A 57671-nucleotide genomic window follows, 5' to 3' on the forward strand; every position below is an offset into this window, starting at 1 on the left:
TCCTTTTGTCCTGTTAACAGGAATGCGAGCGCAATACCTGGTAATGCTGCATGGGCCGCAGCATCACCAACTAGGCTTTGTTTTTGCAGGAAGGAGAATGTGCCTGTGATGCCAGCAGCAATGCCAAGTAACATCGTTCCACTCAGTACCCACAATAAGTTACCACTTAACATAGTGCCCCCTCCTTATACATGCTGCATCATGAACAGTTTACCACCGTATGTTTTTTGTAATTGCTCTGGTGTAAATACATCTTCTGTTGCACCCGATGCTAAAATGGTTTTGTTTAATAAAATCGTATAATCAAAATATTCTTTGACGGTTTGAAGATCATGGTGCACAACAAAAATACTTTTCCCTTGTGCCTTTAACTCTTTCAAAATATCAATAATCGTTTTTTCTGTCGCAGCATCTACCCCTGCAAATGGCTCATCTAGGAAGTAAATATCGGCGTTTTGTGCAAGGGCTCTTGCAAGAAATACACGCTGTTGCTGACCTCCTGAAAGTTGCCCAATGGAACGCTCTGCAAAGTCTAGCATCCCAACACTAGCTAATGCTTGACGGGCAACCATTTTATCTTGCTTGGATGGTCTTTTAAATAAACCTGTATGACCATACCGTCCCATCAGCACCACATCCAATGCATTTGTTGGGAAATCCCAATCCACAGCATTGCGCTGTGGGACATAGCCAACAACTAAACTTTTTGGCTCAAACACTTTTCCTAAAATTTCAACCTTTCCTACTTTATTAGGCAGCTGATTTAAGATAGCCTTTAAAAATGTTGATTTGCCTGCACCGTTTGGGCCAATAATGGCAGCTAAATGTCCTTTAGGCACCGTCACACAGGCATTTTCTAATACTGTTTTTTTATCATATGCGACTGATAGATTTTCCACTGTTAATGCATACATCGTCATTCACCTACTTTAATGCATCGACGATTGTGTCGATGTTATGTTGATACATCCCGATATACGTACCTTCTGTTGTACCTTCAGCACCCATCGCATCCGAGAATAGTTCTCCACCGATTACAATGTCGTGCCCCTTTTCTTGAGCCCCTTCAATCACGGCTTTCATCGCTTTATCTGACACACTGGATTCTATAAAAATAGCCTTAATTTTATTTTCTACTAAAAAATCGACCATCTCCTGCACATCTTTGACACCATACTCTGAATCCGTACTAAGTCCTTGCAAGCCACGTACTTCAAACCCTTGACTTCTACCGAAATAGTTGAACGCATCATGTGCTGTTACTAATATCCTTTGCTCTTGTGGTAGTTCATTGACACGATTTTTTGCATAGCTTTGTAAATCCTCCAGTTTCTTTAAATAAACATCTTCATTTGTTTGAAAATCCTCTTTAAATTCAGGATATTCCTCCTGAAGTTGTACACTAATTGCTTTCACAACGCCCTTCCAAAGTTCAATATCAAACCAAATATGCGGATCATGCAACATGGCGTCATTATCACTTGCAAGGAGCAGCTTTTCATCTAATGTCTCTCCCACAGCCAAGACTGTTTTTTCTTTTGCCATTTGTTCAAAAATAGCAAGCATTTGTCCTTCTAGATGTAAGCCGTTGTAAAAAATGACTTCGGCTTTATCTAATTTTGATAAATCACTTTGAGTCGCCTTGTATAAATGAGGATCTACTCCTGGCCCCATTAATGCTGATACTTGTAAATGGTCACCACTAATCTCTTTAATAGCATCTGCAATTTGTCCAGTGGTTGCAACAACAATCCCCTCTTTTTCACCCTCCGCTTCACTTGAACAACCGAATAATAGCAGGGAGAGTGATAGGATGAATACACCTAACCATTGTTTCATTTTTGTACCTCTACTTTCTCTTATTTAGCGATTGCTTGAAAAAAGCGGGAATGAATATAATAGGCGGACAAGCATCGTTGCCGTTGCTATGTCCGCAATTTTCATAGCCTCCAATATTCAGAGCGTCACTCTTTCTCTGCAACCACATTGTTTATATGATTTTCCGAATAAGCTGGCGCCAACTCATCCAGAAAATGATTAATATCATGCCAGCTCCTACTGATTCCGTAAGTTTCCATAAAATTGTAAGAATCAATAAGACAACCATTGGAAGAATCGTCAGCTTGAAATCACCAATTTCTTTCATCCGAGCACTCTTCTTTCTTTAGAGATATTTTGTTTCCCTTAGGAAAAATATATGCTTAAATAAAAGAAAATTCAACTACTTTATTAAAATTTCTTGTAAAAAATTTTTTTCTTAAGGAAAAATTAATTTCGCCCATATAAAAAAATCCCTAATAAGATCATTAGAGATTTTTTTCAATACTTATTTTACGGTTCCATTTCTTGCGGTTTCCCAATAAATTCAAATGCATAAATATGTGTTTTGGTCAATTCAATAATATCTTTGATTAATGCATCCTCGGATTTCTCATAGCCACTGGCAATCCACTGCATCATCAATCCATAAAAGCCGTAAGAAGTATAATGCTTGAACATGTCCATATTAACAGGCTGATGATTAATCGTTTCAAATTTAAATTGCTCTTGATAAATTTTTGTAATGGTGAGCGGCATACGTGTATGCAATCCAGGAATTGTATCTTCGACGTTCAATAGCTCGAAAAATAACCGATGCTTGTAAATATAATGAATAATATTGAAAGATGGCGCTTTTAATTTTGTTGTATAAACCTTTTCTCCATACAGATACGGTTCACCTACAGCTACTTCAAGACCTTTCAGCATCAGTTCCAGTAAATTTGCTGCCAGCTCGAATTTATCTTGAAAATGCACATAAAAGGTACTACGGTTATAGCCTGCTCGTTCTACAATATCCTTCACTGTAATCGTTTGGAACCCTTGTATTTTTATTAGCTCGCTAAACGCCTCATAAAAATGACGGCGCGTTCTTTCCTGTCTTTGTGTCCATTTTGGCACTATTTTTTCCTCCCTTTTAGACATATTGAGCAAATCTGTCTACTAGTTAGACACTTGCGACGACATTAGTGATTGTTTCCGTTTTCAAGCGTTTTACAATAAAAGTACACCGTGATTTACGTAGTGTGCAAGAAAAATTATTCCTAAAGGGAGTGTCATATATGGGGAAATTACAAGATAAAGTCGCAATTATTACAGGTGGTGCTTCTGGTATTGGTGCCGCAACTGCTCAACTCTTTGTTGCAGAAGGTGCAAAGGTAGTACTTGTTGATTTAAATGAAGAAAAAGGCCAAGCATTTGCTGCTCAACTACAAGCAACGGGAGCAGAGGCTATCTTTATTAAAGCAAATGTAACTGATGAACTTGAAGTTGCTTCTATCTATCAAACAACAATCGAGACATTTGGCAAAGTCGATGTCCTTTTTAATAATGCGGGGATTGGTCGTGTTACACCAACAGAAGAGTTACCTTATGCGGAATGGCGCCAAACAGTGAATGTAGATTTAGATGGCGTATTTTTAATGGCGCAAGCTGCCATTAAAGAAATGCTAAAATCAAACGGCGGTACAATTGTTAATACCGCTTCGATGTATGGATGGGTTGGATCAGCAGGATCAGCAGCCTATAATGCAGCAAAAGGTGGCGTCATTAATTTAACACGTTCATTAGCATTGGAATTTGCTACTCGTGGTATCCGTGTCAATGCGCTATGCCCTGGTTTTATTGATACACCTATTATCCCAGAAGAGAGCAAAGAGCCATTACGTCAAGTAACACCGATGCAACGTTTAGGTCAACCAGAGGAAATGGCAAAAGCTGTTTTATTTATGGCTTGTGACGATTCAACATTTATGACAGGTAACACATTAACAGTAGATGGTGGCTATACAGCCCAATAGATAACTTTAAATAATCGCTTCTTCAGCAGAAGATAGCGATTATTTTTTCTTATAAGGACTATTAATCTTAGAAAAATTTGCAGTTTTTATCCATTTCCTGCAAACTATTAACATAACGAGCAAGAAAGGATGAAGATGACAAATGAAAAAATTAATATGTACATTATTATTTTCCATTCTTATCGTAGGCAGTGCAGGCAATGTACAAGCTGCTAGTTTTAGAGATGTATCAGAGGATCATTATGCCTATGAAGCTATCTTATGGGCAGAGGAATATGATATTGTGAATGGTTTTACTGATGGGACGTTTAAACCAAATGCTACTATTACTGAACAGCAATTAGCCAAACTATTAGCTAATTTTTATGAGCTTGAATCCCCTATCGATGAATTAAAGAAACAAACTCCTTCGGCAAACTGGTCAGATGAATTTTATAACCAGCTCGCTAGCTATGGAGTTCCTTTAAATGGCTATTTCGACAACCGAATTCGAGCAGCTACAGTGAAGCGTGGTGTAGTGGCACAAGCCATTGCTCATTTAGCTAGTGGTAAGAAAGGCTTAGATCAATCCATTCAGTTTTTACTCGATTATTATATTTCATCAGGGCAAAATCCACAGTATGAAGACCGTAATTTACAGAAGTTTTATGGGGTGACGAACAATATGACACGTGCCCAAGTAGTCACAATGCTTTACCGCATGGATGAACGAAATTTTTATGAAATCTCCGCAGATGCACAAGCCATACATGATAATGCCAACAATGTATCATTAATGGCAAGAGCGAAAAATGCTCAAAGTCAGCTTGATAAATCTTTGCAACAGGCTACACCTGGTAAAAGTGCCTGGGAAGGTGTCTACACGTATTATTACAAATGGGGTAAGGGTGCCAATGATTTTAACCGCCGCGACGCTGTCATTTCCAACGCTACAAGTAATAGCTTCTCTATTGCTTTAACAGCAAATGATGGAACAGCTTCAGGTAATGTCAATGGAACTGCCACGATAACAAGTAGTACAAAAGCTTTGATGAATAAATCCTCAAATGGCAATCGCTGTGTTGTCGAATTAGAGCGTTTATCCAACAATGCCCTCAAAGTGTCTGAGGTTGATTGCCGGGCAGAGCGTAATGAAGGCACTAATTTCTCTGGAACATTAAAGAAACAATAGCTAGCAAAGGAGTCTGATACATTCAGGCTCTTTTTTAATCCCCAAGCGTTTGATACTTCTGCTTGGCAATAGCAATAAAATCAAGGAGACACGGTGGCAAATCCTTATCTTTATGCCAAGCAATATCTGTATAAATAGGAGCTAGCTTTAATGTGGACGGTATCTCTGTTACAAGTCCCATTGTCAGCTCTTTTTCTACGACCATTTTAGGTAAAAACGTCATCCCTAAGCCTGCGATTACACATTGTTTGATCGCTTCAATACTGGCAAATTCAATCATTTGTAATGGCCTAACCCCTTCTAGTTGAAGCAATGCTTCTAAATGATTTCGATAAGAGCACCCTGTTTCAGTTAACAGCATCGTTTCAAGTGCTAGCTGTTGAGCGGAAAGCGGCTCCCTTCTTTCAATAGGTGCACTGACGAAAATAAGCTGCTCTTCAATCAACCGCTGTCGCTGTAGCATTGATGTCTCCTGGTACGTATCTGTTATAAAGGCAACATCTAAATCCCCTACCTGTAATAGCTTTTTAGCAATGTCCGTTGTATGCACTGGCTTAAAAATGATTTTCACATGGGGGTGAACCTGTTGAAATTGCTGTAAAATGCTCGGCAAACGATAGACACATTGGCTTTCCTGTGCTCCCACCTTTAATAGGACTTGCTCCTGCTCGTTGGATATCGCTTTTTTCATTTCACGATCTAGCTCTAGCATTTTTTTGGCATATTGTTGAAGTCGCTTGCCCTCTTCCGTTAGGATAATACGCTTACCAAGACGTTCAAAAAGATTAACACCTAACTCTTGTTCTAATGTTTTTATTTGAGCTGTAATACTTGATTGAGCGTAGTCAAGAAGCTGGGCCGTCTTTGTAAAGCTTAATGTTTCAGCTGCTGTTAAAAACGTTTGAAGCTGCTTTAAATCCATTACTCGAACTCCTTTATCTTTTTTTTCGATAGTTTTTGCCAAAACATTCATCTTTTCCGATAATAAAACTAAGTGTACACTAGTTGGTAGATGGAAGAAAGAAGCAGCCAATTGAAATTTCGGACGTTCATGCCTTTTCAAATAAAAGAAACGTATTTGGAACCACTATCGTCCAAATACGTTCTTTGTCATCTGCTCAAAAAAATAAATCAAACTATTAGTTATCTGCGTCTCTTTTAAACAAAGAAGCTATTGTAATTCTTTTCGAAGATGTTCTGCTGCAGATATTGCTTTTAGATCTTGAACGATATCGCCTGGTTTATTTCCTTCACCTAGAATATAGCCTGCAAAAGTTGTACCAACAAAGTCAAAGATATGTTGAAATTGCTGAATCATTGGTAAACCTTTGATAGACGGCTCATCCCCTCCAACTGCAATGACATATGCTTTTTTAGAAGACATCAATGCCTTAAAATCAGGATAATTCGGGTCTCTTAAAGATTGGGACCATCGATCAATAAAGTTCTTCATTATTCCTGTCATACTATACCAATAAATAGGGGTAGAAAAAATAAGAATATCATGCGGAAGTATTCGGTTAATGACGGCATTATAATCATCGTTGACATCAGAAAAACCCTCCTCTGCATGACGCTTATCGATTATTGGCTCAATGCTATAATCCTTTAAATAAATTTCTTCAACCATCAAGCCTTGTGTGACTAATTTTGTTAAAGTCTCTACATTCCCATCCGGACGATTTCCACCGTAAATAACTGCTATAGACATGTTTTTTATCCCCGCTTCCTTGAAGTTTTTACTATTGTTCCCCTATGTCTATATCTTATTATGATCAAACAAATCGATAAAGATGATTATTTCGATAAAATCAATCGAAAAAAGTGATTTTGTAAATTCCTTTCTTGGCTATTTGAAAAAAGAAAAATACTTCTAACCTAGTAATCTAGATATGCTAAAGTTAACAGAATTGCCAGGAGCTTACCTGCTCTATCAAGCTATCAATAAAAATAAAATTTGTTTTCTAAAAATTTGGCGTACATAGCAAGTTTTTAGTCGCTATTTGCTAGTTACAAGTCGTGATGGAAACGATACTATATAAACTGTCCCGTACAAACACTGAAGACAATAATCACGTATAAACACTACATGCAAATGAATTAAGGAGGCTCAAATGTTGACGTTACAAAGCTCTAATCGTATAAAAATGCCGGTGGGATTTTGGGAAGGCATACGTCAATTAGGGATAGTCCCCCACGACGTAGTTCGAAAAGCACGACTACCACTCACGATCATGAATGAATCAGTAGTCTCCACAATCCAATATTTAGCGATTTGGCAGGCTTATTCTGATCTTATTGACGATACTGCCAAAGGAATGATCAAACTAGCCACTAGCTTTGATTCAAATCATTATCCGCCTACTGTCTTAGTAGCCTACCATGCTCGTGATTATCGTGATGCTCTAAAAAGAATGGCACGGTACAAGCAACTGTGTCCTCCTGAAAGCTTACGTATCACTGAGGAAGGTGAGGATTGTACAATCGATCTAGAATGGTCGTATCCTGGGCAATCCGGTCCCCCTATGCTGGTTGGTATCACACTTGCATTTCTACTTGAGCTTGGACGCCGTGGGACAGGTCAACCTATAACAGCTAAGTTAGTTGAATTTACACATGCAATGGGCGATGTACAGACTCTTGAAGATTATTTCGGTTGTTGTATTCAGATTGGTGCAAAGCGTAACCGGTTGACGTTACATCGAGGAGATCTGGACCGTCACTTTACTTCATATAACTTGGAGTTGTTGGAAATTTTGACCCCTCTTTTGGATCAATCGTTAAATGAACACCAACATAACCGCTCCTTCACCGAGATGGTCAAATGGATGATGAAACGAAGCTTAGCAGGAGGACGCCCTGATATTCAGACAATCGCAAGCGAGTTAGGGATGAGTGATCGTACCTTGCAGCGTAGGCTTACTAATGAATGCACGAGCTTTAAACATTTGTTAGCACAAGTTCGACAGGATCAGGCCCGAGCGTATCTAGCTGATCCCTCGCTTGATATGAAAGATATCGCCTTCTTGATTGGTTATGAAGATCAGAACTCGTTCTACCGTGCCTTCCACCTTTGGGAAGGTGATACACCATCAAATTGGCGTGCTAAACATATAGAAACAAACTAGATCATTGGATCTTATAAAAATTTCGAACAAAAATAGGATTTTATTACTTTATAATCATACTAAATAAAGGGGCATTGGATTATGGATATGGGATTAAACAATAAAATTGCATTAGTTACTGGATCAACAAGAGGTATAGGTAAAGCAATTGCTATCGAACTAGCCAAAGAAGGTGTAAATGTACTCATTAATGGGCGAAATTATGAAGAGGTAGAACGCATTGTCAATGAAATTAAATCAGCTTATCCATCGACTTTCCCCAAAAATGCTACAGCTGATATTGCTAATCCTCAGCAAAGAGAAGCTTTATTCGAAAAATATCCAAGTATTGATATTTTAGTTAACAATATGGGTATGTATGAAATAATGCAATACGAAGACGTTGACGATGATACATGGGAAAATTACTTCCGTACTAATGTTCTTGCAGCAAATGGATTATCTAAATTTTACTTACCTAACATGTTGGAAAATAATTTTGGACGCATTATTTTTATTGCAAGTGAAGAAGCCATTATGCCCTCAGGACAAATGCCTCAATATTGCATGACAAAAACAATGCTCTTATCTTTGGCAAAAAGCCTATCTAAATTAACAAAAGGAAGAGAAGTTACAATCAATACAATCATGCCAGGTCCTACACTCTCTGAAAATGTGTATCAAATAATTGATAGTATGTTTCCTAATCAAGGTATGAGTTTTTCAGAGAAAGAGAAAGCATTTATGACGACAAACCTCCCCCAATCTGAAATACAAAGATTTATTAAACCATTTGAAATAGGGAGACTAACTACATTTGTATGTAGTCCTTATGCATCCGCATTTAAAGGATCTCCGATTCGTATGGATGGAGGCATGGTACCGACAATTTTTTAGCATCTTTCACATTTCCCTCAACTCTTTAAGGAGAAATAAAGAATACTGATAAATGTTTCTATAAATTTTGTTTACTCTTTTACTATAAAAAATAGTAGTACAAACCTCGGACTAGGTTTGTACTACTGATGTTAGTATGTTTTCTTTACATAATTATGGCATTTGATTTCATCACATTTTGCTTTCTTTTGTATAGTGAGTGTAGATATGGCTACAAATTTGAAAATTGAAAGTAATCGCTATGTCTATCCCTGCTTCTTAAGGAAGTAGTACAAATAAAGTCTTTTTATTTTAGTAATATAGAAGCGAGCAACAATAAATTATATTTAATATAAAATAATTAAATAAGGTAGTGATTAGAATTAAGAACATAGTCTCGAAACCTATTATTAACATGGTCTTATTGTTACTTCTTCTTGTTATTTTATATTTCTTAGGTAATGTTAGCCAACTATTATCTAAAGAATATAGCGAAAATGAAATTGGCTATATAGTTATTCAGAAAGGAACAGTCTATTTTATTCAAGGAAAGGACGTTCAACAATCAGATTTAGAGAGTTTCTCTAGTAAAAACTTCATGTATTCAAATCAATTTGAATCAGTTTCAATTTTAAATAACGAATTGAAACTTTCTATGAAGGATATTAAAAGTGGCGATAAAGTAAGAATTTGGTACTCTGAAAAGTTGGAGTCAAATCCTGCAAAAATCAAAGTTATTCGAATAGAAAAACTTTGACATAAAGTTTATAGCCAAAATATATTCCATTTTTCGTTTATTTCTTTTATTTATTAGTATGTTAGTTAGCAACAGTCTAGAAGGAATGAATGCTTTCCATATATAATTATTGGATATGAACCGTATATGTCCCGTTTTCATTATTATATTTATAAATATATAAATAATACTTTCCTGTTACTGCATTAAATTTACCTTTTATATTATTTTCATCTTCCTGTCCAAATGATGCGAAATTTTGCATATCTGACTCATGGTGAAGCACCCATGTCATGCCAATTTGATTTTCATTTAGGACAGAAATATCTATCTCTTTTGGTGATGTCACATCAAATTGGTATACATCTGTATTATCATCATCCATTAAGCTCCCTTTTAGGGGCTTATTAAATGGAATGATTGTCGCTTCCTCGGGACGATTGTTTGGTTCCATCTCTGTTTCTGTTTGTGCTTCATTTTGGACATTAACTGTATATGTCCCATTTTCATTAGCAAATTTATAAATATATAAATAATACTTTCCAGGTCCAGCTTTAAGTTTACCATTTATACTATTTCCATCTTCCTGTCCAAAAGATACATAATTTTGCATATCAGACTCATGATAAAGCACCCACGTCATGCCAATTTGATTTTCATTTAAGACTGCAATATCTATTTCTTCTGAAGACGTTACGTCAAACTGATACACATCAGTATCATGATCAATCAAGCTACCTTTTAGGGGCTTATTAAATGGAATGATTGTCGCTTCTTCGGGATGATTATTCTCTGTTTCTGTTCCCTTCCTTACAGTGACAATTGTATAAGCTTTACTTTCTATTTCTTTATCATTTTTCACGGTTAATGTCACATTGTATGTTCCTTCTTTTTCGTATAGATGAGTAGGGTTTGCTTCATCACTTGTATCTCCATCGCCAAAATCCCAAAGATAGGAAACTATTTCTCCATCATTATCTTTTGAACCATCGCTTTTAAACTCAATTTTTTCATTTTTGATGCCAGTATAAGGGCCATTTATTTTAACAAACGGGCCTTGATTATCTCCTTCATCCGTCGCAACGCCGTGGAAAACAATATCATATTCAAACTGGTTTGCTGCATTCACACGGTAGTTCACAAAATATGCTGTCATTGTTTTAAAGCCGCTCCACTCTTTTTCCGACAATTGATCAAGTACTTGGTTCACTTGTTTACTCATCGTTTTCCAATCATGATATTCACCCTTTGTATTACCCCCTACAAACGTACCTTCAAGTGTAAATGTATTGAAAAAGTGCGACTGATGTTTTGTCATTTTAACATCTTTGATGTTAGCAATATCCACGATTTCTTGCTCTACTTCTTTTAAAGCTTTCGGTTGATGTTGTACTAAATAATCTTCTGATACTTGTGGTACCTCATATTTTTCTTGATTATCAATCAAATTCTGCATATAGGCTTGGTATTCTAAATTTAGCAGTGGATCTTTACTTAAAGTCTCACGATACGCATCATAATTTTTCACATCATTTGCACGAATTAAATCTTGAATCTTATCCAATGTATCAAATTGATGATGGTACATATAAGACTGGAGTGCGTATGAATAATTATAAAAATCCCATGATCCATATTTTGCAAACATTGTTTGTTCTGCTGTGTAGCGTTGTGATGGATCATCTGATAATCCACTAATAATACTCTTACGTGGAACAATATCATTTGTACGCGTTGATCCCGCAAAGAATTCTGCATTTCCTTCTTGGAACCATGTTAGTCGTTCATTTTGATACATATCTCCAATCCCGAATAAACCTGGAACCTCGTACCTAGCCTGTAAATAATGTGTAAATTCATGGCGGAACAACTCTTCTAAACTATAAATGCTTTGCTGTGCCGTACGTTCATAAGTAAAAAATGTTCCATTCTCTTCAATATAAATTCCACCATTATTGGTTTCATATCCATACAATTGACGGTTTAAAAGATATTCATCTGGGGAGTTATAAATTGCAACTGTTAGTATCTCATCAGCATTTCCTGGTTCTAATGCTTTATCATTGCCAATTACACGATGATATTGTGCTTTTACTTCTTTTGCAGCCCAGTATAATCGTTGAACTTTGTCATCTGTTACTTGATCTCCTGTTTTAAATACAATTGATCCATCATCAAACGTATATGTTTTCGGTAGATACTGCTTCTTTCCTTCTTCACGTACTTTCTGCAAATCTACTGGATTTCCACTGTAATCCTTTCCATGGTAATTTGTAGCTATTTGCTCTACAGCTACAAAATAAGCATCACTTAAATATGGATACATATGCATTGCTTCTGTAACAATTTCTAAACCTTTATTAGGGTTACTGTGAAATACACCTAAACGCCCTGCATAATAAATACCATTAGTGATTAACCAACTATTGCTATTTGTTACATTATGTAATAGTGCTATTTTATTAACCTCATTTATGAAGCTATCTATCTGTCCATACCACATTGTTGTATTAGCTTCTTTACGAGCATCATGCAAATACGACTGCAAATCAAAATCAATCCCATGCATTAAATCGTATATAGCTTGTCCTTTTGAATACTCGCCTTCATATGTAGAAAGATTGTCGTTATACTGTTTTAAAATGTTCGCAGCATATTGAATTGTGTCCGCGTCACTAGAAGCATTCCCTATAAGTTTCCCATAGGCAGATATTACTTTGTCTTGCTCAGCTGTACCAAGTTTAAAGTTTGGATTGTTAGCTATTTCTTTTAATGCTGGTAAACACTTATCATGGAAACTGCGATCATTTAAATAAGATAGTTCGTTATTATAAAATCCAACATAAAAAGCCGAACGCAATAGTTCTACAAATGTTTCAATACCTTTTGAATCCTCTTTCGTAAAAGAACCCCCTCTTTTTCCCAATTCATTAATAATAACTTGCATGCGTTCTTCATTTTGATAAAAAACTTTTGTTTCCTCACTGTATTCGAATAAATCTGTAATTTGATACCACTGAATAGTGCCCAAAGTATTCATGAGCTCACTATCACTCATTCTATTAAGCTCTGCCATCGAATACTTTTCTTGCAAATACTGCGAGTTAGCACGTTCTAAAGTTTGAACCTGCTGTTGCGATAAACTTTCTATTTCAAGCCGTTTTTCAAATGATAATGTTGCATCAGTTTGTGTGGTATGCGCAATTTCATCTTTCGGCGTTTCTATACCAGCAGGTTTCATTTGTAATACATGATAAGACGTTTTTTCTGCTGCTGATACTTCCGCTTGCAACCCTCCTAACGAAAGTGCCAATGTACTAATCCCAATTAACACTTGATTCATTTTAAAACTCTTATTCATAATATGCCCTCCTATAGTACTATATTGATTATCTAATAATATTTTCCTCATTTGGTACAATATTACCTATCTCAAAGTAACATATTATGTAAAAATATCAATAAAAAATGGTTATATTTAGGAATGTTCCCTTGTATAATTTGAAAACTTTAGACACAATTACACTAAAAAAGCAATGTCCCTATTTGGGACATTGCTTTTCAATTATTTATTAAATCTGACGATGCGGTCTATTGGAAGACGAGAAGAACCATATGCTGGTGCTGCTGCTTCACCAATTGCCAATAATAATATAGGAATTTCATTTTCTGGTAATTCCATGTATTCAGCAAATTTCGCTTTATCAAATCCACCCATTGGAACGGTATCATATCCCATTTCCTTCGCTAATAACATAATTTGCATAGACACTAAGCCAGCATCAAAATGCACTATGTTTTCTAATGTGCTTGTCGGTGCTGCACCATACATCGCTAATGCATCTTTTGCCAGCCTATTCGCTATTTCCTCTGGCATATAGCCTAACTCTACATTTTTTGCATAGATTTCCTCAGCATTTAAATACATTTTAATATCACCAATAACCGCAATAATGGCAGAGGCTGTTTCTATCTGCTCTTGATTAAATGAAAAGAAATTAATATTTTTTTGAATTTCCTTATCATCAATAACGATAAATCGCCATGGCTGCATGTTGCTCGATGAAGGGGCAGAAGTAGCATCTTCTATTAGTTGCATAATCGTTTCTCGAGATATTTTCGCTGTTGCATTGTATTTACGTACCGATTTTCGTTCTTGCATAATTTGTTTTAATGGTGTAGTTTCTGACATGTCATTTCCCTCTTTTTCAAATAGTTAAATTGCTTTAATTGTGACATTGATATTTCCCATTGTTGCCTTTGAATAAGGACATACTGTATGTGTTAACTCCAATAATTCTTGTGCTTCTTCCTGTGCTAAGCCTTCAATATGACCTTCGATGTCCACAGCTAGAATATAATCAAATGAAGCTTGCTCCATTAATCGTACTGTCACTTTTATTGTGGATGAATTGTCAATTTTCTTTTGGCGTTTAATTAAAGCTAATGCGCTATTAAAGCAAGCACTATAACCAGCAGCGAATAATTGCTCTGGATTTGTAACATTATCTAATTTTGAGCCAGGTGGCGCAATTTTTAAAGATAGTGATTGATCCTCTGCATATGATGTGCCACTACGCCCACCAGTATTAATCATTGTAGTTGAGTATAATTCTTTCATAATCAAAACCCCTTATTTTAAATTGATCAATTAAATTGTACACAATCTAATTATTACAAATTGAATTGTACACAATTTAATTGTATTTGACAAGTAAGAACTTTATTTTTAATATTAGTGGTAGAAGAAGAACTTTTAAGAGGGGATATTTATGCCTAATCATTTAGATAATCAATTGTGCTTTCTTTTGTATGCCACATCAAAAGAAATCATTCGTCAATATACATTATTATTAAAGCCATATGATCTAACCTATACAGGTTACATCACCTTATTAGCTTTAGAAGAAAACGAACAAATAACTGTAAAAGAATTGGGACAACGCTTATTTTTAGATTCAGGAACATTAACACCTTTATTAAAAAAATTAGAGGGAAAAGGCTATATTTGTCGTGAACGTTCCAAGGATGACGAACGACTAATGAAAATATTTTTAACGAAAGAAGGAAGTAACGTTCGTTGTCAGCTACCTGAAGTTTCACGTCAAGTATTGAAGCAATCCAATATCTCAGAGCAGCAATTTTTGCAACTAAAAAATGTGCTACAAGATATCGTTTACAATGACTCGTCGAGTAAAGATAATCATTAGGATACCTAAAAAGGTTCATTTGATTCACTCTTTTGAAAATAAGTGTGTAATCAAATGAACCTTTTTCAATGAGGTAAGGTGGATATTTTTCTATCTTAAATACTTTTTGTAAATGAAGTCATTATGAATTTCTTCAATATTTAACTCTGTTTCTCTACCGGAATACCAGAGACTCTAAAGATATAGTCTCTCTCGTGTTCTTTTGTCGCAAATTGCACGATGTAAACAGATTTTTCTCTTATAGAAGACTCGTTGTTTAACTACCTAAAATAAAGAGGAGTATCAAAACACATTTATCTAATTATAAAAAATAACAAACGACCTAATCGCTCTCTGCAATTAGGTCGTTTTCTCGTCTAAGCTTCTATAGAAATATGCTGGAAAGTTGTCACATCAAATAATCCTGTATCTGTTAGCTTTAGTGCAGGAATGACTGGTAATGCAACAAATGAAAATGTCAGTAGAAAATGAAAATCTAATGTTGGGTTGAGGGTCTGCAGGGCACTGTGCAAGCTAGCTAGCTGTTCTTTAGCTTGCTGTGCTGGTACATCTGTCATTAAGCCACCAATTGTTAACGGCATTTCTGCTAATATCTTGCCATCCGCTACAATTACAAAGCCTCCTTGGATTTCCTGAATACGCGAAAGTGCCAGAACCATATCATCATCATTTGTACCGACGACAAGGGCGTTATGTGAATCATGTGCTACTGTAGTCGCTACTGCCCCTTTTTGTAAACCAAAGCCCTTAACAATCCCTAAGCCTGTCGTATGCAAATGATGGTGACGTTCTATAACAGCTAATTTCAGTAGGTCTTGTTCTACAGAAGGTACAAAAACGCCCTCCTTGACAGGCACATCGATCACTAAATGATTGGTAATCAGCTGATTTGGCACAATTTCCATGACATTTGCCTTCGTTCCCTTTGTGAATGACAGCTGGAGCATATCCTTTGTAACAGTTGGTAAATGGACAGAGTGATGGATATGAGCAGGAACAACCGGCTCTTGACGACTTGTCAGCATTGCTCCATTTTCAGCCACTTTCCGACCATTTTTCCAAACTGCTTTGGCCTGCATACTCGTTAGATCCTCCACAAGCACAAAATCAGCCTTATAGCCAGGTGCAAGTACCCCACGATCAAATAAACGATAGCACTCTGCTGTATTAACAGTTGCCAGCTGGATCGCTTGTAATGGTGACATCCCTTCTGCTATCGCCATAGCAACATCATAGTTGATGCTTCCTTCATCCATTAACTCGTCTACATATTTGTCATCCGTACAAAAACCAAAACGACGAGCATTGTGTGGTTGAACTGCTGGCAATAAATCACGTAAGTTTTTCGCCGCTGAGCCTTCACGAATAAGGACATACATGCCCTGCTCCACACGGTCGATGGCCTCCTGTGCAGTCACACATTCATGATCTGTCTGAATACCCGCAGCACGATAGCCTGTAATTTGTGTGCTCTGTAAGCCAGCACAATGACCATCTATAACGAGATTGGCTTGCTGTGTTAATACAATTTTTTGCAGCATGCCCTGTTCCCCATTTAACACGGCTGGAAAATCCATCACCTCTGCTAAGCCGCGAACTTGTTGATGTGTCAAGAACGGCTCTAAATCTTCTGCTGTTAGTGTCGCACCTGCATTTTCAAACTGGGTACCTGGTACACTAGATGGTAGCATCACAAAAATATCCATATCCGCCTTTTGAGCATCATCAAGCATAAATTGAATGCCCTCTGCCCCTGCGACATTAGCAATTTCATGTGGATCTGTAATGACCGTTGTAATACCATGAGGAATGAGCACCCGACTAAACTCTCCTGGTGTTAACATGGAAGATTCAATATGTATATGACCATCAATTAATCCAGGAATGACATAGCTTCCTGTAGCATCCTCTTCTTCTTTTGCATGAAATCTATGATTGCGATCAATTGCTACAATCATGCCATTTTTCACAACAATATCTGCTTTTTTCCACGTTAATGAAAAAACATCTGCAACTTGTGCATTTCTCAGAATAAAATCTGCCTCTATTTTTCCTTGTGATGATAAGATATTTTGCGTTAACTGCTGTAATTTTGTCGACATCGCCTTTACTCCTTTTTCTTTTAAGAACTATCATGCCAAAAAAATGCCCGTGAATGCAACTATTTATCATGACGTCAGTAAAAAACGACCATTGATTAATGGTCGTTCGTAAACTCTAGCTCTTTAGGGGGCTGACCTTTTTTATTCATCAAACGCATACGAATGGGCTCAATTTTTAATGTCACCATTTCGTCCTGATTGCCAACAAAAATACTAGTAAAAATTTCTGCTAGTTTATTTTTTAAGCCTTCTTCCTGTACCTCCGTAAGCTTGCCCTCAATTTCCACATACGTATCCCCAAAGCCGCCATTTTCATAGCCGTATAAAATATGGGTATATGGATTTTTACGAAGCTCTTCCATTTTCTCAGAATGCTTATTCGTCGCTGTATATAACACAAAGTCCTCATGCTGGAACGTCATGTAGCGGGAGTAAGGTTTGCCATTTTCAACAGTAGCCATCGTTCCAATCTTTTCTCGATTCAATACTTCTAAAATTTCATCGCGTACAGATGTCATTTCATCCCATCCTTTCATCTACATCTTTATTTTGCCCTCTCATAAAAAAGCTAAACCGCCTTTTTTTGAAAAATGTGAAATGACAATCTTCGGGCATATCGAAAAACTATTGCTATAATAATTGGATGGACAACAGGAATTTACGGATGAATGAGGGTTAAAAATGAAACAAGCTTTTTTTACGCGCTGTTTGTTTTTCATAACAGGCATTATCGTGCTATCTTTTGGCATCACATTAACAATTAAAGGGCAACTTTTTGGCGTCGGCTCTTGGGATGTCCTACATATTGGCTTAACAAAAACGTTGGGGTTAACAATCGGTACATGGTCCATTATTTTAGGACTTGCTATTTTAGCGTTTGATATGCTAATCACAAAAAAATTTCCATTACCAGGAACATTTATCGATATGTTTTTAGCCGGCATTTTTATTGATATTTTTAATTATTGGCTTCCTGATATTGATGGTTTTTGGATGCAACTTGTTTCTTACCTAACAGGATTAGTTTTACTAGGTTGGGGCTGTGGTATGTATATGGTGGCAAATTTAGGCATTGGGCCTCGTGATACCTTAATGCTGATGATGGTTCATAAACTTGGCTGGAGCGTTACTCGTTCTCGTACGACGATGGAAGTAACGGTCGCCATTATAGGCTTCCTTCTTGGCGGTCCGATTGGCATCGGTACAGTGTTTATGGCATTTGGACTTGGACCCATCGTACAATTTGCCCTATCATATAACGAAAAATTATTTATGAGATGGACTGGCGTTAAGAGCGCTGTCATATAAGCTTACAAGACAATGCAAAATGGCATTGTCTTTTTTTATACAGTTGCTATATACAGTTGAACTATATATAATCAAACTATATAGTTCGACTGTATATATTGAGGTGAAAATGTGAAAAAACATAAATTATTACCTTTATCCGAAACGATGCATTATATTTTACTCGCCTTACGGGAACCGTTACATGGCTATGCAATGATGCAAAAAATCGAGGAAATGAGTGCTGGTAGTGTAAGAATTGCAGCTGGTACTATGTACGGCGCTATTGAAAATTTATTGAAGTATCATTGGATTGCGCCAGTTGAAACCCAGGATACAAGGCGTAAGGTTTATCAAACAACAGAAGAGGGTCTAGACATATTAGCTGCAGAGCAACAAAGATTGCAGCGAATTTTATCTTTATATGAGGGAGCTGACAAACATGATAAAGTTTAAAGTCTTTTTTGATATTGAAAAGGAAGAGCGATGGTTAAATGAAATGTTAACCAAGGGCTGGGTATGCTCCAACATAAACTCTGCTGGTTTATATACATTTCAACAAACAGAAGATTTTGAACAAGTTATTCGAATCGATTGTCAGCAGGACCTTCGCGGAGAAAAGCAAGTTACCTATAAGCAATTACATGAGGATTTTGGATGGCGCTTATTAAAAGTGAAATCATATGATGGCACTCATTATTGGGTAAAAAGAAAAGATGGCCATGATGATTTATTTTCAGATCATGATTCCCACATTGCGAAGTATAAACGGTTAATGAAACATGCAAGCAACTGGGCCATACTCTCATTTATTTTCTTAATGATTTTTGATGCTAATGATAGTTTCTCCTCCTTGTTCAGTATAAAAAATGCTTATTTTACGCCTGGTTTATGGGAAAAAGAAGGGTTTGCTTTTCTTTTTGCATTTTTATTTGAAACACCCTTTGCCATCATGCGCTTTATCCCCCCATGGCTATTTTTAACTACTTGTGGTATTTACATCACCCTGTATTATCGTTATCGAAAATCGATACAGCAGTTCAGCCAATAAACGGCAAGGAGCCACTTACTTAGTGTAAGATGGCTCCTCTTTGCTCTATCCTCTTGGTTCATCCGTATTTTGCCCTGTTGCTTCAATCACTTCAGGTGTATCGTCGACTGTATCATCTTCCTGCACATTTTCAGCAGCTGGTGGTGTGATGGTCACCAGTGTATAGTCATCTTCATGTAAAATCTCAAAAGGAAACTGTTGACGAATATCCCCCACATAAAGGGAAGTTCCAATCGCAACATTCGTGGCATCTATTTCAATAGTTTCTGGAATTTCAGTTGGCTTCACTTTAATGCGAACCTCACGATTAGGCTGAAGCAGGAAGCCTCCTTCTGCAACTCCTACAGCATCACCGATCACGGTTACTGGAATATCCACTTCTAGCTCCTGCGACATATTGATCGACTTGAAATCAACATGTTTCACATTACCTTTTAAGGCACACCGCTGCACTTCTGTTAGAACAGCATTGATGCGTTGTCCTTCCACATCGAGTTGAAATACACTTTTCGTACCATGAGCAGCTAATATTTTCGCAAAAGCTCTAGCATCTAACGTAATGGCTGTCGGCTCCATTTGAAAACCGTAAACAACACCAGGAATAGCCCCATTTTGTCGAAGCTCAGTTAAGGAAGAATGACGCCCTTTTTGACGTTTATTAGCAGTTAGAACCATATTCATCGAAGATTTCCCCTTTCATGGAAACTAGTCTCATAAAAGGTTTTGCCTTTTCCCTTATTTTTTATACCTTTGTCTATAACTAAAAACACCTCTTTGTCCTAATGATTTTTTGTAGTGTTTAAAATGAGACCTAACAAAACACAACATTTGGCATACTACTAAATAAAAAAAAGCTCCTAAGTAATACTTTTTACTTAAAAAGCATTGAATAAATACAACTATAGAACTATAATGGATTGAAACGTAGAAATAATTAAAAAGAAGGGGGTAAGCATATATGAGTCAACACTGGAAAAATTCTAAAGTCAGAAAAGGAAGCTTAAAAAATCGTATTATCGGAATATCACTTTTGCTGTTTATTTCAATCATTAGCATTAGTTCCTATTTGAATATTAAAATAGTGGAAGAAAATGTTTCAGATGCCCTATTGGAAAAGAGTATTCAACAGGTCAATGAAATTGCCCGTCAAGCGGAGAATATTCTAGATTCGACCTCTAATCCTACAGTGGAATTGCAAAATTTTGTTGAAAACAAAGTAAAACAAAATGGAATAGCCTATGCAGTTATCATCGATAAAAACGTTACGGCAATAGCTCATAGTGATCAAGAGAAAATAGGTAAAAATTATGAAGATGACCCCTACTCTGTAGATGGAGCAAAAAACGGGAAAACGATGACGAGTAGATTTTATGCGGATATGCAGAAAAATTGGACGTTCGATATAATGGTACCGATTTATCTAGATAATACGCTTTACGGTTCTATGGATGTAGGTATTTTTGAGGGCGATATTACTGAGGCAACGAATGGAATTTTAATAAAAGAATTGATGACAGTTGGTATTGGTTGTATCATCATCATCGTCCTAATGATTATTATTTTAAATAAAATGTTCAAACCTTTGCTGTTAGCAGTTGATAAATGCCATGAAATGGGAAAAGGAGAATTTACTGAGTTAATCGATCCAAAGTATGTAAGAAGAAATGACGAAATAGGCAAACTTACATATGCATTAAACGAGATGCAGAATAATTTTGTTGATTTGCTTACTGAAATCAGTCTTACTTCGAATAAGGTTACTACATCATCAGAAGAACTTAAAGATGCAACAAGTATTTCTTTAGCGTCGTCAAAGGATTTATCATCTGCAGTTGAAGACATCGCTAAGGGTGCTGTGGAACAAGCAAAAGATACTGAATTTGGGACTGCAAATATTGGCGAGCTCGGAGAATTAATCGAAAATAATCAGAATTATTTACAACAGTTGACTCTATTTGTCGATGAAGTAAGCAATGCTAAAGATGAAAGCTTACTCATATTAGAAGAGCTTGTTGCTAAAACAGAAGAAAATAATATTGCAGCAAAAGAAATTTATGCTATCGTTCTCACGACTAACGAAAGTTCTGGGAAAATTCAAAATGCAAGCCAGATGATCAGAACAATTTCAGAACAAACGAATCTACTAGCCTTAAATGCGGCTATTGAAGCATCGAGGGCCGGCGAAGCAGGAAAAGGGTTTGCTGTTGTTGCGGACGAAATACGAAAGTTGGCTGAACAATCCAATCAATTTACTAAGGAAATTGCCACAGTTATAGGAGATTTAACAGAAAAAACTGGACACGCCGTTCAAACAATGCAAGAAATGAGCAACCTTGTCACTTCGCAAGCTAAAAGTGTTGCAACTACAAATGGCAAATTTGAAGATGTGGCAGTTTCTATTGAAAAAATACAAACGGTTATTGAGGATTTATATAAAATAGGCAATAATATGGATGACAAGAAAAATGGAGTAATAGATATTCTACAACACTTATCTGCCATATCTGAAGAAAATGCAGCTGGTACAGAAGAAGCTGCCGCCTATCTACAGAATCAAACAAACTCCCTTTATGAAATTGCCCATTCCAGTGAAGAATTAGATAAGTTAGCTAATAAAATGCAGGAAAATGTCTCAAAATTTACTATTCAAACAACTACATCTCGACAATAATAACTAAGTCCAATTTCTCTTTTAAAGAAAAATTGGACTTTTTCTAACTCAGTAAAAATGTCATTTATATGAAATGTGGTATAAAAAGAGTGCTGAATACAGATTTACACTTTGTGATTAGAGAGAAAAATACACGCATACGATTGTTTTTTTACAATGTTATGCGTGTAAATTTTTCAGGATTTTCATTTCCTAATTACTACTGTACCATTGATATTTTATTTAATGTTATTGCTTTATACGTTTATTTCTAAAACCGAATACTAAACTAGCTGTTTATTCAATACTTCAAATAAGTCGTGTAATTTGTTAATTTCATAATGTGGCTTAATTTCACTTGTGTTTTCGATATTACGGATATTAAACCAGCATGTGTCGATACCTGATAGTAAACCGCCTTTAATATCGGATGTCAACGAGTCCCCAATAATCAGCGTTTTATCTTTATCAAAATCATCGATCCGTTCAAAAACATAATCGAAAAATGCTAGCATAGGCTTTTGATAGCCTGTTTGCTCCGAAATAAAAATGTCTTTAAAATGTGGCGCTAGCTTAGCATCCACAAGACGTTTATTTTGTGTAGCCGTGACACCATTTGACACCACATATAAATGATAATGGTTTGCAAGCTGTGCAATTACCTCATAGGCACCTTCTACATAATGGTGGGCCTCACACAAATATTTTTGGAACAGTGCTTCAAAGTAGGCTCCATCGACTTCTATACCAAATTCCTTTAAGGCAACAGCAAATCGCGTATTATGTAATGTATTTTTTGTTATTTCCCCACGCTCAAACGCACGCCACATGGACTCATTAATTTCTTTATATCGCGCAATCATCTCTTGAGTAACTGCTATGTTTTCCTCTTTAAACATGCGGTCAAGTGCTGCATTTTCAGCTAGATCAAAATCTAGTAACGTATCGTCCACGTCAAACAATAGTATTTCATATTTCGTCATGTCCGTTCCCACTTTCTTTGATGCATTGTGACTAATTCCTCTATTCATGATAACGTTTTTTTAGAAAAATAACAGCAAAATGTCCTTTAATGAATATTTTCCAGAATATTAGGACATGTATACGTTTTACATTTCTTGTTTCTAAATATGTGAAACAGCGGAGTTTTTCCTTAATTAAGTAAAAAAATGTTCATCTAGTCCTAAAATAGCCCGTTCTGTAATTTCATATTTGAAATTATCGATGAATATGAGACAATAGAATGCTAGAAAGGAAGATGTACGAAAGATGACGACCTTATCTGACGTATTTTGGTTTTATTTAGGAACTTATTGTTGTTTTAATTGTCTTATATGGTACTTTATTATTAATAATGGTTATTGGAAAATTCCTAAGTTTATATTTTGAGGATTTACTCAAAACAAAATTAATTAGGGAGTAATATGGTGAATTAAAGAATTTTGTGCATGAGGGTTTTAATTGATACTTGCGGATAATCAAAGTGAGAGAAGGAGAATTTACTTTGTAAAGTCGCTATACCATGAAAGAAAAAATTATAGCTACATTTACTAATACATGCAATCCTGATATTATTTGGGTGACTAGTGTTCAATTTATTATTGTTTTCCATTGTTTTTGTTCTTTATCCCCTTCTTCGATATATAAAACATTATAAATCTTTAATTTCCATTTTCTAATAGTTTCAGATAAAAAATTTAAAGCCTGTGAATTTTTACTGTTCGTAAAAATTCACAGGCTTTTCTAATTTAGAGATGGGTTTTGTCCCAACCCATTTAAACCTCTTTATTAATTTAATAAAAATATTACTATATTACTCTCATTAGTGGTACGTAAAATCTTAAACCTGGAAGTAATAATAATGAGCGTCATTTGCTGCTCTATTCATTGATATTGCATAATTGTAAGCAGCACCAGTTACTCCAGCTGCTGCTAATCCGACAGCAATACCTGCACCTCCGTTTATAGCACCAACAATTAGCGCAGCTATAGCTAATATGCCTGCTCCAGATGCTGCACCAATATACTTCCATTCATAATCATTTAAATCGTTTACAGCATTTTTAAAATTTCCTAGGTTAGTAGCGTTACTAGTTGTTTTCTTTACATCTTTATACAACCAATTTATTGGATTATCAGGATTCGGTCTGCGTAATTGCCATGATTCAGGTGAAGTAAATTCGATAGTATATTCATAGTTTGTGAAAGTATCTTGTTTCAACGAAGATGCGAAAGCGCTAATATCACCAGATGTCTGTTCTTTCATTGACTCTTCTAAAGCTGCAAGTTCATTCAAATCTATTACTAATTTAGATGAATCATCGCCCTTAATTTGAGTAGTTAGAACATTAGAATTCTTATCAAATGTTGCTACCATCGGTTTGCCATTTTCAATTGACTCTACTATTCTAAAATTTTCATTATCTTCAATTACATTTATTTGAAGGCTATCAAGGTATTCAATTGCTTCCTTATCAACCATACCTAATTCTGAATTGAAGTCCGAATTATCAATTATTTGTTTTGATGTAGCTAGGAAGTTGTTCTTTTCCATTTCTTTAGCATTTGCAAGAATTGGAGCGAAATTTGAAAATACAAGTACAGCAGTAATTACAAGAACTAAACTTCTAATAATTTTTTTCATTTTTTATTCTCCATTCAAGTTATTTAGGGAATAGTTAAATTCCTCACACCACCACACTCCTATCTTTTATTAATTTCCCCTATATTCCCAGGTTAACATACATTTGGTTATATATATAGTATTAGGTAATATTTTCAAGTTATTAATCGAGCAAAAATAATAAATTTAATATTAATAGGATTATCCCTACTAATAAAAAAATAAAACCTAATATATTATTATGCACATTTTTTTCCTTTTTATTTTTAAGTAATAAGTAAGTACCGCAAGTTATAAATATTATAAAGAGTAAAAAAAATCCAACAATTGTTAACCATGACATTACAATATCACTCCATTCTATTTATTATTAAAGTCTTGATAATATTATAAAGAGCAAAAAGTGATAATTCTTAGGTACTTTATTTGCCTACTCTCCATAATACTCATTTGTTAATTATATCCTCTTTTTAAACATTATAACTTAATAATTAAAAAACTTAATATGTCTATAGTGGAAACAACATCGGTACCACAGCCGGTAAATCCAGTAGAACCGAAGCCTTCAGGTGCAATAGATACTGTTGACCAAGGTATCGTGAAGTATCGAGCAGACGTATAATTCAATCATGTCCAAATGCTAATACAACAAATGACTAATCAAGATGCACGAACAATTCGTCTTATATACCCAGAAACAGCTACTGCAGAGGCTCATATGAACCTTTTAACAAATACAGGGTTATTTTTAAACAATCAAAATACGGATTTTTTCATACAAAACAATTTGAATAACCCAATTACGGTTCATCAATAATTATATCAGTGAATCCAAAACTATTATTAATATTAATTATATTAATATAATATTTTATTGAATTTAACATTGTTAGCTATTTTCTTTGCACTTGCCTATCTCTATTTTTAGTACCTGTATAATATTGTTTACCAACAATTTTTTCTACATTTATTTTATTCGCTAATTTAAATATAAGTTGCTTTATTCTTGATGTTCCCCTAGTAAATTGAACGCAAGGTAAATTCCACTATTTTATGAGTTGAAAATTTTCAGATACGCGAATTATTATAAGAAAGTTAAGGCTACCAAAGACTCTATGTGGGAAATGGGGAATTGAACTTTTTATATTGAGATTAATCCAAAAAAATAATCTTTCGGAGAATGCTAGAGCTATTGAAAAGCTACAAAATATATAGGAAGATTTTTGTAAGAATAACCAAATTATATTTATTTTGGAAGAGTTAAAAGATAATGCTTGGGTAAGGGAAATATTAGATAAGTATATACTGCCATTCGATATATACTCCTTATTTAAAGATGGAAATGATCCAAAACCTGATATACAGTTTCTTAATATTTTGTACAGAATAAATAGTAATCTTCAATTAGAGATTCCAAATCATAATATTAGGCTTAATACAAAGTCGACTGAGAATAAATTTTCTTTTCTCCAAAAATATATTGTAATTTTTCCATTTATTCAAATTTATTGTAATAAATATTATTGAGCATAGAATACCCCTTTCTCAAAAGGTATAAATAAAAATTTGAATATTATATCTTTTTAGTTGAATTATACAATTTTAATGATAAAAACAGTAACCGTAATGGTTACTGTTCTATTTTACAATCTTTGTGTATTTAGAGTAAAATTTCAATCAGCTCTTAATACAATTAGTCAAAACTCTAGCTAAAACTTTAGATCCAGCTACACCGTTTTTTAAATCAATTATTTTTTTATTTTCAATAGTTACGTTTTATTTTTCAAAAACATTCTTAGTAGAATAATATATATCACAAAAAACCTCCAATGGTTATTCCAAAGGAGGTCTTCAATATCATTATTTAACTGAACCACTAATAAATGTTTTATTAGGATAATACATATTCTTTACAATTACATTTGCACCTAAACATTTTACTGCTGGACAGTGACAATTAATTGATTTAGAAATATTTGAATCTAACCATCGCTCGTAAATTTGAGGTAATGATTCATTTTTAATATTTCCAAAAGCCGAACCATCATCTGAGAAATCTGTAACCGATATATCCCCTGTGAAAATATTTAAATTCATTCTTGATCGTCCATCAACATCATTTCTTATTGTTGTATTTGGTTCACTATTGATTCGCTTGATTAATGCTAAATTTCGCTCATCTTGACTACAAGGATAAAATGGCAATGTTCCAAATAATACCCAAATATCCTCGTTTCTAAAATCAAGAATATTATTTACGACATCTCTATATTCATCTAATTCTATTATCTCTAAATTACTAGCAAAATCACTAGAATACATAGGATGAATCTCATGTCGTTTACATAACATTTCATTAGCCACTTCATTATGAATTTTCTTCATATGTGGGACGGTGTTACGATTTAACATTGTTTCAGCAGAAACAAACATTCCACCTTTTGAAAGTTCCCTAGCATTGTCGAAAATATTACGATATAAATTCCCTCTATATTCAATTGACGGTTGCTTTTCCATCATAGCGAAGCCTGTTTCAACAAATTCTTTTTCGTCACACCAGTTATGCGATATATGCATAACATCTAGAAAAGGAGCAACTAATTCGTAATGAGACATTGGTAAAGTTAAGTTCGAATTAATTTGTGTCTTAATCCCCCTACCCTTAGCATATTTCAAAAGTGGTAACAAATTATCTTTTATACCCTTTTTAGTCATTAAAGGTTCTCCACCTGTAAAACTCATTGTACGTAAAGTTTCGACCTCATCTAACTTTCGAATAATTTCTTCTGTAGGTATTGCTGGTAATTCTTTCGTTAATAATGTGTAGCCAACTGCACAATGCGAACATCTCATATTACATAAATGCGTTGTAGTAAATTCAATATTTGATAAAGTTAAATTCCCATACCTATCAATATCATGGTAACTTTCCCATTCATCATGCGGTTTCTGTACTGTAAACATAAAAAAACTTCCTTTCCATGCTTATAATTTTCGCACAGATAAAATAATTTTTAAAGGTCTATTTATAAATTATCTCGAAATCGAACTTACTCTTTATTATAATCTATTTTATTATTTTGTTTACATCCGCTCTACTTCTGACAACTATATTCGTATCCTCTTTTATCTTCTCTACAATTAATATTTCTTGCGTTGCTTTGTAATACACGGAGTTAAGTTATATCGTTTAAATTTCGATTTACAGTAATAAGCAACTGGTGAAGTTCTGTTTTTTTGCGTGTTGAAATGCTTCCACAAGTACAAAATGCAACATCTTTAAATAATACGTGTTCATAAGGTTTTCCATCCTTAACAGGTGTATAGCTGTTTATTGTGGATGTTTTTGAAATGATTTACATTAATTTTTTCTAATTCATTAACATTTATCAAGTGAGCATTTTCTGGATTTAATAAAGGATTTGTATTGAAAGTAAAATTTTTCAAGTTGTTGTAAAAATGTTCTACGACAGCATTTGCGTAATCAAAATAGTTACATGTAGCAGTAATTTTGGGATTTTTTTTATATTTTTTTATAACAAAGGCAGAACCGATGATGTCTAAGAAGTCCGTTCAAAACTATGTATTGCCTTTATTGAAATATGCGCATGAACGAGACGTACGCACACAAATCAATTCCAACTTAACATTAGAGCCTGAACGTTATTTACTGATTGCACCGTATTTAGATGTACTACATATCTCACATAACTGGGGTACAATCGATGAATTCATTGAAACAGGCTTTGCCATGATGGAGCGAAAACCGACTTATGAACAGCGAGCAGCTTTGTTCAAACGCATGATTGATAACTCAAAGATGCTTGCAGAACATGGTGTAATGGTTTCTGCGGAAACAATGTTAAACAAAAAAACTTTACCGTACTTAGAACATATTCATAACCAAATCATCAATGAGATGAAATGTGCACGTCATGAGGTTCATCCTATGTCCCATCAGACTTCGCTTAACTGCCATTGTCCAGCCGTAAAATGCTTAGGCTCTAATGTTCTTGTAAAAAATATGTATTATCAAGATCAATCATTTGTTAGTGGCTCTGCTCGAGTTTAAAAGGAATATTAATAGAGAAACTCCATTTTGAAAAAACAAAATGGAGTTCTTTTTATCTACATTGGTTCTTTACATTAATCTCCGCCCCCACCACAGCTAGAGCAAGAACTAGCGGACGTGCAAGAACTACAGGAGCTTGCTGATCCGCAACTTGTACAACTTGATGAGCTATTGCTACTAATTTTCATGTAACTTTGAAATTCATCATAATGAAAATAAGAAACAGATAAGAAAGGAATGAGCATGGCGTTATAATTTTGCTGTGTTTTTCCTTTTCTCAGCATTTCCTGTATGACGTTTTTCTCATAGTCTTTTACTCTATTAGCTGTTTTCTTCATGGAAGAAATAAGAGAGAGAACAGTAGACATATAGTTGGTATCTTTTTTAAAATAGAGTTCTATTAGTTCATTTTCTGGTAGATTTTTAAATTCATCAATAATTGCCGGCTGTACAGGATTTCTGAAAAATCCTTTATAAAGATGGATGTTCTCATTTCTAATGAAAAAAAGCTCCGCATACACCCAATCAAAAAATCCTCGTAAATCTGGATCTGGCAGTATATTTACATTGGGACTATGATGCAATGTTGTCCCTAGATACTTCTTTGAAAATTCGTCATACTCCCGGGTAAACATGAGCATCTGATGCCACAGCTCATCGACTTTCTCACTAAACATGGGTGACTCTTTAAAAAGAGATGTCAAGATAAAATAACGTTTTAAATCAAGGAGTCTCCACTCATACTCATTTTCTTTTAACCTATTCTTTTGCCTTACCCGCTCTTCTACGTTCGCCATAAAATTTTTACTAAGGGATTGTTCCAGGTGATCACTTAGCTTTTTTAATCCTTTAATTGGTCGAATCTCTAAAGCTTGTGGAGATAAACCAAATGTAAATGCGCGCTTTTTAATTATAAATAAAATTAACCCACTAAAAACAGCAAGCAGGAGCAACCATCCCATTTATATTCCCCATTTCTTTTCTTAATTTCCTTTAGACCTTATTCCCATATTCTGCTGTCTAATTCATCATTTGTAAATATAGCTTTATGCACATTTCAAGTCAACCACATGACTAGAAATAAATCCCAATAATTAAAACCGCACCCATTTTATAAAATAGGCTGCTGTCTTTAATTATTCAAATAACTACGATCAATAAAATGCAAAAAAGATAAATAAGATTTTAAATTTTTTATTTATTGAAGACGTATAAAAAATAATAGTTGATCTATACTAATAAAGATTTCACTTCAAATCCGATGACTAGGAGGGTTAACCCGATGAGTGCGATTGATCGATTACTCTGAAGGACCATCAAAGCTGAATAAAGCTAAAGTACAGTTTTCTTAGGATAATCTTAAGAATCTATACGGAAGCGAGGCAGTGTGTCATGGAGCAAAAATAGTAAGTGGTAATCAGACCCGGAAAATGATTTCCGGGTTTTTCTTTTTCTTTCAACATGACAATTTCTACTCAAATTTTCAATAAAAAATCACCTCAAAAAAAACAAGAGGTGATTTAATAATCATCTTAATTAAAACATTATAAAGATGGTATATTTTTCTATAGTAATTCCTCTGCCAGGAATCTATAAGTATTTAAACGACTGTCTAATTCATATTGATTACAATTTAGCATTACTTCATCAAACCCATAGTGTTCTTGCTCAGCAATTAAAAATGCAGCAATGTCCTTTGGTGTACCAACAAGGTTCGCTTTACGATTATTAGCAATCGTTATTTTATCCATCTCAGTTAGTGGATAATCCTTTGCTTCTTCTGGTGACATCGTTTGAATAATTTGGCCCTTCATCAGTTGAAGACGAGAAATATCAATTGGTTTAGCCAAATATTCCGCTTCTTCTAATGTCGGTGCAACAGTTGCTGCATATGTGACGATAATTTGTGGTTTTTCCATATAATAAGAAGGCGTAAAATAGGCTTTATAGGCATCAAAAATATCCTTCGACATATTACCGGTAAAGAATTGAGCATAAGAATACCCTACCCCCAGTTGACCAGCCTGCATAGCACTTTGCCCACTCGAACCTAGTAACCAAGCTTCAGGTAAAGAAATTTGTGCTGGGGCTGCAACAACTTGATCATAAACATGTTCACCTGTTTTCTGGTTATTCATTAACTTTAAAATAATGTCGAGTTTGTCGTACTGTTCTGTGAAGCGTTGTCTTCTTCCCTCTGCTAAAGCATAAATAGCAGCATGATCGCCACCAGGGGCTCTCCCTACACCAAAGTCAATACGATTTGGTGCTAGGCCAGATAATGTCTTGAATACCTCTGCAAGCTTATATGGTGAATAATGCATCATCATGACGCCACCAGTACCAATGCGAAGTCGCTTTGTTTTCGCAGCTAAAAAAGCAGCGGTCACTTCGGGAGCTGAACTTGCTAGTGACTGACTATTATGGTGTTCAGCTAGCCACATACGATGATAGCCAAGTTCTTCACCTTGCAGTGCCAGTTGTTCTGTACGTTGGAAGGCTTCCTCTGCCGAATGACCCTTAGGTATAGGCATTTGATCTAAAATACTTAATCTCATTTAAAACATCCTCTCTGTCTCTTAGCTCCCTCTTTTACTGTAATACAGTTTGGATGATTTACAAAATAAAAAACCTTACTCATAAGCTAGTTGTTTATTTTCCCATGTTCGATAGACCAAGCTCACTAGCTTTTGTTTTTGTTGCTGATTGAATACCACGTCATTAAATTTCATCGCTTGAAGAGAAAATTGCTGGGTTTCTTCGTTAACAACAAATTGTAAAATCGCATGTCCTTTTTCATCTTGAAACGTTATATCCCCTGATAATTCAACAACATGTTCTCCAGTCTTTGCCTGATAATAACGCCAATATGGTTCAAAAAACGCATAATTAAACGCATTTCGCACTGTCACATCTGAAAAATTCTCCAAATAGCCTTCTTTTACGAGATCAATATAGTCATGATCTGTTATATCTTTTTTTGCATTAAAGACATATCCTACAAGAACCCCCATAAACACAACACAGAGAAAAACGCGTATATGATTGCCTAAACTCATGTCATCACGTCCCCTTTAAGTAAAAACACCATCTTCTACATAATACATCAAAATAACGACTTTAAGTAGAAATTATTTGAATAATGTAGAAATTATATCATTTTACTATCTAGTCATTTTAAGCTTCCCTACTCTAAAATACTAAAAGAGTATTTACAGCCTATCTTCAGTTCGCTACTATCAGATTATTACAATAGAAAAGAGAGGACCTTGTTGTGCCTTTTGATTTAGACATAAATATTTTAATCATCCTACTCCTATTCGGTTTCTTAGCAGCATTTATTGATTCTGTTGTTGGTGGTGGCGGACTTATTTCTTTGCCAGCCCTCCTTTTTGTTGGCCTTCCCCCCTCTGCTGCAGTTGCAACCAATAAATTAGCAGGTACGATGGGGTCACTTACTAGTACCGTGACATTTTATCGTTCTGGTAAACTAGATATAAAAGCCGTGTATAAATTATTCCCTTTTGTCTTTTTCGGCTCCATGCTTGGTGCTTGGATTGTCCACTTAATGGATCCGAGTGTACTTAAGCCACTCATGTTGTTCATGCTCGCAGCAGTAGCCATCTATACTATCTTCAAAAAAGACTGGGGAAGTATGACTACCTATAAAAAGTTAACACCCAAACGCTATATGATTTTTGTTATCGTCATCACTCTTATTGGCTTTTATGATGGCTTTTTAGGTCCTGGGACAGGCTCATTTTTATTATTTGCTTTTCTAATGGTTGGGTTTGATTTTTTACAATCGGCAGGAAATGCTAAATTTTTAAATTTTGGCAGCAATATAGCCGCCCTTCTTATGTTTATATACTTAGGACAAATAAATTATGCCTATGGTTTACCAATGGGGCTTGCTCAAATTGCAGGCGCCATTGTTGGATCTAAATTTGCCATTAAACGCGGCAGTGGTTATGTTCGTAAACTATTTATCGTTGTGACTATTCTATTACTCTTGAAAAATACATATGACTATTTTTCATAACACTCTGTTATGCATAACGTATGCCACAACTATAGAAGGATAAAACTTATCTCATATTGGGGTAAGTTTTTTTTAATGCTATTAACTTTTTCCCACCCTTCGCACGTCTAGTACATGTATACAATTTGACAATGTTAAAAAAGGAGCTTCTTTGGACATGAAAACAAGAAATGCATTTCAACATGAAGAGGTGTTTGTCCAATTCATTCGTGAACAAAAAGAGCGATTTTATTTGCTCGCGTATAGCTATACAAAAAATGAACAGGACGCACTAGATGTTGTACAGGACAGTATTCAAAAAGCCATGCTGTCATTAGATCGACTTGAAAATGTGACCTATATGAAAAGCTGGTTTTACAAAATAGTTGTCCGTACAGCCATTGATTTTTTACGTAAGCATAAACGCTTACAGGTTACAGATGATGATACACTGCAATATTTAACACCTGCCCAAGAGGACGTTTATGAAAATGTCGACTTGGAGCATGCATTAGATGAGCTCCCACAAATGTATCGTGAGGTTGTCATTCTTCACTATTTCGAGGATTTAAAACTCGCTGACGTGGCGAACATCCTCGATATCAAGTTGAGTACAGCCAAATCGCGTCTTTATAAAGCATTAAAACTATTGAAAATACAATTAGAAGATGTGAAGGGAGAAACTGCACATGGATAAAAAATTACGAGATTTAGAAAAACAATATATAGAGGTTCCTATTCCAAAGGAGCTAGACTTTGTCGTTGAAAAGGCACTGAAGCAAGGCAGAAAAAAGAAAAAAAACCGTACACCACAATGGTTACTTGGTTCAGCTGCTGCAGCTATGCTATTTACTGCTAGCTTAAATGTTAGTCCGGCAATGGCCAAAACACTCTCTGAAATTCCCGTTGTCGGTAGTGTTGTCAAAGTATTAACATGGACAGAATATGAAGTGACAGAAGATAATTATGATGCCAATATTAAGGTTCCATCCATTGAAAATTTAGATAATCAAGACCTTGCGAATACATTAAATGAAAAATATCGTGCAGAGGGAAAGGCCCTCTACGATCAGTTCATCGCAGAAGTTGGTGATTTAAAGGCCAATGGTGGAGGTCATTTAGGCGTTGATAGTGGCTTTGAAATAAAAACAGATAATGAGCAAATATTATCGATTGGTCGTTATGTTGTGAATACAGTGGCCTCGTCTTCTACGGTGATGGAATACGATACAATTGATAAAGAAAATGAAATTTTAATTACACTACCGATGCTCTTTAAAGATCAACAATATATTAAGACGATTAGTGAAAATATCAAAGAGCAAATGCGTGCACAAATTGCAGAATCTAATCAAGAAAAAGTGTATTGGGTGAAAGGCGCTGGTCTTGCCGACGAAGATTTAATGGAGGAATTTACAACAATCAAACCAGATCAGTCATTTTATATTTCAGATCAAGGGAAGCTGGTGATTTCCTTCGATAAATATGAAGTAGCTCCAGGTTACATGGGTGTTGTAGAATTTGAAATTCCAACAGATGTCCTACAAGAAGATCTTGTTAGCATGAAATATATTCATTAATGTAGCTAACTTACCATACGACGAGGTATTTGACGATTGACTCATCAAATACCTCGTTTTTTCATGTAGACATACCATTTTTTGCTTATAAAGCTGACTTTTTTTGTCTAAGCTAATATGTATCAATCAATGTTAGAGGGTTTTCATCATGAAAGGTGTAGGATCAATCAGTATTTTACATGTCATCTTCCTATCAATGACAGTTATTGGCTTGAAAAACCATGTAACCATTCTTCCTCCTCTTTTAGATATGGCCAAAAGAGATGGCTGGCTATCCGTATTGTTTGCTGGAGGTATCATGTTCTTTTGGCTATTTCTTGTTGTGTATATTCACAAGAAAACTAAACAAGAATCCATCCGAGACTGGTTAAACGAAAAAATCGGAAAAATCGGCTCTACCATTATTATTTATACGATTATTATTTTTTTAATGGTTATGACTGCTTTTACAATGGTTGAAACCTTACAATGGGTCAATACGACATTTTTACCTCAAACGCCTGTTATCATATTATTAGTTATCTATATTTTTCTTTGTATACTACTGGTGACCACTAGTCTACAGACGATCGTCATCTTAAATGTCTTTGTATTATTTGGGGTTGTCGTTCTTGGCTTTTTTGTTGCCTTTACCAATATACAAGTAAAAGATTATGAATTATTACGACCCTTCTTTGAACATGGATTACAGCCCGTGTTTCGAGGTATGATATTCCCAGCATCAGGGTTTATTGAGCTGTTAATATTGTTATTTTTACAACATCAGTATAAAGAGCAAATTCGCTGGTATCACTTTGCTATTATGCTAGCGATCCTAGTTGGTTTAACTTTAGGTCCATTAATTGGGGCCATAACGGAGTTTGGTCCAAGTGAAGCCGCTAAACAACGCTATCCTGCCTATGAAGAATGGGGTTTAGTGACGATTGGGCGCTATATTGAACATCTTGACTTCTTCTCTATTTACCAATGGTTAACCGGAACTTTTATACGTGTAAGTTTCCTTTTGTACATCGTAGCTGATTTATTGAAAATGACAGGAGATAAAAAGCGTATATGGCAAATGCTGGCACCTCCCTTCTTCATCCTTTGTTTACCATTAATTATGTTAAATGAAAGCTTATTTTTAAAGGTGAAAGGAAATTATATTTTAACTTTTACATTTATTTTTTTCTTTGCGCTGTCCATATTTTTCGTTATCGTAGCTTTCTTGTCGGATAAATCTTCTAAAAAGGGGAAAACTGATAAACAAGACATGAAAAGTGGTGAAGCATAATGCCTCAGCAAGAGCAAGCGCTAGATCTGCGTACAATTAAGAAATTGTTTCAAAAATCAGCGGATATTCAATATCAGGAATTTACCTTTAATCAGGAGAAAGTACACTTTATAATTTGTGATGCCATGATTGATCAACAAATGCTTAATGAGGTGATCATTCAACGTATTCAGTATCTTTATGATCATTTGGATGATGTTCCATTCGAAGAGAATATTGAAAGACATCTTCATATTCCAAGTTTGCAAAAAATAGAAGACAAGGAACAGCTCCTTACATTTGTATATAGTGGGTTTTTATTGCTTTATTTTCACAAAGACAATCTTGTCTATGCTAGCAATATCGCAAAAAAGCCTAATCGTAAACCTGAAGAAACACGCATGGAGGTTCTTGTAAAAGGGCCAAGGGATAATTTTATCGAAGATATACGCGTCAATATCGCACTTATCCGAAAACGATTACCGACCAATTCCTTTTGCGTAGAAAAAATGGAGCTAGGAAAACGTTCAAAGACAACGGTAGCCATTCTTTATTTTGATGACATTGTAGATATGGACATTTTACATGGCATTAAAAAGCAGCTTGCAGCCGTTGATACGGATATTGTTTTTAGTGGCGATTTATTGATGGAACGGGTAAATAAAAATTCTAAGCTTTTTCCGAAGTTTGATTATACAGGAAGAGCCGATTATGCAGTTCAAGCATTAGCAAGAGGACGATTTGTTATTTTTGTAGATGGCGTTGCCTACGCTGTTATTACGCCTGTTAATTTGTTTTTACTACTTAAATCAGCCGAGGATAATGAATACCCAATAATCTTTAGTTCACTTGAACGCTTATTAAGAATATTTGGGATTTTAATCGGTTTACTACTGCCTGCATTTTGGCTTTCCTTAACGACCTATCATCAAAATCAATTACCATTACAACTACTCGCGACAGTTGTACAAGCAAAATCGGGGTTACCTCTCCCCTCTTCCCTTGAAATGCTGCTTATGCTTTTAATGTTTGAATTGTTTCGAGAAGCGGGCTTGCGTCTACCTTCCGTAATCGGAGGTACAATTAGTGTTGTAGGTGGATTAATCATTGGGGATGCAGCCATTCGTGCAGGTGTAACGAGCCCTGAAATGATTGTTGTCATCGCGATTTCGACGATCGCTTCTTTTACATTGGTTAATCAATCGCTTGTTACCTCTGTCAGCATCTTACGTGTTGCCTTTATCCTTGCAAGTGCCTTTTTCGGATTGTTCGGCTTCTTCGTTTCTTTATATTTTACACTCCTCTATGTATGTAATATTCGAATTTATGGCTATTCCTACATGAATCTTGCGACAGATTTAAATTGGGCTACCATTAAAAAATCCGTCTTCCGCTTATCACCCAAAGGCTATACTGAGCGCAATAAAGCACTGGCTCCTCAGGATTATACACGCTCACCTAAAGGCCATGAAAACAAAGAATCAAAAAGTTAAGCAAAAAGCATCCCTTTAAAAATGAACTGCCCCGTAAAAGTTAGACACCAATCTAACTTTTACGGGGGTTTTTTTATGGCAAAAGTAAAGGCTGAACAACGTATTCAAGCAGTCCAGCGATACTTAAATGGAGATGAATCTATGATTGAAATCGCAGAAGACATCGGAGTGACAAAAAGGGTTGTAAGTGAATGGGTTCGCCGATATCAAAAAAATGGTGTAGAGACTTTCTTAAAGTCCTATACAAACTATTCAGCTGACTATAAAATGAATGTACTAAATTATATGAACGAGACAGGTACATCTTCAGTTGATACAGCTGCTCTCTTTAATATTTCATCTTCTGGCTTAATTCGGGGTTGGAAATTAAAGTTTGAAGTTGGTGGTTATGATGCTCTTGTTTCCAAGAAAAAGGGGCGTCCATCCATGAAAAAAGACACAAAAAGAACAACGAAATCAATACCAGCTGAAGGGTCTGTTGAGGCGTTAACAGCACGTATTAAACAATTAGAAATGGAGAATGCCTACTTAAAAAAGTTGAATACTTTAGTTCAAATGAAAGAAAAATTACCAACCAAATCAAAGCGCAAGTAATTTACGAACTAAAGGAAATCTATGAAGTGGTGGAATTAATCAAAGTCGCTGATATTCCACGTAGTACGTATTATTACTGGGAAAAGCGTTTGAATCGTACTGATAAATACGCTGATGTGAAAGTCGCAATTCAGTCCATTTATCATGAACATAAGGGACGTTATGGCTATCGTCGGATTGCTAAAGAACTTAAAAAATACGGCATTGTTCATGATCCCAAAACGATTAACGGTTTGATGAATGCCATTGGCATAAAATGTGAAGTCCGCATGAGGAAATATCGTTCGTATAAAGGAAAAGTCGGAAAAATTGCCCCAAACATATTACAACGTGATTTTACAGCGAAAAAAATGAACGAGAAATGGGTAACAGACGTGACAGAGTTCCATCTATTTGGTGAGAAACGCTATTTATCACCAGTCCTTGATTTATGTAATGGCGAAATTATTGCATACACGGTAATGAATCGTCCAGTGTATAACCTCGTCCATGATATGCTAGAACAAGCATTGGAGCGCATTCAATCAGGTGATCAAGTCGTTCTTCATTCGGATCAAGGTTGGCACTATCAAATGAAAAAGTATCAACGAACCTTAAAACAACATGGGATTACGCAAAGTATGTCCCGTAAGGGCAATTGTTTAGATAACGCAGTCATAGAAAATTTCTTTGGCTTATTAAAATCTGAACTCCTGTATCTACAAGAATTTGAATCCATGGCACATTTCGAACAGGAACTTCATGACTATATTCACTATTACAATCACAAACGAATGAAGGCAAAATTAAAAGACCTAAGCCCGGTGGAGTACCGAACTCAGGTCTTAGAAGTAGCTTAACTAAATATGTCTAACTTTTTTGGGTCAGATCAAAAAGTAGGGATGCTTTTTTCTCAAATAGTATGTGCCCTCGCTTTAATACTGTCCAGTACACTTTCCCAATATTGTTTCATTTCTTCTCGCACTTTCTGATCAGAAAGATGTTCTTGGTGAAAACTAATCGTAGTTTTATTACTTTCTTTTGGTAGAATACGAATTTGAACGGTGGATGGTCTTGACCACCCTTCCTTTTGCCAAGTAAGTCGAAGCTGCTCTAACGGTTTAACAATTCTAATTTCCCCTGCCCCGATTTTAGAGTGATACTTCTGCCCAGGCTCCAAATGAAGAGTAGCACCATCCCCTACCCATGAATGTAAACCTTCCTTAGCAATGATTAATGCCCAAGCTTGCTCCTGTGAAAAAGGAAAAGTCCTTCTAACACCTATTTGAAAGCCTACACTTTTCGTTTGACCAATGATTTTCTCGTTATCCATTGCTTCACCTCAACCTTTCATGAAAGATTTAGTCACTGTCGTTTAAAAATTATTCCTTATTCAAAATTTATCATAAAATCTATCCAATATCATCTTGTGCTTTTATCTAGGTGGTAGAATTAAACTTGGGGGTGGTTGAATGAAAAAACAAGTGTTTGGGGTAATAGTCGGAATTTTATTTCTACTTTCTGCTTGTTCTCATGGAAAGACACAAACACTAGAAAAATTTTATCAAGATGCTCAAATTGAACAGGTGGATAAAGTAATTATTCAAGATGGTTCAACTGGCTATTACAAAACAATTACAAAGCAAGAACAAATCAATGATTTTTTAAATCTAATTAAAGATGTAGAATTTACGCCACAAACCAATCAAGAAGAGCGTTCTGGATGGCGATATGGCATTAAACTTTTAGATGGCAAAAAAGAATTTTCCTTTACATTAAATGAAATTGATGATATCTATTACGATTCAACCCCAGATATTCATCCTATTGTAGAGAGTTATTACAAACAGTTAGATGATGTAGAAGAATAGACAAAAAAAGGGAGATGATGCAATATCATTCTCCCTTTTCCTTAACTTACGTTAGTTCAACAAAATCCTTCTGCATGCTTTGTTCTGTTTGTCCTTTCCGGAATTGAATATGATGGAGCTTAGCAAAGATTCCATCTTGTGCAACTAGCTCATCATAAGTACCGTCTTCTTCAATGCCGTTCGGTGTGACAACTAATACTCGATCTGCATTGCGAATGGTTGCCAATCGGTGGGCAATAACTAACGTTGTTCGATTTTCAGCAAGCTCGGTTAAAGACTGCTGGATAATCATCTCTGTTTCCGTATCTAATGCAGAGGTTGCTTCGTCTAAAATTAAGATTGGTGGGTTCTTCAAGAACATACGAGCAATAGCTAGACGTTGTTTTTGGCCACCTGATAATTTTAAGCCTCGTTCCCCAATTTGGGTATTATAGCCCTCTGGCAGTTCTGCGATAAATGCCTCTAAATGAGCCTTTTTCGCTGCCTCTCGAATTTCTGCTTCACTAGCATCTAGTTTTCCATAGGCAATGTTTTCACGAATAGTCCCTGTAAATAAAAAGACATCCTGCTGTACGATACCAATTTGTGCACGTAATGAAGCCTGTGTCATATTGCGTATATCGATACCGTCAATCGTAATCGCACCTTTAGAGACCTCATAAAATCTAGGAATTAACGAACAAATCGTCGTTTTACCGGCTCCTGATGGTCCTACAAAGGCAATGGTTTGTCCAGCTTTTACATCAAATGATATATCCTTTAAAACTTGTTTGGATGAGTCGTAATTAAAGTGCACTTTGTTGAACGCAATATCACCATCTAAATGTTTGATGACCTTCGCGTCCTCACGATCTTGAATCTCAGGATCCTGCTCAATTAATTCACGGAATCGCTTAAAGCCAGCCATCCCTTTTGGGTAAAGCTCTAATAATGCACTAATTTTATCAATTGGTTTGATAAGTACATTTGTATATAAGACAAAGCTCACGAGCTCCCCATAAGATAGCTTGCCATTAAAGCTTAGCCAAGCACCGACAACTAGCACCACTAATGTTAAAAGGCGAGTCATCATATAAATGCTGGAGTGTGTTCCGGCCATAATTTTATAAGCATACAATTTTGCCGAGCGGAAGAATCCATTTTGCTCTTTAAATCGGCTAATTTCAAAATCCTCGTTTGTAAAGGATTTCACAACGCGCACTCCAGATACACTATCCTCTACACGCCCATTGACATCAGCAATTTTACCGTACATCGTCTTCCAAGCATTATTCATTTTAATATTACTAAAAGTCACAAGCCATGTTAAAAATGGCACCATAATCGCTGCAATTAAAGCGAGTGTCGGATTCACATTGAACATAATAGCAAAGGCCCCAACAAAGGTCATAATGGCAATAAATAAATCCTCTGGTCCATGATGGGCAAACTCACCAATATCAAATAAATCATTCGTAATGCGGCTCATTATATGCCCTGTTTTGGTATTATCGAAGAAACGGAATGATTGTCTTTGGACATGTGTAAATAATTCCTGTCGCATATCAGTCTCAATATTAATGCCGAGTTTATGTCCTAAATAGTTGACGATAAAGTTCAGTAAAGTACTAATTGCATAAACAAGCAGCAATAAAATACTTACTTTCACAATCATGTTCCAATCGCCTGTTGGTAACAGTTCATCGATAAACCACTGAACGGCAAGTGGAAAAGCTAGCTCTAAAATGGCTACAATGATAGCACTCGAAAAATCGATGACAAACAAACGTTTATGTGGTTTATAGTAGGAAAAAAATTTTCTATACATGTTTGTCTCCTTTCTAAGTTGTAAAATTTTCGCCTATCTTTTAATAGTACCATTTGTGCAAACATAACGGAAAAGTATTTTTTCTCCATAGCAGTATATTTTTATTTACTTTCATTTTTCCGCATGCTATTATTTATGTAAGAACTGAATAGCTTTTGACTTTATTGTCAAAGGGGAGTAGCTAGCAGATGCGATCGATGCATCTGATTTCACATTCGTCATTACATGGTATCTACCATCGGGTGTGATGGCATTTCTTGTCACACAGAATACATTCTGTGCAACGAACAGTTAATTGCTTAGCAAGACCTTTGCCTATTTTTTAGGCAGGGGTCTTTTTCTTTTGCTTAAAATTAGGAAAGAATAAGTTAGAAGCACGCCATTCATTTCTGTTCAAAATTTAAAGGAGGAAATACATTTGGAGGCAATATTTTTAGAATACGCATGGGTACTCATCGTATTAATCGTACTAGAAGGTTTATTAGCAGCTGACAATGCAGTGGTGATGGCTGTTATGGTTAAGCATTTACCAAAAGGACAGCAACAAAAAGCTTTATTATACGGATTGGTCGGGGCATTTATCTTCCGTTTTGCCGCACTATTCCTTATCACGACACTCGTAAATTTTTGGCAAATTCAAGCGATCGGTGCTGCCTATCTATTGTTTATGTCGATTAAGCATATTTATGATTCACGGAAGGCTTCGCAAAACTCCGAAGAAGTGCAGGAGCCTAAAAAGAAATCTGGCTTCTGGATGACGGTTGTCAAGGTCGAGCTTGCTGATATCGCGTTCGCAGTCGATTCAATTTTAGCAGCCGTGGCCATCGCCGTAACATTACCACATATCGGTGAATTTGATATCGGTGGCATTAATGCTGGTCAGTTTGCTGTCATGTTCTTAGGTGGTATTATTGGTGTCATTATGATGCGTTTTGCCGCTCGATGGTTTGTTAAAATTCTTGATAAATTCCCTTCACTTGAAACTGCAGCCTTCCTAATTGTAGGCTGGGTTGGTGTAAAATTAGCTGTTTTAACATTAGCACATGAAAAACTGGGCGTTATTCCACACGAATTCCCACATTCGACTGTATGGAAAGCTACTTTCTGGATTGTCTTAGTCGCTATCGCACTTGGTGGTTACTTAGTCGGTGTCAAAAATCAAAAACAACAAGAACAATAAAGTTGAAAAAATCGCTAAGACTTATGTCGAAGCGATTTTTTCATTTTTCCTTGAACAGTCATTTGGAATAAATTTTCTAATTGAGAACGAATATCAATTCATTTTTGCATAAATTTCCACGAAAAATAAATTTTTTGTATGTTCCTCTTCCTACACTGTATACTAGTAAAGAAGTCATTTACTGCAAAAGGAGGAAAACCTTTATGTTATCTGAAAAACTACACACAGCTCTTAACGAACAAATGAATTTTGAATTTTACTCTGCACATGCCTACATGGCAATGGCAGCCTATTGCACTGATCAAGATTATGATGGCTTCGCTAACTTCTTTTTTGTACAAGCAGAAGAAGAACGCTTCCATGCCATGAAATTTTATAATTTCTTAAGTGATATGGGTTACCGCGCAACGATTCATGGCTTTGATAGCCCAGACAATCATTTTGAATCGATTTTAGATGCCTTTAAAACTGCCCTTTCTCATGAAAAAGAAGTGACACGTCGTATTTATAATCTATCAGATATCGCTTTAGATGAACGCGAGCATGCAACAATGGCCTTTTTAAAATGGTTCATTGACGAGCAGGTGGAAGAAGAATCTACATTTGATACATTAATTCGTAAATTTGAACGTATCGAAAATGACTCAAACGCCATCTTTATGCTTGATGCTGAATTGGCTACCCGTACTTTTACACCAGATGCGGAAGCGTAACATGTGATTTTAAAAAATCTGCCATCCACGGCAGATTTTTTTGTTAATTCAATGGAAGATCTATTATTTCTGTTCCCTCTAGGTAATTTTCATAATAATTAAAGTAAATCCGTACTGGGTTCACAATACCCTTTAAATCATAGCTTTCATTCTGGACAATTTGATTCTCTTTCGGACCAGAATGACTAGAGCCATTACTATAAAATTCAGTGCCTTGAGCATCGACTGCTCTTCCTAGAAATGCACTTAATTTATCTTGAGAGTGCTTTGGTGCATGTAAGGTTACCATCTGATCATTCACTTGTATAGCTAGCCCTGCTAGTGGTGGCTTTGCTAACACCTTATTTTTATTAAAATCTACCTCTATATAATCCTGACCTACTGGTAGGGCTACTACTTTCCCAATGGCTAATGATAACTGCTTAGGTTCCCTAAAATAATTACTTTGCAGATAGAATGTCGCTTCCCCATCTAGTAAAGTCCCTGTTGCTGTCAGACCATTTTGAATCGTTGTCCAAGCCTCTCCCCTTTCGTCCAACATACGAATATCCTCAAAGCCTAAAATCCGCATCGTATTATGGGGATTAAGAGCCATTGTAATACCTGTTCGAAGTGGCGATATAGAAACAGATTTTACCGTTATATGCTGGCCTTCAAAGCTCAGTTCTTTATTTACTACATATACCTTAGCTTTGGCGATTGGTTTTTTCACTGAGAATGGGATGGAAAAAGTTGTTTGCTGTTGATCATTAACTTGTATTACTAATTCAAATTGTGCACCTTGATAATTAATCGGCTCGTTAAATGTTACTTGAAAATTTTCCTCAATGACCTTCGTTTCTTCTCCATGATACCAGCCATATCCCAGACCTACGGGTATTATTTCACCATTCAGTTTGAGATGTATGTTCTTGATGTCGAGCTGTTGAATATCGAATGGGGCAGTTAATGTATAAGGGAGGATCATCCCTGTTTCATCCGCAATAACACCTTGAAGTGTAAACGTTAATTCATTTTTACTTTGTGACACGCCAAGCTCCTCGTAATATTGATTATTTACAATATCTTGGACACCTTTATCATCGTTGATCATATGGACAATTGGTGCAAAAATAGGTATTTTTGCCAAACTATTTGCAAGTGCAGGAGATACACGAATAGATGTTACTAGCACTACTATCAATATCGTTACGATAGCAAGGCTTTGCCAAATTCGTTGACGTATTCGTTTTTCAGAATGGTAGCGATTCATACTTTTCAAGCGTGCGTTGACCAATTGCTCTTGTGGTACTTTTATTTGTGTTAATTCCTGGGCGAATTTATCATAATCAAACCTGTCCCTCATTTAATGCTCCCCCTTTTCCATAAAGTAGTGTTTTAGCTTGCTTAGTGCTGTATGCAATCTAGATTTAACCGTACCCTCGGGGATATTATGTAGTGCAGCAATCTCCTTGTTTTGTAAGTCATGAAAATATTTAAGAAAAATGAGCTCCTGCTGTGCTTTTGGTAATTTTACAATAATATCAGTCATTTCAAAGCGTTGATGATCCTGTGTATGATCACCCATTTCTACATTCTCCTGTAAATCTACACGTAATCTTTTTTCTCGCATATCATAGCAAATATTGAGTAAAATTCGGACAAGCCATGTACCAAAATAAGCTACCTCTTTTAAAGTATGTATTTTTTTTAAGCTTCGATAGGTTGTTTCCTGAACGGCTTCTACAGCATCATGTTCATTTCTTACATAGGCAAAGGCAATACGATACAATGTCTGTTCATGGTTTTGAATAAGGCAAAGAAATGCCTGTTCATCACCAGCGATGGCACGCTTTACTAATGCTTGTTCATCCAACTTCCTCACTCCCCTCTAATGATTAGACTGTTGAGCGTGCTATTTCGTTCAGGTTTTTCCAAGTATTTATATCATAAAGCAAAAAAAAGAGAAACGCTGAAAAATCAACGTTTCTCATGTTCTCTATGGTTCACGGACTTCGCCATCAAAGGCAGCAAGGTAAATTTGATAAATATCATCTCGCTCTAATGGCATAGGACTGCGTGCTAAAATACGTGTTTGTTTGGTTGCATCCTCTGTTAACTGTTCGAGTGCTGAAGCAGGTATACCGAATCCTTGTAAAGTGGAAGGAATTTGAACATCTTTAATTAGTTGTTGTAATGCTTCTACACATTTATAGGAAGCCTCTTGCTGTGATAAGTAGATAGAAGATACCCCCATCGCATCGACGATATCTTTCATACGTTTCTCACAACTTTGTCGGATATAGCCCATAACATATGGTAACAGCACTGCATTGGAGTCACCATGAGCAATATGGAATTGACCTCCAAGCGGATAGGCTAAAGCGTGAACACCGGCTACACCGGCATTAAAAAAGGCTAAGCCTGCTAAATAACTGCCATAACTCATATCGGTACGCGCTTGCTTGTCTTGCCCATTATGGACAGCTGTTCGTATTGACTGACTAATTAATCGGATAGCTTGTAGTGCAAGTGCGTCTGTTACTGCATTCGCATTTACTGATACGTAGGCTTCTATCGCATGAGTTAACGCGTCTACACCAGTCGCAGCCGTCACCTTCGCTGGTAAGGAAATCGTTAAGGCAGGATCTACAATCGCTACATCTGCTAGTAAATAATCGTGTGTCACGACATCCTTGGTTGTGTCGAGTGACAGCACAGAGATATTAGTTACCTCCGAGCCTGTCCCAGAAGTAGTTGGAATTAAGATTTTAGGTAATCCTTTATTGTCTACTGTTTTTGTTCCAGTTAGATTTAAATAATCTGCCACTTTTCCATCATGTGTTGCTAATACAGCGGCAAGCTTTGCTAAATCTAGTGCGCTGCCCCCACCTACACCAATCACTAAATCAAATGGATGCTTTCTCGTAAAATCAACCAGTTTTTCTCCAATTGCGAGCGGAGGCTCTGGTGCAATATCGGTATAAATGGTTGTCTTGTAGCCTTCTTCAATTAAAGGCTTTTCAACATAATCTGTTAAACCTATTTCTTTTAATAATGGATCTGTCACGATTAAAATATTGTAAGCGTTAAATTTCTTTACCTCTAGCAGAAGCTGACTCAAACAGCCCCAGCCAGTATAACTAGCAGGTGTAAAGGTTAATTTATGCATGGCTTCTCTACTCCTATCTACTCGTAATAGCCTTCCGTCGATTTTCTAAATGATTTGAATTGAACAGGATCATGTCCAAACCATACTTGTGAATTTGTTTCATGTGCTAATCTTCGAATCCGTTCAACCGTTGCATTATAGCCTACAGAATCATAGATAATGCCTGGTGGCTTGACAGGAGGACCAAAGCTTTCAGCTGTGTATATGGCATCTGAAGCTAAAATGATGCCACCTGTGTCAGGCATTTGAATATGCAACCCTAGCATGCCCCAAGCATGACCACTACCAAAATTCAATACTTGTATACCTTCTGCTAGTTTCACATGATCCTCGCCACGTTTAATGAGACGCCATTGTAGATTATTTTTAATCCACATATCAATGTCACCCCATACATAGGCACCGTCTTTTACATTTCTAGCATATGTTTGTAATGTGCCATTAAACTCGTCCTCCTGCACTATAATCGTCGCATTTGTAAACAGTTCTAAGCAACCTGCATGGTCGAGATGCAAATGAGAAGCTACGACATATTTGATATCCTCTGGGCGAACATTTAATTCTTCTAATCGGTGATGTAAATAGCATTCTTCTGGCATATTGATAGGAAATGCTTTTTGCGTAAATTCACCCCAACGTCCTTCTGGTCCCATCGAGTTTGGATTACACGCAGTATCAAATAAAATTTTGCCTTCTGGATGATCAATTAGAACAGTATAAACTGGGAATTCCACAAATTCATTTGGCTGATTTGGATGGTCGATTGTTGCAGGATTATGCATCGCAATCATATAGTTTTTATCCATTCGCATCGTACCATTGTCCATCACATACAATTTTGGGTGTTGTTTAATCATTTTCATTTTCCCATCTCCATTCGTGATTATTGGTTATTCCATATTACTAGCTTCATTTCCGTCATTTCTTCTAATGCATATTTAATGCCCTCACGACCAGTGCCACTTTCCTTTACACCACCATATGGCATATGATCGACTCGATAGGTAGGTACATCATTAATCAGGACCCCACCTACCTGCAATGCTTTCGTAGCTTGAAAAGCTGTCTGAATAGAAGGTGTGAAGATACCCGCCTGTAGACCATAGTGAGAGTCATTGATAGCCGCTATCGCCTCTTCAATAGTCGATACTGTATTGACAGTAACGACAGGTGCAAAAATTTCTTCACAAGACACACGACTCTGTGGTTGAACATTATATAGAACCGTAGGCAATAAAATATGATTGTCAATGCGGCCTCCAGTAATCACTTGTGCTCCTTCAGCAACCGCTTCTTCAATCCATTGATACGCTCGCTGTTGTTCAGCTTGTGATATCATCATTGCTAGATCTGTTTGACTATCCATTGGATCACCAATAGTCAGCTGCTCGATTTTGGCGTTCAGCAGCGTTAAAAATTCCTCAATCATACTCTCCATAACATAGATTCGCTGTAGAGAAATACAGACTTGACCTTGGTTGGAAAATGCCCCCATTACAATACGATCTATAATACGCTCGAGCTGTACCCCTTCATCAATAATTACGCCTGCATTGGAGCCTAATTCTAAAGTTACTTTCTTCAAACCTGCTCGATTGCGTAGAGAAATCCCTACTGCTGGGCTTCCTGTAAACGTAATCATTTTAACGTTTGGATGTGCTAAAAACACGTCGCCTACTAATTTTCCTTGACCTGTTATGAGATTAAAGGCACCTGCTGGTAAATTAGTTTGGGCCAATAACCTAGCTAGAAAATGAGCAGACAGTGCTGTTTGTGTGGCAGGTTTTAGAACGATTGTATTGCCTGCTGCTAATGCCGGGCCTACTTTATGGGCCACTAGGTTTTGGGGAAAGTTAAAGGGGGTAATCGCTGCCACGACACCTATTGGTTCACGAATTGTATAAGCAAAACGCCCCTCTCCATTTTTCGATGCATCCATAGGAATCATTTCACCAGTTAGACGCTTCGCTTCTTCAGCGGCAAATTTATACGTTTCAATTGTGCGATCAATTTCAGCGTAGGCATACTTTAACGGCTTTGCTGATTCCATAGCAATAATACTCGCCGCTTCCTCTCGATTTTCTGCAAAAAGGGTGGATAAATGCTCTAATATCTCTGCTCGTTGAAAAGCCGTTAATGCAGCCATTTGAGGAGCTGCGGCCTGTGCACTTTCAATGGCCTCCTTTACATCTTGCTCTGTGGCCATCGCAATTTGTGCCAATACCTCTTGTGAATAAGGGGCTTGGACCTCCACCCATTCAGCAGTCATCTTCCATTCTCCGTTGATCCATAAGCCCTTTTTCAACTTGATTCACTCCTTTCTTTATGGTTACGTATTCATTTCAGAAAATAAAGAAATGAATACGTAACCATTATGGTGTAAAAAACAAACTGATATTACATCAGTTCATTTTTACACGTTGTATTTCTTGGAAAAAGTTTAACAGACTCTGTTTGTCTAATGCAAGAACTTTTTTTCTCCATAACCTCAAATAATTTTTCAATCGCTATAAAACCTAAGTTCTCTTCTGACGTTAAACCTACTGTCGTCAAGGCAATGGAGTGGTGTTTACTAAGCTCAACATTGTCAATGCCCATGACATTGAAATCGCTTGGAACCTTGAACCCTCTCTCTAAACATAGATTCAATATTTCAATGGCGATAGCATCTGTAGCCGCACATATAGCTGTAGGTCTTCTATCCAACTTTAATAGTTCCTCAAAGGCGCGTTCAATTTCATCTTTATTGGTGTTTGTAAAAAATGTAGGCACAGTTTTGTCATCTATTCCATGTTGCTTTAAAGCCTGGACAAATCCTTGATAGCGACCATAGAAGGTGCTCATTTGATGTGGACCACCTATCCAGCATAGCGATTGATGCCCTAAAGATAAGAGATGATTTGCCGCAAGATAGCCAGCATGCACATTATCAATTTCTACAAAATGTCTATTTTCTTGATGCTTACGATTAAACATAATAAAGGGAATTCCGCGTTTTTCTAGTTTAAAAAATAGCTCATCCTGATATAGCATAGAAGATAAAATAATGGCATCCGCCTTCGTTTCTAAAACGGCATTATAGATCGAGTTTAAATTGTCCTCTGTCCCAAAATAGACATTGACTTTATAGCCTCGAGCATTGACATAATTAACGATCGCTGTTGTTGTATCAACAAAAAAAGGATTATGTAATGGTCCTGAAATTAGTGTAATAATGCCTGTTTTTTGCTGAACAAGCGATCTTGCTATATCATTCGGTATATAGTTTAGTTCCTCAATCGCCTTCATTACTTTTTCAATTGTTTTTGGCTTTACTAGCTCTGGCGTATTCAACACCCTCGATACAGTTGTTTGTGAAACACCAGCGTACTTTGCCACATCTTTTGAAGATACCAAAAAACCACCCATTTCATTAATGTAAAGCTATATTATACCATTTATAGCCTATTGAGAATAGAATGGCTAATCATCCACTTTGCCCTTTCTCTCATACGGTTTTGCTGCCTCACTCGCTTTAAAATTATAGACAGGTTTAATGACTTTGACAATATCTACAGTTTCTCCTATGGCCGATATTATTTCTGACATTGGCTTATAAGCCATCGGTGCCTCATCCAATGTTTCCTCATTGACGGATGTTGTCCAAATGCCCTGCATCGTGTCTTTAAAATCGTTCATATTCAATGCTTTTTTAGCAGCTCGTCGTGAGAACATACGCCCTGCTCCATGTGGCGCTGAATAATTCCATTCTGCATTGCCTTTTCCAATACAAATAAGTGATCCATCGCGCATGTTCATCGGAATAACTAGCTTTTCTCCTTTATTGGCTCGAACAGCCCCTTTGCGAAGTGTCATTGTTTCAGTATCAATATAGTTATGAATCGTATCAAATGTATCCGTGAAATGCCACCCCATCTGTTTAGCGATTATTTCGGCAATAGTCCAACGATTCATACGTGCAAATTGTTGAGCAATCTTCATATCATGAATATAGTCATGGAAATAGTCACCCTCTAAATAGGCTAACTCTTTCGGCACAGCAGGATTTTGTTCTTTATAGGCGAGGATCATTGGTTGTATATCTTTTTCTCGCCCTAGTCGTTTAAGCTCTGCTATTTTTTCCGTCAAATCTTGTCGACGTAAATTTTCATATGCTCTTTTTTGATGCCAATTAGCTACTTTTGCTCCTACATAGCGTGAGCCTGTATGAATTAGTAAATAGTGCTGCTCTTCTTCATCCTTGGCAAGTTCGATAAAATGATTGCCACCACCAAGAGTACCTAATGACAGATTGGTATACTCATCTTTCAAACCGCTTGCTCGAAATTGTTTACCTTCAAATTCTAAAAATTGACGGGCAGGCGATACTTCCTTATGTATCTCCTGTCCACTTGGTACATGTGTACGGATGATAGAATCTAGCTTAGCAAAATCGACAGTCGAAACATCTAATTGTGCTACAAATACACCACATCCTACATCAATTCCAACAAGGTTTGGAACAACACGATTCTGCAATTGAATAGTCGTGCCAATGACACAGCCTTTGCCCGCATGATAATCTGGCATAATACGTACTTTCGTACCAGCCATAAACGCCTGATCTGTCATTTCTTGAATTTGGTCGATTGCTGTTTGGAGCGCTGTTTGAGCAAATATTTTTGCATCCGTAAAGCGGCCATTAATTTCAATCAAGTAAATCCCCTCCTTACTATTTATACGTAAAAATGGAATGATATGTTTCATCAAACATAAAAACGTTCTAAAAGGTCTGCCCTCTTAGAACGTTTTGTTCTAGCTTATTCTTCGTATTGGATCGCCAATTTCTTTGGAATTTCAGGAATATCGTTTGATTTTACATCCTCTTCCTTTAAAGAAAGCACTTCTAGATGATGCTTGTCTCTTACATCAAAAGGGATGGCGATACTTTCCATTTTATTATTCATTTGACTGCGTGTAAGTAAGCCGTTGTACGATAAATCGATACTTAAAATAGCCTGTACAGTTTCTTCAAGCATTTTGAGATCCTTGGCTTTCAAAGGTATCTCTTCATTCATTAAAAATGGCTGAAGGGTACCTTTAATATAGCCTTGAGCTTCAATTAAACATGAAAATTCATTTAGTTTTTCAGCATAGTTCTTTAATTGGCGCTTTTCTTTTGCTCTTTGTTGATTTAATTCTTGCACTTTTTGTTCAATCCGACTCATGCGCTCTTTTACTAATTCTATTAAATAAGGCTGTATGTCTTGAATCGCTTGCAACATTGCAGCTTCCGCTTGTTGTACTTTGTCATATTGCGCGACACAAATCACTTGTTGCTCATTTAACTTTTCTACTCGCTCTTTGAAAAAGTCATTTTGTGTATGTTGACCAAAAATAGCCTTCATGAGCCCTTTCCCATGAATTTTTTTATGCTGTGCATCTAAACGCTCGTATTCACGTGAATACTCACTGTGCATAGTACGATATTCTCTCAACATTTGTTGATAGTAAACAGCAATTTCTGTAAACTTATCTACCTTAGCATCCTGTAAATAATCATGTTGTGAGATTGTTTGTAATAGCTGATATAATGTTTGAACATGTTTAAATGTTTGAGCAACTTCTTCGTATTCTTGCTCATATTCCTTGACAATCGCCAAGTCTCGTTGGTTGCGAGAAAATTCATACTGGGTATCGCCTGCATATTTTTCAATATTCTCAACAGCAGATTGAAATGGATCGCGTTGTGGAATGACAGTTAATTCGAAGCGGAAACGTTCTAGCCATTGTAAGAAGCGAATTAAAATGGCATAGGTTTTTTTATCACTATTTTCAGCAAAACGATGTATTTCAGTAATTAAATGTTCGTACTGGCTTTTTTCCCAAAGCTCATGACTGTCCGTTTGCTTGGCTTCCAATGCATTTCTAGCTGAAACAGCGACAAAATCACTGATTAAATGACCTATTCGTTGTTGTTGCGAGGAGACAAATGCCGCAGCATGATCATCAGCATCAATACCATTAATAACACATAAAGGTTCAACCCCTTTATTTTTTAAGGCTTCCAGCAATAATATTTCAGCGTCAATAGCCATAGAGCCCGAGCGTAAAACCCAGAAAATTTCATCCACCCTATTCATCAATGCTTCAGAGAAATAAGCCATTTCTCCTCCCCCAGCTTCTAATGAAACAGAGTCAATGATCGTCACCGATTTAAGTAAATCATTTTTCAAATATACTTCTAAATAGTCCAAATGCTCACGTAAAATCTGAGAAGCAAACGTATCGCCAGTAGTTAATAGCTCTAATTTACTAAGATCGAATATGGCTACAACACCATCTAAAAAATAAGCTTTAATCTCCTCATGCTCGCCGTAACGTATAAATGTATTTACGCCTGTTGGATGTTGATCATCTACTGAAAGAATTTCACGTCCTAGCAGTCCATTAATAAGTGTTGTTTTACCTACACGTTCTTTTCCAACGATTAAAATCATTGTCTGATTATTGGCATCTTGAATAATACGATTTAAATGTTTAGCCGTATCTTTCACATATGTATTTTGGACAATAATGCCATATAGTTGTCGAAGTTGATCAACAAATTGTGGCAGAATATTATTCGCTGAGGTTGTATATTCGATTGGCGTGTTGTCAATGTTGGTCATCCTCAAAACCTCTTTTCGTATGTATCTATAAGTCCATTATAAATGAAACTATGGCTTTTCTAATACATGGATTGTCGAAAAGAGGACAAAATACTTATATGTTTATACAACAAATAGGAATTCATCCTTATAACAATTCTCTGCTAACTTTACTTATTATTAGCTATTCAGACTAAAAGAAATAGTTTAAACAATGCTTTCTATTTTATTTGATAGAAATATTTTGAAATAATTATTTTAAACTTACATCTTTTTCTAATTGAATGACCTTTCTCCTAAATATCTACTACTTTTAAAATCCAGCCATACGTGCAAATACAGCATCAAGTGTCGGCATGCCGCCTTGTGCACTAAATTTTTCTACCGATAAAGAAGCAGCAATATTAGCAAAGTAGACAGCCTCATCCAACGATTGTCCCTCTACTAAGGCATAAGCTAACGCACCATTAAACGTATCCCCAGCACCTGTTGTATCCACAGCAGTCGTCATATAGCCTGGCACATGGATTGGATAGGTACCATCAGAATAACGTGCACCATCACTACCGAGCGTTATTATTAATTTATTTGGATACTTTTCTAAAAGGTGGTCAATCGGTTCATTAAAAATTTCTGCACATTCCGTTTCATTTGGTGTTAAATAGGTAATATCCTCCATCCATTGCACATCAAAATTTGCGGCAGGTGCAGGATTTAATAGTATGGGAACACCTGCCTCTTTACACATTCGAATGGCATAAGCTGTCGTCTCTTTTGGAATTTCAAGCTGGATGATCACCATTTGACTTTTTTGTATTAAGTGCTTGGAAGCCTCAAGATGTGATGGAGATAATTCATAGTTTGCTCCAGGTACAACAACAATGCGATTGTCGTTATTATAAATAAGAATATTCGCTATCCCTGTCAGAGCAGAAGGACTACTTACGATGGCACCCGTTTGTATATGTTCTTGTTGTAAAACACTCCGTAATGCCTCACCAAAGCTATCTTTACCCACACAGCCGATCATTGCCACTTCATGACCAAGACGGGCTGCCGCAACTGCTTGATTGGCCCCTTTACCACCAGGTACCGTTTGAAATGCCTGACCTAGAATCGTCTCCCCCTGCTTAGGAAAAGCATCCATTTGTACAATTAGATCCATATTTAAACTTCCTATGACTGTAATCATTGAATTCCCTACCTTTCTTCTACTTTCTATTTTAATGCAGAAAAAAGAACAAAGACAGGTTGATTTCAGAGCTTTTTATAGTTTTCCTAATAGCCCTTTTCTGGCCTCAAATTCAATTTTTGTATCACAATCATCACAGGAAAATTTCCCTTTCATATTTCTTTTATACATGGTATATTTTTTGGTCCCTTCAATTACTTCAAACGTCTTTTTACAAAAAATACATGAAACTGAATAAGTAATCATTCTATATTCCTCCTTCAGCAATTTACTACTTTTTACATCTACTTTCACATTATCAAAATATCCCATTTATGCATAGCAGTTATATTCTGAAAATTCATATTTATATGGTGATATTTCACATTCTATACATATTTATTTGCATCGATTGAAGCTAAGGAAAAAAACAGAATACAAGCTCAAATTCGTATTATTAGGTCAACTGATATCCTGTCAACCATTTTTATATGGTTTTATTAGGGGAGGACCCGCTTACAACATAGTTACTTTTTGGGCTTTAACAAGTGGAGCATTGACTTTGCATGGAGAAGTTAGGAATCAAACTATAGTTCTAGGAGGAAATTTATAATGAATCAAGTCGTTGGATATGGTTAAAGAAGAAAGCCAGGTTCGAGCATTTTTAGATATTAGAAGGTCTAAATGACTTTGTTATATTTTCAAGGTTTAGTGAAGCAGTATTGGTTAAGAGAAAATAAAAAAAGCCGAGGAATAAATCCTCGACTACTATTATTTTGCCTAGCGACGTCCTACTCTCACAGGGGGAAGCCCCCAACTACCATCGGCGCTAAAGAGCTTAACTTCCGTGTTCGGTATGGGAACGGGTGTGACCTCTTTGCCATCATCACTAGACTTGCACATGGATGTGCTGGCTTCTGCGTTGCAACATGGATGTTGCGTTCTTAGCAGAAGTTCCATTATTTTAAGCTTTAAAATACACAAGGTATTGAAGCTCTCTTTTGTTGAAAGAATTGTTCTTTCAAAACTGGATAAACGGCGCATTGATTGCTTCAAACAATTTGGTTAAGTCCTCGATCGATTAGTATTCGTCAGCTCCATGTGTCACCACACTTCCACCTCGAACCTATCTACCTCATCGTCTTTGAGGGATCTTACTTACTTGCGTAATGGGAAATCTCATCTTGAGGGGGGCTTCATGCTTAGATGCTTTCAGCACTTATCCCGTCCACACATAGCTACCCAGCGATGCCTTTGGCAAGACAACTGGTACACCAGCGGTGTGTCCATCCCGGTCCTCTCGTACTAAGGACAGCTCCTCTCAAATTTCCTACGCCCACGACGGATAGGGACCGAACTGTCTCACGACGTTCTGAACCCAGCTCGCGTACCGCTTTAATGGGCGAACAGCCCAACCCTTGGGACCGACTACAGCCCCAGGATGCGATGAGCCGACATCGAGGTGCCAAACCTCCCCGTCGATGTGGACTCTTGGGGGAGATAAGCCTGTTATCCCCGGGGTAGCTTTTATCCGTTGAGCGATGGCCCTTCCATGCGGAACCACCGGATCACTAAGCCCGTCTTTCGACCCTGCTCGACTTGTAGGTCTCGCAGTCAAGCTCCCTTGTGCCTTTACACTCTACGAATGATTTCCAACCATTCTGAGGGAACCTTTGGGCGCCTCCGTTACCTTTTAGGAGGCGACCGCCCCAGTCAAACTGTCCGCCTGACACTGTCTCCTGCCCCGCTAAGGGGCATGGGTTAGAATTTCAATACAACCAGGGTAGTATCCCACCGACGCCTCCTTCGAAGCTGGCGCTCCGAGATCTCTGGCTCCTACCTATCCTGTACAAGTTGTACCAAAATTCAATATCAGGCTACAGTAAAGCTCCACGGGGTCTTTCCGTCCTGTCGCGGGTAACCTGCATCTTCACAGGTACTATAATTTCACCGAGTCTCTCGTTGAGACAGTGCCCAGATCGTTACGCCTTTCGTGCGGGTCGGAACTTACCCGACAAGGAATTTCGCTACCTTAGGACCGTTATAGTTACGGCCGCCGTTTACTGGGGCTTCAATTCGCAGCTTCGCTTGCGCTAACCACTCCTCTTAACCTTCCAGCACCGGGCAGGCGTCAGCCCCTATACGTCACCTTACGGTTTTGCAGAGACCTGTGTTTTTGCTAAACAGTCGCCTGGGCCTATTCACTGCGGCTCTCATGCGCTTGCACGCTCAAGAGCACCCCTTCTCCCGAAGTTACGGGGTCATTTTGCCGAGTTCCTTAACGAGAGTTCTCTCGCACACCTTAGGATTCTCTCCTCGACTACCTGTGTCGGTTTGCGGTACGGGCACCTCTCACCTCGATAGAGGCTTTTCTTGGCAGTGTGAAATCAGGAACTTCGTCCATACGGACTCGCCATCACAGCTCAACGTTACAGTGTGCGGATTTGCCTACACACACGCCTTACTGCTTGGACGCGCATAACCAACAGCGCGCTTACCCTATCCTACTGCGTCCCCCCATTTCTCAAACGGTGAGGAGGTGGTACAGGAATATCAACCTGTTGTCCATCGCCTACGCCTGTCGGCCTCGGCTTAGGTCCCGACTAACCCTGAGCGGACGAGCCTTCCTCAGGAAACCTTAGTCATACGGTGGACGGGATTCTCACCCGTCTTTCGCTACTCATACCGGCATTCTCACTTCTAAGCGCTCCACCAGTCCTTCCGGTCTGACTTCAACGCACTTAGAACGCTCTCCTACCACTGACATCGTAGATGTCAATCCACAGCTTCGGTGAATCGTTTAGCCCCGATACATTTTCGGCGCAGCGTCACTCGACCAGTGAGCTATTACGCACTCTTTAAATGATGGCTGCTTCTAAGCCAACATCCTGGTTGTCTGTGCAACGCCACATCCTTTTCCACTTAACGATTACTTTGGGACCTTAGCTGGTGGTCTGGGCTGTTTCCCTTTTGACTACGGATCTTATCACTCGCAGTCTGACTCCCGTGTATAAATATCTGGCATTCGGAGTTTGTCTGAATTCGGTAAACCGGGATGGCCCCCTAGTCCAAACAGTGCTCTACCTCCAGTATTCTCATCACGAGGCTAGCCCTAAAGCTATTTCGGAGAGAACCAGCTATCTCCAAGTTCGATTGGAATTTCTCCGCTACCCACACCTCATCCCCGCACTTTTCAACGTGCGTGGGTTCGGGCCTCCAGTAAGTGTTACCTTACCTTCACCCTGGACATGGGTAGATCACCTGGTTTCGGGTCTACGACCACGTACTATTTCGCCCTATTCAGACTCGCTTTCGCTGCGGCTCCGCCTTCTAAAGCTTAACCTTGCACGTAATCGTAACTCGCCGGTTCATTCTACAAAAGGCACGCTATCACCCATTAACGGGCTCTAACTACTTGTAGGCACACGGTTTCAGGATCTCTTTCACTCCCCTCCCGGGGTGCTTTTCACCTTTCCCTCACGGTACTGGTTCACTATCGGTCACTA

Annotated in this window: 50 protein-coding genes, 2 rRNA genes and 1 pseudogene (2 of these 53 running past the window's edge); 20 read left to right on the plus strand and 33 right to left on the minus strand. The window is 36.8% G+C overall.

Annotated elements, in window-relative coordinates:
* The 5 genes from MKY49_RS13315 to MKY49_RS13335 all read right to left on the minus strand — a co-directional run.
* A protein-coding gene (locus MKY49_RS13315) for a metal ABC transporter permease (protein ID WP_322610613.1) crosses the window boundary here: on the minus strand, positions 1-173 show its 5' portion. The gene continues 700 nt to the left of window position 1, outside the view; only the first 173 of its 873 coding nucleotides appear in the window; its start codon is at positions 171-173; the stop codon falls past the left edge of the window.
* Positions 174-185: 12 nt separating this feature from the next.
* Positions 186-914, minus strand: coding sequence for a metal ABC transporter ATP-binding protein (locus MKY49_RS13320; RefSeq protein WP_274793454.1), 729 nt, complete (start codon positions 912-914; stop codon positions 186-188).
* Positions 915-924: 10 nt separating this feature from the next.
* Positions 925-1839 carry a metal ABC transporter solute-binding protein, Zn/Mn family gene (locus tag MKY49_RS13325; RefSeq protein WP_274793455.1) on the minus strand — a complete coding sequence of 305 codons (915 nt, stop codon included), beginning with the start codon at positions 1837-1839 and terminating at the stop codon, positions 925-927.
* 151 nt (positions 1840-1990) lie between these two features.
* Positions 1991-2146, minus strand: coding sequence for a hypothetical protein (locus MKY49_RS13330; protein ID WP_313470689.1), 156 nt, complete (start codon positions 2144-2146; stop codon positions 1991-1993).
* 185 nt (positions 2147-2331) lie between these two features.
* On the minus strand, positions 2332-2940 hold the full coding sequence (locus tag MKY49_RS13335; RefSeq protein WP_313470690.1) for a TetR/AcrR family transcriptional regulator: 609 nt from the start codon (positions 2938-2940) through the stop codon (positions 2332-2334).
* Positions 2941-3101: 161 nt separating this feature from the next.
* On the opposite strand from MKY49_RS13335, the gene MKY49_RS13340 reads away from it, so the two are divergent.
* Together MKY49_RS13340 and MKY49_RS13345 are read left to right on the plus strand one after the other, a co-directional pair.
* Complete coding sequence (locus MKY49_RS13340) at positions 3102-3839, plus strand: SDR family NAD(P)-dependent oxidoreductase (protein ID WP_341386468.1); 738 nt, start codon at positions 3102-3104, stop codon at positions 3837-3839.
* Between the two features lie 142 nt (positions 3840-3981).
* Positions 3982-5010 (plus strand): S-layer homology domain-containing protein, encoded by a 1029-nt coding sequence (locus MKY49_RS13345; RefSeq protein WP_322610611.1) that lies wholly within the window; start codon positions 3982-3984, stop codon positions 5008-5010.
* 34 nt (positions 5011-5044) lie between these two features.
* Here MKY49_RS13345 and MKY49_RS13350 read toward each other — a convergent pair whose 3' ends face one another.
* Together MKY49_RS13350 and MKY49_RS13355 are read right to left on the minus strand one after the other, a co-directional pair.
* Complete coding sequence (locus MKY49_RS13350; RefSeq protein ID WP_341386469.1) at positions 5045-5932, minus strand: LysR family transcriptional regulator; 888 nt, start codon at positions 5930-5932, stop codon at positions 5045-5047.
* Positions 5933-6181: 249 nt separating this feature from the next.
* Positions 6182-6721, minus strand: a complete 540-nt coding sequence (locus tag MKY49_RS13355; RefSeq protein ID WP_341386470.1) for a flavodoxin family protein — start codon at positions 6719-6721, stop codon at positions 6182-6184.
* A 403-nt stretch (positions 6722-7124) separates the two neighbouring features.
* On the opposite strand from MKY49_RS13355, the gene MKY49_RS13360 reads away from it, so the two are divergent.
* From MKY49_RS13360 to MKY49_RS13370, 3 genes are all read left to right on the plus strand, one after another.
* The gene (locus MKY49_RS13360) at positions 7125-8138 is read left to right on the plus strand and encodes an AraC family transcriptional regulator (protein WP_274793461.1); all 1014 of its coding nucleotides are present in this window, start codon (positions 7125-7127) and stop codon (positions 8136-8138) included.
* Positions 8139-8219: 81 nt separating this feature from the next.
* Positions 8220-9014, plus strand: a complete 795-nt coding sequence (locus tag MKY49_RS13365; RefSeq protein ID WP_341386471.1) for an SDR family NAD(P)-dependent oxidoreductase — start codon at positions 8220-8222, stop codon at positions 9012-9014.
* A gap of 394 nt (positions 9015-9408) precedes the next feature.
* Positions 9409-9750, plus strand: coding sequence for a DUF3221 domain-containing protein (locus tag MKY49_RS13370; protein WP_341386472.1), 342 nt, complete (start codon positions 9409-9411; stop codon positions 9748-9750).
* Positions 9751-9856: 106 nt separating this feature from the next.
* Here MKY49_RS13370 and MKY49_RS13375 read toward each other — a convergent pair whose 3' ends face one another.
* The 3 genes from MKY49_RS13375 to MKY49_RS13385 all read right to left on the minus strand — a co-directional run bounded on the left by MKY49_RS13375 (position 9857) and on the right by MKY49_RS13385 (position 14350).
* Positions 9857-13090, minus strand: a complete 3234-nt coding sequence (locus tag MKY49_RS13375) for a collagenase (protein WP_341386473.1) — start codon at positions 13088-13090, stop codon at positions 9857-9859.
* Between the two features lie 204 nt (positions 13091-13294).
* Positions 13295-13921, minus strand: a complete 627-nt coding sequence (locus MKY49_RS13380; RefSeq protein WP_312506517.1) for a nitroreductase family protein — start codon at positions 13919-13921, stop codon at positions 13295-13297.
* Positions 13922-13945: 24 nt separating this feature from the next.
* Entirely contained in the window at positions 13946-14350 is a 405-nt protein-coding gene (locus tag MKY49_RS13385) for an Ohr family peroxiredoxin (RefSeq protein WP_341386474.1), read from the minus strand.
* A 151-nt stretch (positions 14351-14501) separates the two neighbouring features.
* On the opposite strand from MKY49_RS13385, the gene MKY49_RS13390 reads away from it, so the two are divergent.
* On the plus strand, positions 14502-14939 hold the full coding sequence (locus tag MKY49_RS13390; RefSeq protein WP_341386475.1) for a MarR family winged helix-turn-helix transcriptional regulator: 438 nt from the start codon (positions 14502-14504) through the stop codon (positions 14937-14939).
* A 356-nt stretch (positions 14940-15295) separates the two neighbouring features.
* On the opposite strand, the gene ade is transcribed toward MKY49_RS13390, so the two are convergent.
* Entirely contained in the window at positions 15296-17041 is a 1746-nt protein-coding gene (gene ade / locus MKY49_RS13395) for an adenine deaminase (RefSeq protein WP_341386476.1), read from the minus strand.
* Between the two features lie 95 nt (positions 17042-17136).
* Complete coding sequence (locus MKY49_RS13400) at positions 17137-17559, minus strand: pyridoxamine 5'-phosphate oxidase family protein (RefSeq protein ID WP_274793469.1); 423 nt, start codon at positions 17557-17559, stop codon at positions 17137-17139.
* A 163-nt stretch (positions 17560-17722) separates the two neighbouring features.
* Here MKY49_RS13400 and MKY49_RS13405 point away from each other — a divergent pair, with 163 nt between their 5' ends.
* From MKY49_RS13405 to MKY49_RS13415, 3 genes are all read left to right on the plus strand, one after another.
* Positions 17723-18349, plus strand: coding sequence for a YczE/YyaS/YitT family protein (locus tag MKY49_RS13405; protein WP_274793470.1), 627 nt, complete (start codon positions 17723-17725; stop codon positions 18347-18349).
* A 147-nt stretch (positions 18350-18496) separates the two neighbouring features.
* The gene (locus MKY49_RS13410) at positions 18497-18784 is read left to right on the plus strand and encodes a PadR family transcriptional regulator (protein ID WP_274797344.1); all 288 of its coding nucleotides are present in this window, start codon (positions 18497-18499) and stop codon (positions 18782-18784) included.
* Complete coding sequence (locus MKY49_RS13415) at positions 18771-19379, plus strand: DUF2812 domain-containing protein (protein ID WP_274793471.1); 609 nt, start codon at positions 18771-18773, stop codon at positions 19377-19379. The genes MKY49_RS13410 and MKY49_RS13415 overlap by 14 nt, the downstream gene beginning before the upstream one ends.
* Before the next feature lie 45 nt (positions 19380-19424).
* On the opposite strand, the gene MKY49_RS13420 is transcribed toward MKY49_RS13415, so the two are convergent.
* Complete coding sequence (locus MKY49_RS13420) at positions 19425-20060, minus strand: 50S ribosomal protein L25/general stress protein Ctc (RefSeq protein ID WP_341386477.1); 636 nt, start codon at positions 20058-20060, stop codon at positions 19425-19427.
* Positions 20061-20337: 277 nt separating this feature from the next.
* Between MKY49_RS13420 and MKY49_RS13425 the strand changes: the two genes are divergently transcribed.
* Complete coding sequence (locus MKY49_RS13425) at positions 20338-22050, plus strand: methyl-accepting chemotaxis protein (RefSeq protein ID WP_274793473.1); 1713 nt, start codon at positions 20338-20340, stop codon at positions 22048-22050.
* Positions 22051-22313: 263 nt separating this feature from the next.
* Here the strand turns inward: MKY49_RS13425 and MKY49_RS13430 are convergent, their stop codons facing one another.
* The 3 genes from MKY49_RS13430 to yfkAB all read right to left on the minus strand — a co-directional run bounded on the left by MKY49_RS13430 (position 22314) and on the right by yfkAB (position 27616).
* The gene (locus tag MKY49_RS13430; protein ID WP_312506522.1) at positions 22314-23012 is read right to left on the minus strand and encodes a YjjG family noncanonical pyrimidine nucleotidase; all 699 of its coding nucleotides are present in this window, start codon (positions 23010-23012) and stop codon (positions 22314-22316) included.
* Between the two features lie 857 nt (positions 23013-23869).
* Positions 23870-24673: a geobacillin-26 family protein gene (locus MKY49_RS13435; RefSeq protein WP_312506523.1), complete on the minus strand. Its 804-nt coding sequence runs from the start codon at positions 24671-24673 to the stop codon at positions 23870-23872.
* A 1839-nt stretch (positions 24674-26512) separates the two neighbouring features.
* Positions 26513-27616: a radical SAM/CxCxxxxC motif protein YfkAB gene (gene yfkAB / locus MKY49_RS13440; protein ID WP_274793476.1), complete on the minus strand. Its 1104-nt coding sequence runs from the start codon at positions 27614-27616 to the stop codon at positions 26513-26515.
* Positions 27617-28187: 571 nt separating this feature from the next.
* On the opposite strand from yfkAB, the pseudogene MKY49_RS13445 reads away from it, so the two are divergent.
* Positions 28188-28724: pseudogene (locus MKY49_RS13445) on the plus strand (hypothetical protein); the annotation flags it as partial.
* A gap of 74 nt (positions 28725-28798) precedes the next feature.
* Here MKY49_RS13445 and MKY49_RS13450 read toward each other — a convergent pair.
* The 3 genes from MKY49_RS13450 to MKY49_RS13460 all read right to left on the minus strand — a co-directional run bounded on the left by MKY49_RS13450 (position 28799) and on the right by MKY49_RS13460 (position 31783).
* Positions 28799-29686: a hypothetical protein gene (locus tag MKY49_RS13450; protein ID WP_341386478.1), complete on the minus strand. Its 888-nt coding sequence runs from the start codon at positions 29684-29686 to the stop codon at positions 28799-28801.
* Between the two features lie 603 nt (positions 29687-30289).
* Positions 30290-31282, minus strand: coding sequence for an LLM class flavin-dependent oxidoreductase (locus MKY49_RS13455; RefSeq protein WP_274793482.1), 993 nt, complete (start codon positions 31280-31282; stop codon positions 30290-30292).
* A gap of 75 nt (positions 31283-31357) precedes the next feature.
* Entirely contained in the window at positions 31358-31783 is a 426-nt protein-coding gene (locus tag MKY49_RS13460; RefSeq protein ID WP_274793483.1) for a hypothetical protein, read from the minus strand.
* A gap of 215 nt (positions 31784-31998) precedes the next feature.
* Between MKY49_RS13460 and MKY49_RS13465 the strand changes: the two genes are divergently transcribed.
* The 6 genes from MKY49_RS13465 to MKY49_RS13490 all read left to right on the plus strand — a co-directional run bounded on the left by MKY49_RS13465 (position 31999) and on the right by MKY49_RS13490 (position 38503).
* Positions 31999-32766 carry a sulfite exporter TauE/SafE family protein gene (locus MKY49_RS13465; protein WP_322606637.1) on the plus strand — a complete coding sequence of 256 codons (768 nt, stop codon included), beginning with the start codon at positions 31999-32001 and terminating at the stop codon, positions 32764-32766.
* A 157-nt stretch (positions 32767-32923) separates the two neighbouring features.
* Positions 32924-33442, plus strand: a complete 519-nt coding sequence (locus tag MKY49_RS13470) for an RNA polymerase sigma factor (protein ID WP_155594023.1) — start codon at positions 32924-32926, stop codon at positions 33440-33442.
* Positions 33435-34325 (plus strand): RsiV family protein, encoded by an 891-nt coding sequence (locus tag MKY49_RS13475; protein WP_274793485.1) that lies wholly within the window; start codon positions 33435-33437, stop codon positions 34323-34325. The genes MKY49_RS13470 and MKY49_RS13475 overlap by 8 nt, the downstream gene beginning before the upstream one ends.
* Positions 34326-34473: 148 nt before the next feature.
* Positions 34474-35598: an endospore germination permease gene (locus MKY49_RS13480; RefSeq protein ID WP_341386479.1), complete on the plus strand. Its 1125-nt coding sequence runs from the start codon at positions 34474-34476 to the stop codon at positions 35596-35598.
* Complete coding sequence (locus MKY49_RS13485; RefSeq protein WP_322606639.1) at positions 35598-37070, plus strand: spore germination protein; 1473 nt, start codon at positions 35598-35600, stop codon at positions 37068-37070. The genes MKY49_RS13480 and MKY49_RS13485 overlap by 1 nt, the downstream gene beginning before the upstream one ends.
* A gap of 75 nt (positions 37071-37145) precedes the next feature.
* A protein-coding gene (locus MKY49_RS13490; protein ID WP_274793488.1) for an IS3 family transposase occupies positions 37146-38503 on the plus strand; the annotation gives its coding sequence in 2 pieces (ribosomal slippage) (positions 37146-37599 and positions 37599-38503; 1359 coding nt in all).
* 53 nt (positions 38504-38556) lie between these two features.
* Here MKY49_RS13490 and MKY49_RS13495 read toward each other — a convergent pair.
* The gene (locus tag MKY49_RS13495) at positions 38557-38976 is read right to left on the minus strand and encodes an SRPBCC family protein (RefSeq protein WP_312507664.1); all 420 of its coding nucleotides are present in this window, start codon (positions 38974-38976) and stop codon (positions 38557-38559) included.
* Between the two features lie 139 nt (positions 38977-39115).
* Here MKY49_RS13495 and MKY49_RS13500 point away from each other — a divergent pair, with 139 nt between their 5' ends.
* The gene (locus MKY49_RS13500; RefSeq protein WP_312507663.1) at positions 39116-39514 is read left to right on the plus strand and encodes a hypothetical protein; all 399 of its coding nucleotides are present in this window, start codon (positions 39116-39118) and stop codon (positions 39512-39514) included.
* 46 nt (positions 39515-39560) lie between these two features.
* Here MKY49_RS13500 and MKY49_RS13505 read toward each other — a convergent pair whose 3' ends face one another.
* Positions 39561-41321, minus strand: a complete 1761-nt coding sequence (locus MKY49_RS13505; protein ID WP_312507662.1) for an ABC transporter ATP-binding protein — start codon at positions 41319-41321, stop codon at positions 39561-39563.
* A 418-nt stretch (positions 41322-41739) separates the two neighbouring features.
* Between MKY49_RS13505 and MKY49_RS13510 the strand changes: the two genes are divergently transcribed.
* Together MKY49_RS13510 and MKY49_RS13515 are read left to right on the plus strand one after the other, a co-directional pair.
* The gene (locus MKY49_RS13510) at positions 41740-42501 is read left to right on the plus strand and encodes a TerC family protein (protein WP_322612116.1); all 762 of its coding nucleotides are present in this window, start codon (positions 41740-41742) and stop codon (positions 42499-42501) included.
* A gap of 203 nt (positions 42502-42704) precedes the next feature.
* Positions 42705-43214: a ferritin gene (locus tag MKY49_RS13515; protein WP_341386480.1), complete on the plus strand. Its 510-nt coding sequence runs from the start codon at positions 42705-42707 to the stop codon at positions 43212-43214.
* Positions 43215-43257: 43 nt separating this feature from the next.
* Here the strand turns inward: MKY49_RS13515 and MKY49_RS13520 are convergent, their stop codons facing one another.
* The 12 genes from MKY49_RS13520 to MKY49_RS13575 all read right to left on the minus strand — a co-directional run.
* Positions 43258-44559 (minus strand): DUF4179 domain-containing protein, encoded by a 1302-nt coding sequence (locus tag MKY49_RS13520; protein ID WP_341386481.1) that lies wholly within the window; start codon positions 44557-44559, stop codon positions 43258-43260.
* A complete protein-coding gene (locus MKY49_RS13525; RefSeq protein WP_341386482.1) occupies positions 44560-45069 on the minus strand; it encodes a sigma-70 family RNA polymerase sigma factor in 510 nt (169 codons plus the stop codon).
* Between the two features lie 123 nt (positions 45070-45192).
* On the minus strand, positions 45193-46365 hold the full coding sequence (locus MKY49_RS13530; RefSeq protein ID WP_274793496.1) for an iron-containing alcohol dehydrogenase: 1173 nt from the start codon (positions 46363-46365) through the stop codon (positions 45193-45195).
* A gap of 17 nt (positions 46366-46382) precedes the next feature.
* Positions 46383-47228: an AhlS family quorum-quenching N-acyl homoserine lactonase gene (ahlS, locus tag MKY49_RS13535; RefSeq protein WP_274793497.1), complete on the minus strand. Its 846-nt coding sequence runs from the start codon at positions 47226-47228 to the stop codon at positions 46383-46385.
* Positions 47229-47248: 20 nt separating this feature from the next.
* Complete coding sequence (locus tag MKY49_RS13540; RefSeq protein ID WP_341386483.1) at positions 47249-48670, minus strand: aldehyde dehydrogenase family protein; 1422 nt, start codon at positions 48668-48670, stop codon at positions 47249-47251.
* 92 nt (positions 48671-48762) lie between these two features.
* On the minus strand, positions 48763-49761 hold the full coding sequence (locus MKY49_RS13545; protein ID WP_341386484.1) for a LacI family DNA-binding transcriptional regulator: 999 nt from the start codon (positions 49759-49761) through the stop codon (positions 48763-48765).
* Positions 49762-49827: 66 nt separating this feature from the next.
* On the minus strand, positions 49828-51060 hold the full coding sequence (locus tag MKY49_RS13550; RefSeq protein ID WP_341386485.1) for an RtcB family protein: 1233 nt from the start codon (positions 51058-51060) through the stop codon (positions 49828-49830).
* A 104-nt stretch (positions 51061-51164) separates the two neighbouring features.
* A complete protein-coding gene (locus tag MKY49_RS13555; RefSeq protein WP_274793501.1) occupies positions 51165-53015 on the minus strand; it encodes a dynamin family protein in 1851 nt (616 codons plus the stop codon).
* Positions 53016-53307: 292 nt separating this feature from the next.
* On the minus strand, positions 53308-54186 hold the full coding sequence (rbsK, locus tag MKY49_RS13560) for a ribokinase (protein WP_274793502.1): 879 nt from the start codon (positions 54184-54186) through the stop codon (positions 53308-53310).
* 75 nt (positions 54187-54261) lie between these two features.
* Positions 54262-54432 (minus strand): hypothetical protein, encoded by a 171-nt coding sequence (locus MKY49_RS13565; RefSeq protein ID WP_274793503.1) that lies wholly within the window; start codon positions 54430-54432, stop codon positions 54262-54264.
* Between the two features lie 511 nt (positions 54433-54943).
* Positions 54944-55059: ribosomal RNA gene (gene rrf / locus MKY49_RS13570) — 5S ribosomal RNA — on the minus strand.
* Between the two features lie 167 nt (positions 55060-55226).
* Positions 55227-57671: ribosomal RNA gene (locus tag MKY49_RS13575) — 23S ribosomal RNA — on the minus strand; it runs 483 nt beyond the window's last position.

The sequence above is a fragment of the Lysinibacillus sp. FSL M8-0134 genome, assembly GCF_038069745.1.
Classification (GTDB): Bacteria; Bacillota; Bacilli; order Bacillales_A; family Planococcaceae; genus Lysinibacillus; species Lysinibacillus irui.

Excerpts from the sequence above, each read along its gene's own strand:
- MKY49_RS13320 (WP_274793454.1), bottom strand. The coding sequence starts at position 914 with ATGTATGCATTAACAGTGGAAAATCTATCAGTCGCATATGATAAAAAA.
- MKY49_RS13325 (WP_274793455.1), bottom strand. The coding sequence starts at position 1,839 with ATGAAACAATGGTTAGGTGTATTCATCCTATCACTCTCCCTGCTATTA.
- MKY49_RS13330 (WP_313470689.1), bottom strand. The coding sequence starts at position 2,146 with ATGAAAGAAATTGGTGATTTCAAGCTGACGATTCTTCCAATGGTTGTC.
- MKY49_RS13340 (WP_341386468.1), top strand. The coding sequence starts at position 3,102 with ATGGGGAAATTACAAGATAAAGTCGCAATTATTACAGGTGGTGCTTCT.
- MKY49_RS13345 (WP_322610611.1), top strand. The coding sequence starts at position 3,982 with ATGAAAAAATTAATATGTACATTATTATTTTCCATTCTTATCGTAGGC.
- MKY49_RS13350 (WP_341386469.1), bottom strand. The coding sequence starts at position 5,932 with ATGGATTTAAAGCAGCTTCAAACGTTTTTAACAGCAGCTGAAACATTA.
- MKY49_RS13355 (WP_341386470.1), bottom strand. The coding sequence starts at position 6,721 with ATGTCTATAGCAGTTATTTACGGTGGAAATCGTCCGGATGGGAATGTA.
- MKY49_RS13360 (WP_274793461.1), top strand. The coding sequence starts at position 7,125 with ATGTTGACGTTACAAAGCTCTAATCGTATAAAAATGCCGGTGGGATTT.
- MKY49_RS13365 (WP_341386471.1), top strand. The coding sequence starts at position 8,220 with ATGGATATGGGATTAAACAATAAAATTGCATTAGTTACTGGATCAACA.
- MKY49_RS13370 (WP_341386472.1), top strand. The coding sequence starts at position 9,409 with ATGGTCTTATTGTTACTTCTTCTTGTTATTTTATATTTCTTAGGTAAT.
- MKY49_RS13375 (WP_341386473.1), bottom strand. The coding sequence starts at position 13,090 with ATGAATAAGAGTTTTAAAATGAATCAAGTGTTAATTGGGATTAGTACA.
- MKY49_RS13380 (WP_312506517.1), bottom strand. The coding sequence starts at position 13,921 with ATGTCAGAAACTACACCATTAAAACAAATTATGCAAGAACGAAAATCG.
- MKY49_RS13385 (WP_341386474.1), bottom strand. The coding sequence starts at position 14,350 with ATGAAAGAATTATACTCAACTACAATGATTAATACTGGTGGGCGTAGT.
- MKY49_RS13390 (WP_341386475.1), top strand. The coding sequence starts at position 14,502 with ATGCCTAATCATTTAGATAATCAATTGTGCTTTCTTTTGTATGCCACA.
- ade (WP_341386476.1), bottom strand. The coding sequence starts at position 17,041 with ATGTCGACAAAATTACAGCAGTTAACGCAAAATATCTTATCATCACAA.
- MKY49_RS13400 (WP_274793469.1), bottom strand. The coding sequence starts at position 17,559 with ATGACATCTGTACGCGATGAAATTTTAGAAGTATTGAATCGAGAAAAG.
- MKY49_RS13405 (WP_274793470.1), top strand. The coding sequence starts at position 17,723 with ATGAAACAAGCTTTTTTTACGCGCTGTTTGTTTTTCATAACAGGCATT.
- MKY49_RS13410 (WP_274797344.1), top strand. The coding sequence starts at position 18,497 with ATGCATTATATTTTACTCGCCTTACGGGAACCGTTACATGGCTATGCA.
- MKY49_RS13415 (WP_274793471.1), top strand. The coding sequence starts at position 18,771 with ATGATAAAGTTTAAAGTCTTTTTTGATATTGAAAAGGAAGAGCGATGG.
- MKY49_RS13420 (WP_341386477.1), bottom strand. The coding sequence starts at position 20,060 with ATGAATATGGTTCTAACTGCTAATAAACGTCAAAAAGGGCGTCATTCT.
- MKY49_RS13425 (WP_274793473.1), top strand. The coding sequence starts at position 20,338 with ATGAGTCAACACTGGAAAAATTCTAAAGTCAGAAAAGGAAGCTTAAAA.
- MKY49_RS13430 (WP_312506522.1), bottom strand. The coding sequence starts at position 23,012 with ATGACGAAATATGAAATACTATTGTTTGACGTGGACGATACGTTACTA.
- MKY49_RS13435 (WP_312506523.1), bottom strand. The coding sequence starts at position 24,673 with ATGAAAAAAATTATTAGAAGTTTAGTTCTTGTAATTACTGCTGTACTT.
- yfkAB (WP_274793476.1), bottom strand. The coding sequence starts at position 27,616 with ATGTTTACAGTACAGAAACCGCATGATGAATGGGAAAGTTACCATGAT.
- MKY49_RS13450 (WP_341386478.1), bottom strand. The coding sequence starts at position 29,686 with ATGGGATGGTTGCTCCTGCTTGCTGTTTTTAGTGGGTTAATTTTATTT.
- MKY49_RS13455 (WP_274793482.1), bottom strand. The coding sequence starts at position 31,282 with ATGAGATTAAGTATTTTAGATCAAATGCCTATACCTAAGGGTCATTCG.
- MKY49_RS13460 (WP_274793483.1), bottom strand. The coding sequence starts at position 31,783 with ATGAGTTTAGGCAATCATATACGCGTTTTTCTCTGTGTTGTGTTTATG.
- MKY49_RS13470 (WP_155594023.1), top strand. The coding sequence starts at position 32,924 with ATGAAAACAAGAAATGCATTTCAACATGAAGAGGTGTTTGTCCAATTC.
- MKY49_RS13475 (WP_274793485.1), top strand. The coding sequence starts at position 33,435 with ATGGATAAAAAATTACGAGATTTAGAAAAACAATATATAGAGGTTCCT.
- MKY49_RS13480 (WP_341386479.1), top strand. The coding sequence starts at position 34,474 with ATGAAAGGTGTAGGATCAATCAGTATTTTACATGTCATCTTCCTATCA.
- MKY49_RS13485 (WP_322606639.1), top strand. The coding sequence starts at position 35,598 with ATGCCTCAGCAAGAGCAAGCGCTAGATCTGCGTACAATTAAGAAATTG.
- MKY49_RS13495 (WP_312507664.1), bottom strand. The coding sequence starts at position 38,976 with ATGGATAACGAGAAAATCATTGGTCAAACGAAAAGTGTAGGCTTTCAA.
- MKY49_RS13500 (WP_312507663.1), top strand. The coding sequence starts at position 39,116 with ATGAAAAAACAAGTGTTTGGGGTAATAGTCGGAATTTTATTTCTACTT.
- MKY49_RS13505 (WP_312507662.1), bottom strand. The coding sequence starts at position 41,321 with ATGTATAGAAAATTTTTTTCCTACTATAAACCACATAAACGTTTGTTT.
- MKY49_RS13515 (WP_341386480.1), top strand. The coding sequence starts at position 42,705 with ATGTTATCTGAAAAACTACACACAGCTCTTAACGAACAAATGAATTTT.
- MKY49_RS13520 (WP_341386481.1), bottom strand. The coding sequence starts at position 44,559 with ATGAGGGACAGGTTTGATTATGATAAATTCGCCCAGGAATTAACACAA.
- MKY49_RS13530 (WP_274793496.1), bottom strand. The coding sequence starts at position 46,365 with ATGCATAAATTAACCTTTACACCTGCTAGTTATACTGGCTGGGGCTGT.
- ahlS (WP_274793497.1), bottom strand. The coding sequence starts at position 47,228 with ATGAAAATGATTAAACAACACCCAAAATTGTATGTGATGGACAATGGT.
- MKY49_RS13555 (WP_274793501.1), bottom strand. The coding sequence starts at position 53,015 with ATGACCAACATTGACAACACGCCAATCGAATATACAACCTCAGCGAAT.
- rbsK (WP_274793502.1), bottom strand. The coding sequence starts at position 54,186 with ATGATTACAGTCATAGGAAGTTTAAATATGGATCTAATTGTACAAATG.
- MKY49_RS13565 (WP_274793503.1), bottom strand. The coding sequence starts at position 54,432 with ATGATTACTTATTCAGTTTCATGTATTTTTTGTAAAAAGACGTTTGAA.